This window comes from Pseudoalteromonas sp. SG43-7 (assembly GCF_014164295.1).
GTDB lineage: Bacteria > Pseudomonadota > Gammaproteobacteria > Enterobacterales > Alteromonadaceae > Pseudoalteromonas > Pseudoalteromonas rhizosphaerae.
Window position 1 is genome coordinate 57672 of the sequence record NZ_JACJEY010000008.1, and the last position, 57671, is coordinate 115342.

Annotated in this window: 59 protein-coding genes (2 of these 59 cut by a window edge); 22 read left to right on the forward strand and 37 right to left on the reverse strand. The window is 40.4% G+C overall.

Annotated elements, in window-relative coordinates; translation table 11 throughout:
* Together H5200_RS23890 and H5200_RS05285 are read left to right on the forward strand one after the other, a co-directional pair.
* A protein-coding gene (locus tag H5200_RS23890) for a flagellar hook-length control protein FliK (RefSeq protein ID WP_259399173.1) crosses the window boundary here: on the forward strand, window positions 1-809 show its final stretch. It extends 1858 nt beyond the left edge of the window; the window shows 809 of its 2667 coding nt (coding positions 1859-2667); the start codon falls outside the window, past its left edge; its stop codon occupies window positions 807-809.
* Window positions 810-812: 3 nt separating this feature from the next.
* Complete coding sequence (locus tag H5200_RS05285; protein WP_145239329.1) at window positions 813-1121, forward strand: EscU/YscU/HrcU family type III secretion system export apparatus switch protein; 309 nt, start codon at window positions 813-815, stop codon at window positions 1119-1121.
* A gap of 13 nt (window positions 1122-1134) precedes the next feature.
* Here H5200_RS05285 and H5200_RS05290 read toward each other — a convergent pair whose 3' ends face one another.
* From H5200_RS05290 to H5200_RS05440, 31 genes are all read right to left on the reverse strand, one after another.
* Complete coding sequence (locus H5200_RS05290) at window positions 1135-1539, reverse strand: DUF2802 domain-containing protein (protein ID WP_145239332.1); 405 nt, start codon at window positions 1537-1539, stop codon at window positions 1135-1137.
* 16 nt (window positions 1540-1555) lie between these two features.
* A complete protein-coding gene (locus H5200_RS05295) occupies window positions 1556-2053 on the reverse strand; it encodes a chemotaxis protein CheW (RefSeq protein ID WP_145239335.1) in 498 nt (165 codons plus the stop codon).
* A gap of 19 nt (window positions 2054-2072) precedes the next feature.
* The gene (locus H5200_RS05300; protein ID WP_149981468.1) at window positions 2073-2858 is read right to left on the reverse strand and encodes a chemotaxis protein CheW; all 786 of its coding nucleotides are present in this window, start codon (window positions 2856-2858) and stop codon (window positions 2073-2075) included.
* A gap of 3 nt (window positions 2859-2861) precedes the next feature.
* Window positions 2862-3632, reverse strand: coding sequence for a ParA family protein (locus tag H5200_RS05305; RefSeq protein WP_149981469.1), 771 nt, complete (start codon window positions 3630-3632; stop codon window positions 2862-2864).
* A gap of 8 nt (window positions 3633-3640) precedes the next feature.
* Complete coding sequence (locus tag H5200_RS05310) at window positions 3641-4600, reverse strand: flagellar motor protein MotB (protein WP_149981470.1); 960 nt, start codon at window positions 4598-4600, stop codon at window positions 3641-3643.
* A gap of 5 nt (window positions 4601-4605) precedes the next feature.
* Window positions 4606-5370, reverse strand: a complete 765-nt coding sequence (locus tag H5200_RS05315) for a flagellar motor protein (protein WP_182761088.1) — start codon at window positions 5368-5370, stop codon at window positions 4606-4608.
* On the reverse strand, window positions 5363-6505 hold the full coding sequence (locus H5200_RS05320; protein ID WP_182739668.1) for a chemotaxis response regulator protein-glutamate methylesterase: 1143 nt from the start codon (window positions 6503-6505) through the stop codon (window positions 5363-5365). Before H5200_RS05320 ends, H5200_RS05315 begins: the two co-directional genes overlap by 8 nt.
* Window positions 6506-6573: 68 nt before the next feature.
* Window positions 6574-8781: a chemotaxis protein CheA gene (locus H5200_RS05325; RefSeq protein WP_182761089.1), complete on the reverse strand. Its 2208-nt coding sequence runs from the start codon at window positions 8779-8781 to the stop codon at window positions 6574-6576.
* Between the two features lie 14 nt (window positions 8782-8795).
* A complete protein-coding gene (locus tag H5200_RS05330) occupies window positions 8796-9560 on the reverse strand; it encodes a protein phosphatase CheZ (RefSeq protein ID WP_149981475.1) in 765 nt (254 codons plus the stop codon).
* Window positions 9561-9577: 17 nt separating this feature from the next.
* A complete protein-coding gene (gene cheY / locus H5200_RS05335) occupies window positions 9578-9961 on the reverse strand; it encodes a chemotaxis response regulator CheY (RefSeq protein WP_016708035.1) in 384 nt (127 codons plus the stop codon).
* Window positions 9962-10001: 40 nt separating this feature from the next.
* Window positions 10002-10712, reverse strand: coding sequence for an RNA polymerase sigma factor FliA (locus H5200_RS05340; RefSeq protein ID WP_149981786.1), 711 nt, complete (start codon window positions 10710-10712; stop codon window positions 10002-10004).
* 26 nt (window positions 10713-10738) lie between these two features.
* Window positions 10739-11599 carry a MinD/ParA family protein gene (locus H5200_RS05345; RefSeq protein ID WP_149981477.1) on the reverse strand — a complete coding sequence of 287 codons (861 nt, stop codon included), beginning with the start codon at window positions 11597-11599 and terminating at the stop codon, window positions 10739-10741.
* On the reverse strand, window positions 11592-13073 hold the full coding sequence (flhF, locus tag H5200_RS05350; protein ID WP_182761090.1) for a flagellar biosynthesis protein FlhF: 1482 nt from the start codon (window positions 13071-13073) through the stop codon (window positions 11592-11594). Before flhF ends, H5200_RS05345 begins: the two co-directional genes overlap by 8 nt.
* Window positions 13074-13096: 23 nt before the next feature.
* The gene (gene flhA / locus H5200_RS05355; RefSeq protein WP_149981479.1) at window positions 13097-15205 is read right to left on the reverse strand and encodes a flagellar biosynthesis protein FlhA; all 2109 of its coding nucleotides are present in this window, start codon (window positions 15203-15205) and stop codon (window positions 13097-13099) included.
* 95 nt (window positions 15206-15300) lie between these two features.
* A complete protein-coding gene (flhB, locus tag H5200_RS05360) occupies window positions 15301-16431 on the reverse strand; it encodes a flagellar biosynthesis protein FlhB (protein ID WP_149981481.1) in 1131 nt (376 codons plus the stop codon).
* Window positions 16432-16440: 9 nt separating this feature from the next.
* Window positions 16441-17220, reverse strand: coding sequence for a flagellar biosynthetic protein FliR (gene fliR / locus H5200_RS05365; protein WP_145239372.1), 780 nt, complete (start codon window positions 17218-17220; stop codon window positions 16441-16443).
* Window position 17221: 1 nt separating this feature from the next.
* A complete protein-coding gene (locus H5200_RS05370; protein WP_182718179.1) occupies window positions 17222-17491 on the reverse strand; it encodes a flagellar biosynthetic protein FliQ in 270 nt (89 codons plus the stop codon).
* A 43-nt stretch (window positions 17492-17534) separates the two neighbouring features.
* A complete protein-coding gene (fliP, locus tag H5200_RS05375; protein WP_182718180.1) occupies window positions 17535-18275 on the reverse strand; it encodes a flagellar type III secretion system pore protein FliP in 741 nt (246 codons plus the stop codon).
* A gap of 4 nt (window positions 18276-18279) precedes the next feature.
* Window positions 18280-18663, reverse strand: coding sequence for a flagellar biosynthetic protein FliO (fliO, locus tag H5200_RS05380; RefSeq protein ID WP_145239382.1), 384 nt, complete (start codon window positions 18661-18663; stop codon window positions 18280-18282).
* Entirely contained in the window at window positions 18660-19058 is a 399-nt protein-coding gene (gene fliN / locus H5200_RS05385; protein WP_149981486.1) for a flagellar motor switch protein FliN, read from the reverse strand. Before fliN ends, fliO begins: the two co-directional genes overlap by 4 nt.
* Window positions 19059-19080: 22 nt before the next feature.
* Window positions 19081-20172, reverse strand: coding sequence for a flagellar motor switch protein FliM (gene fliM, locus H5200_RS05390; protein WP_149981487.1), 1092 nt, complete (start codon window positions 20170-20172; stop codon window positions 19081-19083).
* 9 nt (window positions 20173-20181) lie between these two features.
* The gene (gene fliL, locus H5200_RS05395) at window positions 20182-20712 is read right to left on the reverse strand and encodes a flagellar basal body-associated protein FliL (RefSeq protein WP_149981489.1); all 531 of its coding nucleotides are present in this window, start codon (window positions 20710-20712) and stop codon (window positions 20182-20184) included.
* A gap of 102 nt (window positions 20713-20814) precedes the next feature.
* On the reverse strand, window positions 20815-23109 hold the full coding sequence (locus tag H5200_RS05400; RefSeq protein ID WP_182761091.1) for a flagellar hook-length control protein FliK: 2295 nt from the start codon (window positions 23107-23109) through the stop codon (window positions 20815-20817).
* A gap of 129 nt (window positions 23110-23238) precedes the next feature.
* Window positions 23239-23685, reverse strand: a complete 447-nt coding sequence (fliJ, locus tag H5200_RS05405; protein WP_149981493.1) for a flagellar export protein FliJ — start codon at window positions 23683-23685, stop codon at window positions 23239-23241.
* A complete protein-coding gene (fliI, locus tag H5200_RS05410; protein WP_145239400.1) occupies window positions 23685-25019 on the reverse strand; it encodes a flagellar protein export ATPase FliI in 1335 nt (444 codons plus the stop codon). Before fliI ends, fliJ begins: the two co-directional genes overlap by 1 nt.
* Window positions 25020-25037: 18 nt before the next feature.
* Entirely contained in the window at window positions 25038-25856 is an 819-nt protein-coding gene (gene fliH, locus H5200_RS05415; RefSeq protein ID WP_145239404.1) for a flagellar assembly protein FliH, read from the reverse strand.
* 3 nt (window positions 25857-25859) lie between these two features.
* The gene (gene fliG, locus H5200_RS05420; RefSeq protein WP_145239407.1) at window positions 25860-26900 is read right to left on the reverse strand and encodes a flagellar motor switch protein FliG; all 1041 of its coding nucleotides are present in this window, start codon (window positions 26898-26900) and stop codon (window positions 25860-25862) included.
* Window positions 26893-28608, reverse strand: coding sequence for a flagellar basal-body MS-ring/collar protein FliF (gene fliF, locus H5200_RS05425; protein ID WP_182718183.1), 1716 nt, complete (start codon window positions 28606-28608; stop codon window positions 26893-26895). Before fliF ends, fliG begins: the two co-directional genes overlap by 8 nt.
* 20 nt (window positions 28609-28628) lie before the next feature.
* Window positions 28629-28961: a flagellar hook-basal body complex protein FliE gene (gene fliE / locus H5200_RS05430; RefSeq protein WP_145239413.1), complete on the reverse strand. Its 333-nt coding sequence runs from the start codon at window positions 28959-28961 to the stop codon at window positions 28629-28631.
* 178 nt (window positions 28962-29139) lie between these two features.
* Window positions 29140-30618 (reverse strand): sigma-54 dependent transcriptional regulator, encoded by a 1479-nt coding sequence (locus H5200_RS05435; protein WP_182718184.1) that lies wholly within the window; start codon window positions 30616-30618, stop codon window positions 29140-29142.
* Window positions 30615-31727: a PAS domain-containing sensor histidine kinase gene (locus H5200_RS05440; RefSeq protein WP_182739663.1), complete on the reverse strand. Its 1113-nt coding sequence runs from the start codon at window positions 31725-31727 to the stop codon at window positions 30615-30617. Before H5200_RS05440 ends, H5200_RS05435 begins: the two co-directional genes overlap by 4 nt.
* Window positions 31728-31867: 140 nt before the next feature.
* Here H5200_RS05440 and H5200_RS05445 point away from each other — a divergent pair, with 140 nt between their 5' ends.
* Complete coding sequence (locus H5200_RS05445) at window positions 31868-32455, forward strand: DNA-3-methyladenine glycosylase I (protein ID WP_145239421.1); 588 nt, start codon at window positions 31868-31870, stop codon at window positions 32453-32455.
* Window positions 32456-32853: 398 nt separating this feature from the next.
* Here the strand turns inward: H5200_RS05445 and H5200_RS05450 are convergent, their stop codons facing one another.
* Entirely contained in the window at window positions 32854-34290 is a 1437-nt protein-coding gene (locus tag H5200_RS05450) for a sigma-54 dependent transcriptional regulator (RefSeq protein ID WP_149981502.1), read from the reverse strand.
* 163 nt (window positions 34291-34453) lie between these two features.
* A complete protein-coding gene (locus H5200_RS05455) occupies window positions 34454-35239 on the reverse strand; it encodes a flagellin (RefSeq protein WP_182761092.1) in 786 nt (261 codons plus the stop codon).
* A gap of 210 nt (window positions 35240-35449) precedes the next feature.
* Between H5200_RS05455 and pseB the strand changes: the two genes are divergently transcribed.
* Genes pseB through H5200_RS05470 form a run of 3 tightly spaced genes read left to right on the forward strand, consistent with a single transcriptional unit; the run spans window position 35450 to window position 38795 of the window.
* On the forward strand, window positions 35450-36451 hold the full coding sequence (pseB, locus tag H5200_RS05460) for a UDP-N-acetylglucosamine 4,6-dehydratase (inverting) (protein WP_149981506.1): 1002 nt from the start codon (window positions 35450-35452) through the stop codon (window positions 36449-36451).
* Entirely contained in the window at window positions 36448-37602 is a 1155-nt protein-coding gene (gene pseC, locus H5200_RS05465; RefSeq protein ID WP_182718186.1) for a UDP-4-amino-4,6-dideoxy-N-acetyl-beta-L-altrosamine transaminase, read from the forward strand. The genes pseB and pseC overlap by 4 nt, the downstream gene beginning before the upstream one ends.
* Window positions 37603-37658: 56 nt before the next feature.
* Entirely contained in the window at window positions 37659-38795 is a 1137-nt protein-coding gene (locus H5200_RS05470; protein WP_182761093.1) for a Gfo/Idh/MocA family protein, read from the forward strand.
* A gap of 5 nt (window positions 38796-38800) precedes the next feature.
* On the opposite strand, the gene H5200_RS05475 is transcribed toward H5200_RS05470, so the two are convergent.
* From H5200_RS05475 to pseI, 4 genes are read right to left on the reverse strand one after another with little or no spacing between them, the layout of a single operon-like run.
* Window positions 38801-40327, reverse strand: a complete 1527-nt coding sequence (locus tag H5200_RS05475; RefSeq protein WP_182761094.1) for a class I adenylate-forming enzyme family protein — start codon at window positions 40325-40327, stop codon at window positions 38801-38803.
* Entirely contained in the window at window positions 40317-41912 is a 1596-nt protein-coding gene (gene pseG / locus H5200_RS05480; RefSeq protein WP_182761095.1) for a UDP-2,4-diacetamido-2,4,6-trideoxy-beta-L-altropyranose hydrolase, read from the reverse strand. Before pseG ends, H5200_RS05475 begins: the two co-directional genes overlap by 11 nt.
* Window positions 41909-42157 (reverse strand): hypothetical protein, encoded by a 249-nt coding sequence (locus H5200_RS05485; protein ID WP_149981515.1) that lies wholly within the window; start codon window positions 42155-42157, stop codon window positions 41909-41911. Before H5200_RS05485 ends, pseG begins: the two co-directional genes overlap by 4 nt.
* A 5-nt stretch (window positions 42158-42162) precedes the next feature.
* On the reverse strand, window positions 42163-43203 hold the full coding sequence (gene pseI / locus H5200_RS05490) for a pseudaminic acid synthase (protein WP_182761096.1): 1041 nt from the start codon (window positions 43201-43203) through the stop codon (window positions 42163-42165).
* Window positions 43204-43388: 185 nt separating this feature from the next.
* On the opposite strand from pseI, the gene H5200_RS05495 reads away from it, so the two are divergent.
* The 16 genes from H5200_RS05495 to H5200_RS05570 all read left to right on the forward strand — a co-directional run.
* A complete protein-coding gene (locus tag H5200_RS05495; RefSeq protein WP_182761097.1) occupies window positions 43389-44114 on the forward strand; it encodes a cytidylyltransferase domain-containing protein in 726 nt (241 codons plus the stop codon).
* Window positions 44115-44182: 68 nt separating this feature from the next.
* A complete protein-coding gene (locus H5200_RS05500) occupies window positions 44183-45130 on the forward strand; it encodes an NAD(P)-dependent oxidoreductase (protein ID WP_182761098.1) in 948 nt (315 codons plus the stop codon).
* Window positions 45127-45732 (forward strand): SIS domain-containing protein, encoded by a 606-nt coding sequence (locus H5200_RS05505; RefSeq protein ID WP_182761099.1) that lies wholly within the window; start codon window positions 45127-45129, stop codon window positions 45730-45732. The genes H5200_RS05500 and H5200_RS05505 overlap by 4 nt, the downstream gene beginning before the upstream one ends.
* A complete protein-coding gene (locus H5200_RS05510) occupies window positions 45725-46723 on the forward strand; it encodes a GDP-mannose 4,6-dehydratase (RefSeq protein WP_182761100.1) in 999 nt (332 codons plus the stop codon). The genes H5200_RS05505 and H5200_RS05510 overlap by 8 nt, the downstream gene beginning before the upstream one ends.
* Window positions 46724-46730: 7 nt before the next feature.
* Window positions 46731-47393 carry a class I SAM-dependent methyltransferase gene (locus H5200_RS05515; protein WP_182761101.1) on the forward strand — a complete coding sequence of 221 codons (663 nt, stop codon included), beginning with the start codon at window positions 46731-46733 and terminating at the stop codon, window positions 47391-47393.
* Between the two features lie 8 nt (window positions 47394-47401).
* On the forward strand, window positions 47402-48205 hold the full coding sequence (locus tag H5200_RS05520; RefSeq protein ID WP_182761102.1) for a transketolase: 804 nt from the start codon (window positions 47402-47404) through the stop codon (window positions 48203-48205).
* Window positions 48202-49122: a transketolase family protein gene (locus H5200_RS05525; protein WP_182761103.1), complete on the forward strand. Its 921-nt coding sequence runs from the start codon at window positions 48202-48204 to the stop codon at window positions 49120-49122. Before H5200_RS05520 ends, H5200_RS05525 begins: the two co-directional genes overlap by 4 nt.
* The gene (locus tag H5200_RS05530; protein ID WP_182761104.1) at window positions 49119-49706 is read left to right on the forward strand and encodes an HAD family hydrolase; all 588 of its coding nucleotides are present in this window, start codon (window positions 49119-49121) and stop codon (window positions 49704-49706) included. The genes H5200_RS05525 and H5200_RS05530 overlap by 4 nt, the downstream gene beginning before the upstream one ends.
* Window positions 49700-50722 (forward strand): phosphotransferase, encoded by a 1023-nt coding sequence (locus H5200_RS05535; protein ID WP_182761105.1) that lies wholly within the window; start codon window positions 49700-49702, stop codon window positions 50720-50722. Before H5200_RS05530 ends, H5200_RS05535 begins: the two co-directional genes overlap by 7 nt.
* Window positions 50719-51750 (forward strand): zinc-binding dehydrogenase, encoded by a 1032-nt coding sequence (locus H5200_RS05540; RefSeq protein WP_182761106.1) that lies wholly within the window; start codon window positions 50719-50721, stop codon window positions 51748-51750. Before H5200_RS05535 ends, H5200_RS05540 begins: the two co-directional genes overlap by 4 nt.
* 23 nt (window positions 51751-51773) lie before the next feature.
* On the forward strand, window positions 51774-52475 hold the full coding sequence (locus H5200_RS05545; protein WP_182761107.1) for a bifunctional 2-polyprenyl-6-hydroxyphenol methylase/3-demethylubiquinol 3-O-methyltransferase UbiG: 702 nt from the start codon (window positions 51774-51776) through the stop codon (window positions 52473-52475).
* Between the two features lie 393 nt (window positions 52476-52868).
* Window positions 52869-53891 (forward strand): radical SAM/SPASM domain-containing protein, encoded by a 1023-nt coding sequence (locus H5200_RS05550; RefSeq protein ID WP_182761108.1) that lies wholly within the window; start codon window positions 52869-52871, stop codon window positions 53889-53891.
* Between the two features lie 3 nt (window positions 53892-53894).
* Window positions 53895-54605, forward strand: coding sequence for a formyltransferase family protein (locus H5200_RS05555; RefSeq protein ID WP_182761109.1), 711 nt, complete (start codon window positions 53895-53897; stop codon window positions 54603-54605).
* A 24-nt stretch (window positions 54606-54629) separates the two neighbouring features.
* Complete coding sequence (locus tag H5200_RS05560) at window positions 54630-55910, forward strand: hypothetical protein (RefSeq protein ID WP_182761110.1); 1281 nt, start codon at window positions 54630-54632, stop codon at window positions 55908-55910.
* Window positions 55907-57115, forward strand: a complete 1209-nt coding sequence (locus H5200_RS05565; RefSeq protein ID WP_182761111.1) for an aminotransferase class V-fold PLP-dependent enzyme — start codon at window positions 55907-55909, stop codon at window positions 57113-57115. The genes H5200_RS05560 and H5200_RS05565 overlap by 4 nt, the downstream gene beginning before the upstream one ends.
* A gap of 94 nt (window positions 57116-57209) precedes the next feature.
* Window positions 57210-57671 carry the 5' portion of an adenylyl-sulfate kinase gene (locus tag H5200_RS05570; RefSeq protein WP_182761112.1) on the forward strand. The gene runs 75 nt beyond the window's last position, so only the first 462 of its 537 coding nucleotides appear in the window; it begins with the start codon at window positions 57210-57212; the stop codon falls past the right edge of the window.

The window sequence follows — 57671 nt, forward strand, 5'->3', positions numbered from 1 at the left end:
ATAAACTAGCAGCGACCAAAGTAAGTAATAATGTCGATTTAAATCGGCTAGTCAATCAAGCTTTTAGCCGCATGATTGACAGCCAATCGTTGCAACCGTTAACCATTCAACGAGAAATACTCAGTGTTTTGCGTCCAGAAAGCTTAACCACTAGTGCCCTGCAAAATAGTTTTAGCCAATCTATTGAGCATTTGGCAGTGGCGATTTTAGCGGCTCCAAGCTTAGCAAATATCAGTGCGTTGAATTTTAACAGTCAAAGCTCACTTGATGCTTTATTACAAATATTAGTGCCTAACTTTAAAGCAACTAACCCACAGAAACTGCAAGAACAATTACTACAGCCACAATCACAAGCCTTAGCGGCTGAGCTGAGCCAAATAAAAACTGCAATTAGCCAAATTAACAGCACCCCCATCAATCAGCAGCCTGATAATAATCCGTTAGTACAATTTTTACTGCCGATGCGACTGCCACCGGAAACCGCACAAACAGAAATTTCATTAGGACAATATAAAAAACCAAGCCAAAATAAACTCGAAGCTAAAAATGTTTGGTTTGTGCGACTTAATTTTGATTACGCTGAGCTTGGCCAATTACAGATCACCGCTGAATTAATGGATAAAGCACTCGATTGTCAATTACTTGCCTCAAGCCAAGATATCACCGCAATGGCTCATCCGCACCTTGAGAGTTTGCGTCATAAATTAACAGCTCATGGCCTACAAGTTGGTGAAATGAAGCTAAGCCAAGGTGCGCCGCAACACCAAGCTTTTTATCAATCCCATGCCATTATTAATATTAAGGTTTAAGCCATGAGTGAGATACCAAAACATAAGTCTGCAATTGGTTTAGTTTACGAAGCCGGTCGTACTCCTACAGTCAGTAGTAAAGGGTTTGGTGAGCTCGCAGAAGAGATCATTAAAGCTGCAGAAGAAAAAGGAATTTTGATCCACAAAGATGAAGCATTGGCTAAAACGTTATCGCATTTAGAGCTTGGCGAAGAGATCCCAAGAGAACTGTATTATGTGATTGCCGAACTGATTGCTTTTTCATATGTACTGCGGGGTAAATTCCCACCAGGCTGGCAAGACTTTCAAGGCAAGTTAAATATTCAGGCGTAAAAAGTAAAAGGCGCTAATTAGCGCCCTTTTGATGATGTAACGACATTAATAGTTCTGCTTCGGCACGCGGAAGTTCACACTCTCGTATGATCTCTTCAATATCGGCACCTAGTTCAACCATTTTCACTGCTCGAGAATAAATTTTCGCATCAGGATCGTCATATTTTTGCGCATCTTGTAATTGCGCTAACTCTTGATTTCGCTGCTCTACAGCGACTAATCGCTTACCAATACTTAGCATACCGGTGCGCATTTCTGCGACTTCACTGCGTAAAATACTGAGCTGTTGTTGAGTTTCTTGCAGTTGCAGTATTTTGCTTTTTAATGCTGCAGCGTACTTATTATTATTAATAAAAATTAGTCCCAAGCATACTAACACCAGTACAATTGAGACTCCAAGCAACGAGTATAACAACATAGTTTTTCCGTAAGCGTTATAAATCGCTCAACTCATCCCACTCTTCGTCATTTAGTAATTTATTTAAATCAACTAAAATCAATAATTCACCATCACGATTACTGACACCTTGAATAAACTTGGCACTTTCTTCAGTACCAATGTTTGGTGCACTATCAATTTCTGAGCTACGCAAATAAACCACTTCTGCTACACTGTCGGCTAAGATACCAATGACTTGCTCTTCAGCTTCAATAATTAATACTCGTGAATTGTCTGTTGCTTCTGCAGACATCAAACCAAATCGTGCACGCGTATCGATTACTGTTACAACATTGCCACGTAAATTAATAATCCCTAAAACATAGCTTGGAGCACCTGGTACTGGAGCAATTTCTGTATAACGCAAAATCTCTTGCACTTGCATCACATTCACACCATAGGTTTCTGATTCAAGCTTAAAAGTTACCCACTGCAATACTTCATCATTGCCATCGGTATTTTTACTGCTTGATAATAATCTTTGTTCACTCATGTTATTACTCCGAATATCGTTACTGGTCGCGGCTATCTAAACCTTGCTCTAATAATTGACCTAAGCTTTGCACATCAATTAAGGCACACATTTTTTCTTTAATTACACCTGCAAGCCAAGGCCGCTTGCCACTTTTAGCTCGCCATTTCACATCTTCACTGCGTAGTGTAATGTTATTAACCAGCTTTTCAGCCAACAATCCCCATTGGCTATTACCTAAAGTAATTAAGTATTGGTAGTTTAATTTGTCTTCTAACTCTTGGGTATACTTTTCTGGCATCACCCAAAGCGCTGTATCAACTACATTAAGATTCTCATCACGATTTAGCATCACTCCTTTAAACCACTTGGGTTTACCAAAAAGCTGATTAACTTCACCTAATTGATGAATACCACCTAATGCTTTTAATGGTACTGCGAGGGTAAGCCCAGCCACTTCAAAGAATAACGCCTGAAACTCACCATCAAAATAATCTTCTTGACGCTGTACAGGAGTTTTAGCTTCAGCAACATTTAGCTGTTCACTCACTTTAGCTATATCTTTGATATTAGCTTGGATCTGTGGTTTCTCAAGGGGCGCGGGTATTTCTTCCTCAATACTAGTCTTTGGCTCATCAAGTGCGTTTGGCTGCACAATGGTTTGCTGCGACGCCTTGAGTGGCATTTTATTGCTACTTTCTGTGGATGGAACTTGTTCGAGTAATTTTGCAACCGGGTGTAAGTCTGTTGACTCATCGTCTTCGCACAGTAAAGCCCCCAAGTACTGGGTCATTACTTTTTCATTAGCAAATAATTGCTTACTCATTCATTAACCTTGTTCAATCAAATAATCGAGTAATGCGCGATAAGCATAAACACCTCTTGAGCGTGGACAATACTGAATCGGTACTTGTTGAGCTAAACTTGCATCACGGAACTTAGTATCTACGGGTATTACCCCTGGCCATACTTTTTCTTGGTACGTTTGCTGTAATGTCTTATATGCTTCAAGGGATGCATTAGTGCGCTTATCATACATTGTAGGGATAATGGTATATTGATACTGCTTTGATTGCGAGCTTTGCATTAATTCCATGGTCCGCATCATTCGGTCTAGTCCTTTGAGTGCTAAAAACTCAGTTTGTACTGGCACTAAAATGCGCTCACTTGCAGCCAATGCGTTAACCATTAATACACCTAACACTGGCGGACAGTCTAAAATAGCGTAATCATAATGCTCACTAATTTTTGCTAAAGCTTTTTTTAAGATAAGCCCCATTCCGGTCTTATTACCCATACTGCGGTCAAGTGTCGCGATTGCCATCGTTGCAGGAAGAATATCTAAGTTATCTATGTTCGATGGACACAAAGCTTGCAATATTTCTTCACTTGCCATGCTGTTTCCACGGGCAAATATATCATATACACTGACTTCTAAATCTTCTGAATCAATGCCAAAGTAATACGTTAAAGATGCATGAGGATCGGTATCAATCAGTAATACTCGCTTTCCTTGCAGCGCTAATATACCAGCTAAGCTCACAGCCGTGGTCGTCTTCCCTACTCCACCTTTTTGATTTGCTACCGTCCAAATTTTCACATCACACCTTATTTTTGTTCGTTGCGCGTTGTAATTCTTATACCACCGTGTGGGAGTTGGATCACTTTAATAGTGTTGTCATCACTTGGCAACTCAATTGGTTGCTCTGCTTCAGTTTCTGTTGCTGGTTGCTCGGTTGTAACAATGGGCTTGGGTGGCAAACCATATTTTGATAATGCAACGACTACTTTACGATTTTCAGCACGTCCTTGCTCTGTATCATTATCAGCAAAAGGTGAATACTGTCCATATCCTTCAATGGCCATGCGCGCAGGGTTGATACCTAATGCATCAAGTTCGACTAAAATCGAGGTCGCTCTTGCAACAGATAGCTCCCAATTAGAACGAAACATTTCATTATGAATGGTTTCATTATCGGTATAACCACGCACTCTAACGTAGTTATCTACTGGGGCAATAATATCGTTTACTAATTTTATCACTGCTTTCGCGCGTTGATGCGCCACAGCACTGCCACTGGAAAATAACATTCCTGAGCTTAATTCAATGATCAACCAGTCTTGGTGCAACTCTAAACTTGCTTCGCCATCGCGTATTTCATCGATCAAGGCTGATTGTAATTTAGTTAATAAGCTATCTAAAGGTTTGCCTAAGTGTTTTTGTTTTATATTACTGGTATCGCTTTGTCCATCCAGTAACTCTGGGCCAGCTTCTTGCTTTTGAATACTTTCACCAAACAGTAGTTCGTTTTCAGGAGTCACTCTATCGGTTAATAAACCGGTCCCCGTCACGCCTTGACCCTCTTGACTATACTGACGAGCTGACTTGTCAAAAACCTGCTCCAGCGAATCAGATAAAATTTGGAAGCTTTCTTCTTTATTAATCGCAATCGCATACATCACTACAAAGAATGCAAACATAATAGTCATGTAATCAGCGTACGACACTAGCCAACGTTCTGTATGCTGACTTTTGGTCGATGAGTGACGAAGTCGACGGCGCATCATAATAATTATTCTTGAAGCTGACTTGGACGCTCTACACGATACGCTTCAAGTTTCAGCTCAATATTGACAGGGCTATCACCTTGGCTCATGGCAATAATTCCTTCAGCTAATAACTCATGAAACAGCATCTTTTGTTCTACTTGTTGTTTGAGCTTGTTAGCCATAGGTAAAAACAATAAATTTGCTAAGCCAACCCCATAAATGGTGGCAAGAAAAGCAGTCGCAACCCCTGCACCTAACTTTTCAGGTTCAGTGATAAATGACATCGCTTGGATCAGACCAAGCACTGCGCCTAATATACCGATGGTAGGACTGTAACCGCCCAACGCCTCATAAACTCGACTGGCTTCAAGCAGCCGTTCTCTTTCTAGCAACAAATCAATTTCTAGTGTTTCTCTGAGTTTTTGCTCACTGTTGCCATCAATCAGTAAACTCAAGCCTTTGGCAACATATGGATCCGGATGGGTTAACGCTATTTCTTCAAGTGCTAAATACCCTTCTTGGCGGGCTTTTTGTGACCAACTTTTAACTTGCTCAATTGCTCTGTTGATATCGTAACTTGGTGGGAAAAATACCCAGTGGCTTATTCTTAATGCTTTATTAAACGTACTTGCTGGTGTTTGTAGCATTACAGCACCTAACGTACCGCCCAACACAATGATTAATGCCGGGCCATTAAATAAAGCACTCACAACACCGCCTTCTAGTGAGTAGCCATAACCAATCGCCAAAAGTGCAACGAACAGGCCTAGAAACGACAACTTATCCACAACCAATCTCTCGAACTAACCGATTAGCAACGTCTTCAAGCGCAATGCTTGCCGATGATAACCCTGCGTTAGCAACCGCTTGTGGCATACCATATACCACACTGGTTTTTTCATCTTGTGCCCAAATAGTAGCGCCGGCTTGTTTAAGCATTCTTGCACCGTCTCTTCCATCTGCGCCCATGCCTGTAAGTACCACAGCTAATACATCACCTTGGAACGATTTGGCTGTACTTGCAAAAGTAACATCAACACTTGGTTTATAGGTGATCCGGGCACTATCGTCTTCAAAAACACGTAAAGTGCGATTGCCAGCCCGTCCCTCAATCAACATTTGTTGACCGCCCGGCGCTAGATACGCGACGCCTGGCATTAATCGGTCGCCTTGTTGTGCTTCTTTTACTTTTATTTTGCACAAGCCGTTTAAACGTGCGGCAAATGCTGGCGTAAACGCAGCTGGCATATGCTGTATTAACAAAATAGGGTGCGGAAAATTAGCGGGCAACTGAGTCAGAATTGTTTGCAGTGCAACAGGTCCTCCCGTTGAAGTACCTATTGCAACTATTTGATATTTCTTTCCTGAAGCGCGAGTGTTAGCTGCAATATTAGTCGCAGGTGCAGCGCTCCGGTTAAAGCTTCGATCTGGTTGAGTTATCGCAGGGCGACTTGTTGTACCTGCAGAAACGGGAGGTATTGGTGCCGATGCAGGAGGCGTTGTCGGCCGACTAAAGCGCGAAAGACGCTTGCGTCCAATTTCTTTTACTTTATTTTGTAATAACTTAATCGCATCTTCATTATTACGAGCAATATCTTCAAATTTTTTCGGTAAAAAATCTAGAGCACCCGCATCAAGTGCGTCTAAGGTTGCTGTTGCGCCATCACGAGTCAGTGAGGAGAACATCAGAATAGGGGTTGGATTTGCTGCCATGATTTCTTTTACAGCACTAATGCCATCAAGCACGGGCATTTCAACATCCATGGTGATTACATCTGGACGAAGTTGATTTGTTTTATCGACCGCTTCTCGGCCATTTACCGCAAAACCAATTACTTCGATATCCTTATCTTGCTCGAGTATTTCGCTCACTCTGCGGCGAAAGAAACTTGAATCATCAACAACTAAAACTTTAACTGCCATTGGCATACTCTTGTTAAATTTTATCTGTGAGAGCCATATTTAGCCCTCACAATAAGATAAGAATTGGCCTAACCTGCGTAGTGTTTTAACAGGTTTGGAACATCTAAGATCAGCGCTATACCACCGTCAGACGTGATCGTTGCACCTGCCATACCAGGTGTTCCTTGTAGTAAAGCATCAAGCGGTTTAATAACAACTTCTTCTTGACCAATCAATGAATCCACTACAAAACCAACTTGTTGCGTACCAATTTGTACAATTACAACATGGCCTTGAGCTTTGCGTAATGATCTGTCAGCACCTTTAACTAACCAATGTTCTAAATAAAACAACGGTCGTGCTTTCTTACGAACAATAATGGTTAATTGACCATCAACTACATTCGTTTTAGTTAGATCTAGGTGGAATATTTCATTAACACCAGCCAGTGGTAATGCAAATGTTTGCTCACCGACAACCACCATCAATGTCGGCAAAATAGCCAACGTTAACGGTACTTTAATTTCTAGGATTGTGCCTACACCTAGCTCAGATTGAATACTCACAGAACCATTTAGTTGGGTAATTTTGGTTTTCACCACATCCATACCCACACCACGACCCGAAATATCAGAGATCTGTTCTTTGGTGGAAAAGCCTGGTGCAAAAATAAGGTTATAGGCTTCTGTATCAGATAATCGAGCTGCTTGCTCGTGATCAAGCACCCCTTTATTGATTGCTATTTTTTTCAGTTTTTCAGGGTCCATACCTGCACCATCATCACGAATGGTGAGCAAAATATGATCACCCTCTTGCGATGCTGATAAAGTAACAGTCCCAGTTCTTGACTTACCTGCCGCTTCACGCACATCAGGCATTTCAATACCATGGTCAACCGAGTTGCGCACCAAGTGGACTAAAGGATCTGCCAGTGCCTCAACTAAGTTTTTATCTAAATCGGTTTCTTCACCCACGAGCAGTAAGTTAATGTCTTTTCTCAAACTGCGGGCTAAATCACGGACTACGCGAGGAAAACGACCAAACACTTTCTTGATCGGTTGCATCCGCGTTTTCATTACCGCACCTTGCAAGTCTGCGGTTACTACATCAAGATTCGAAATGGCTTTACCCATCGCTTCACTTTCAGTATTGGTTGCTAAACTGACTAAACGATTGCGAACCAATACCAGTTCACCAACCATGTTCATTATTTGATCTAGGCGTTTTGTATCAACACGCACCGTCGTATCAGCTTGTGGAGGAGCTGGTTTTTTAGCAACAGCTGTCGCTGGAGCTGGTGCGGATTTTTCAGCTGCTTTCACAGGCTCAGACACTGCTGGTTTGGGCACTGGCTTAGCTGCGGCAACAGGTGCAGGTGCAGGTGTTGGTGCTTTTTTAGCGGGTGCTGGCTCAGTCTCAGCGACCGCTTGTGGCGCGCTGCCTTTACCATGTAATTCATCAAGTAAAGCTTCAAATTCATCATCGCTGATTTCATCTGGACCATTACTTTTCGTCGATGCTGAAGGTGCTTGGGTCGGTTTAGGCGCAGCACTTTCGGTGCCTGCAGTATCTTTATTACTTACTAGACCGAAGCTACCAATACCGTGCAATTCATCCAATAAATTATCAAATTCATCATCAGTAATATCACTATTTGATGATTCATTGCTGACAGTGGTTGTTGGCGTTATAGGACTTTTCCCTTGTCCGTGGAGCTCATCAAGCAGACTCTCAAATTCATCTTCTGTTATCTCATCGATTTGAACATCTTTTTGATCGCTATCAACTTGACCATCAAATAATGAGTCTAGCGCAAATGGATCGTCAGAATCATCTAAAATATCATCAGCATCAACAACAGGGATATCGCCTGCAGGTTCAGCACTGCCAGTTAATTCTTCAGCCGTTGGCGGCAGCCCCAATTTATGTAAAACAGCGAGTAATTCTGGATTTGCTGGTTCTGGTTTTTCTCTACTTTGGATAGTCGCAAACATTTCGTTGATAGTATCGAGTGCTTGCAAGATCACGTCCATCAGTTCGGAATTAACCTTACGAACACCTTGACGCAATAAATCGAAAACGTTCTCTGCACCATGGCAAGCATCGACTAGTTCAGTCATGCTTAAAAAGCCTGCGCCGCCTTTTACCGTATGAAAACCACGGAAAATTGCATTGAGTAATTCGGTATCATCTGGGTTATTTTCAAGCTCCACCAGCTGTTCTGACAAAAGCTCAAGAATTTCTCCAGCCTCTACTAGAAAATCTTGTAAAATATCTTCATCGACTTCAAAGCTCATGCAGTTTTCTCCTCTTAGAAGCCCAAGCTTGATAATAAATCATCAACATCATCTTGTCCTGAGACAACATCATCACGAGATTCTTTATCAATAATTGGCCCTTCAGGGCCTGCAAGTGTATTTTCAGCAGGCGGTTTTTCAATGACTGGTGCTATTGTTTTTGTTTCGTTATCATCTTGGCTGCCAAATGCTGTCAACAAGTGGATCAAGCTGTCTTCTACTTCTCTAACAAGCTCGATAACCCGACGGATCACTTGACCGGTTAAATCTTGAAAATCTTGTGCCATTAACACATTGGTCATGAGTCCTTGCAACTCATCCGTTTTAGTTTGCGAGCTATTCATGAACTTATCTAAGCTATGGCAAAGTGTTTTAAATTCACCTAGCTCAATTTCACGGTTCATTAAACGATCCCAAGTGGGTTTAATGTCTGAAATGTCATCAGCAAGCTGTTGGGCAATGGGTAAACTTGCTTCTACAGCATCCATGGTTTTATTAGCAGCGTTTTCGGTCATTTCCATAACATAGTTAAGACGCTGCTTCGCGTCGGGTAGTGCATCTTTGGTCAAATCAGCTAAACGTGTATCAAGCTCAAAATTTTTCAACGCATCATGAAGCTGACGCGTAAGTTTGCCTACTTCGGCAAATAATTCTGATTGCTCTTTTGACGCCGCATCAATAATTAACTGATCAGCTTTATCTTGTTCACCGTTTTCAAGGTAAACCACAAGCTGACGGGCTTGTTCTAAACTGATCTGAGGCGCAGCAGGTGCTGACATAAGCCTCTCCTATTTATTTAACCTAAACGCTCAAACACTTTTTCCAATTTGGTTTTCAGTGTTGCAGCTGTAAATGGTTTAACGATATAACCGTTAACACCAGCTTGTGCAGCAGCAACAATTTGTTCTTTTTTAGCTTCTGCTGTTACCATTAAAACAGGAATGTGTTTCAGGCTGTCATCGGCCCTAATAGCGCGCAAGAGATCGATTCCTTGCATGCCAGGCATGTTCCAATCTGTAACTACAAAATCAAATTCTTGATTCTGCAACATCGGTAAAGCTGTTGAGCCATCGTCAGCTTCTTGTACATTTGTAAAACCCAAATCTCTTAACAGATTTTTGATAATACGTCTCATCGTCGAAAAATCATCAACAACAAGAATTTTCATGTTTTTATCCAAAACATCCTCCGGTGAGGTCTGAACCTATATTTACTTACTACTAATTAATCCAGTCATTGATTTTTGCTTTGAGCTTAATCATCGCCTGACCATGTATCTGACTCACACGCGATTCACTTACATCGAGTATATGTCCAATCTCTTTTAAATTCATTTCATCGTTATAATACAGCGACAATACTAACCCATCTCGTTCAGGTAAAGATTGTATAGCTGTTAATAATGATTGATTAAAGCGTTCATTTTTAACGTTATTAAAGGGCTTGTCCAGTGCTAAATCATGTCCCACTGGTGTGATAACATCTTCATCTACCCCTAAGTCTTCTATACCTAACACTTTACTTGAATTTACATCACTAAGAATATGATGGTACTCATCTAGCGTAATATCAAGTTTTTCAGCAACTTCACTGTCTTTAGGTTCTCGATTCAGGCTGCTTTCTAGCTCACTAATCGCTTCAGCGACTCTGCGGCTATTACGGTGCACTGAGCGTGGAGCCCAATCACCTCGGCGCATTTCATCCAGCATCGCACCACGGATACGAATGCCTGCAAAGGTTTCAAAGCTTGCACCTTTAGTCGCATCAAAGTTCTTTGATGCTTCAATTAACCCTATCATCCCCGATTGAATCAAATCATCGAGTTGCACACTCGCGGGTAAACGAGCGATTAAATGACAAGCCACTTTTTTGACTAAGGAAGCATGTCGCTCAACAATCACATTTAAATTTTGTGTCGATTGATATCCCATCGCTTTATTCACCGATGCCGTCATAGTTAGCCGTTTACTAATTTTTCTATGAAAAATTCTAAATGACCAGATGGTTGATTAGGTATAGGCCATTTAACTGCTTTTGTCGCTAATGTTTTAAATGCTATTGCTGCTGGGGAACTTGGAAATAAATCAACAATCACTTTCTGACGACGAGTTGCTTTACGCATATTTTCATCATACGGGACTGTTGCTACCAATTCCATTGAGACATCCAAAAAGCGATCCGTTACTTTTGAGAGCTTAGCAAATAGTTCCTGGCCTTCACGCATGCTGCGCACCATATTAGCAACGATTTTAAATTTATACACACCGTGCTCACGACTCAATACTTTGATTAATGCATAAGCATCAGTTATTGAGCTCGGTTCATCACATACTACTACCATGACATCTTGCGCTGCGCGCGAAAAACTTAATACCATGTCAGAGATACCAGCAGCAGTATCAACAATTAATATATCAAATTCGGTATTTAATTCACTAAAAGCGCGAATTAACCCAGCATGTTCTGATGGTGAAAGTTCCACCATACTTTGCGAGCCTGACGTCGCTGGTACTATTTTAATTCCTGCAGGCCCTTCAACTAAAATTTCATCGAGCTCGCATTCACCTGATAGTACATGAGATAGATTACGCTCTACCCTAAGTCCTAACATCACATCACAATTTGCTAAACCCAAATCGGCATCCAGTACTAACACTCGGTTTCCGAGCTGACCCAACGCAATCGCAGTGTTAAGTGAGACGTTAGTTTTCCCTACGCCACCTTTGCCACCTGTTACAGCGATAACTTTAACGCCGTTATTATTGTTTTGACTCATTTTACGCAGGCCACTTGCTTGATCTAATACTGTGTTAATCATACATCCCTACTGTGCTTGACGCTACTGCTTGGCGTCGTGAATGTTGTGCTTTTGTTCTTTTTAAATACAATTGTTCTGCTTTTTTTACTAATTTCTCTGCATTGGCGACCCGAATGTCCTCTGGAACGCGCTGACCGTTAGTAAGATACCCTATTGGAAGGCGATTTTGAATCGCTATACTAATAATCTCACCTAAACTTAATGATTCGTCTAATTTAGTGAAAATACAGCCACTTAATTGTACCTTCTTAAAGTGTCTTACGGTTTCTTGTAAAACATTAATTTGTGCGGTCGCACTGAGCACTAAATAATTGCGAATATCGACACGTTGATTACGCATTAGTGTATTTAACTGCTCAGTTAAACGTAAATCACGTTGGCTCATTCCCGCTGTATCTATTAATACTAGACGCTTATTTCGTAAATGATATAAAACTTCTGCTAATTCATTGGCATCTTTAACTTGTTTTACACCACAACCGATGATTCGGCCATAAGTAGCAAGCTGTTCATAAGCGCCAATACGGTAAGTATCAGTGGTAATAAGCGCAACTTTATCTGCGCCATATTTTTGTGCGCCAAGGGCTGCAAGTTTTGCCACGGTTGTAGTTTTACCAACCCCAGTAGGTCCAACAAGAGCATATACGCCGCCTTGGCGTAGTATTTCATTATTTGTAGTATGCATTTGGTTTTCAACCATTTGCAATAGCGCTTGCCATGCTTGCTGACGTGACACATCATCGGGAATAAAACAAGCCATTTGCTCTGCAACTTCACTGTCAATACCCATTCCGACTAAACGATCGATCATGCATGCGCGAGTAGGGTCGCGACGCGCTAAATCTTGTTGCATCAATCCAGATACTTGATACTCAAGTAATTGACGCATCGCTGCCATTTCATCACGCATAGCGGTGATTTCATCTGTTTTGGCTGCACTTTTTGTTGGCATCGGAGTATCTAAATCATCAAAACCACTTTCTAGATCATCATCAAAACCTAAGCTATGTGCTTGCGTTTGTGGACGCGGCGCAGTATCGCGACGAGCAAAATCATTATGTGCTTGTGGTTCATGGCGAGTTTGCTGTGCTTGATGTTGTTGCTGTGGTTGATACTGAGTTGATGTATCAATCCCTGACTGGCTAAACATCGACGCAAGCTCAGGTGAGCGTGGACGCGGTGATTGGCGCTCTAATAATGCTTGTAAGCTATCAGCTACCGCAGCTTGCGGCTCAGGCTGTGTACGTTGTGGCGCAGGTTTAACAAAGTTAGCATTTGTTTGTGCTTGTGCCGTAGCAACATGTGCTTGTGCAGGTGCTTTCGGGGCTGCTTTTTCATAATCAACGGCGGCAACAATCTCTACCCCATTGGCTAATTTTTTATTTGACATGATTACAGCATCTACACCGAGTTCATCTTTAACTTCTTTCAGTGCGGTGCGCATATCTTTAGCATAAAAACGTTTTATTTTCATGGTTCAACCCCTTTAAAATCCGATTATTGGCCTACTGAGCTGACAATCTTGATCTGTCTTTCGTCTGGTACCTCTTGATAAGACATCACTCGCAATCCTGGAATGGTGTACTTAACAAAACGAGATAACACAGTGCGTAACATTCCTGACGTTAGCAATATCGAAGGTTCACCGGCCATTTCTTGATTTTGATGCGCTTCATTTAATGATTGTTGAAGTCGCTCTGCAAGTCCTGGCTCTATTCCGGCACCTTCGTCGCCTGCATTTTGTAGTGACTGATGCAACATCTGTTCCAACTCAGGCGCCAAGGTTATGACAGGGATTTCTGATGACATTCCAACCGCGTCTTGAACAATTAATCTGCGCAGTGAAATTCGCACTGCTGCGGTTAATACATCAGGATCTTGGCTTCGAGGGCCATACTCAACAAGGGTTTGTACAATTGAACGCATATCGCGAATAGCAACGCCTTCATTTAATAAATTTTGTAATACTTTAACAATTGCTGTTAGTGGTAAAATATCTGGCACTAGCCCTTCAACTAAACGAGGATGACTTTTTGCCAGCATATCTAATAGATTTTGCACTTCCTCGTGGCCGAGTAACAAGGCCGCGCTGTTAGTTAGTAACTGACTAATATGCGTTGCTACCACTGTTGCTGCATCAACCACGGTATAACCGAGTGATTGTGCTTCATCTTTTTGATCTGGTTTGATCCAAATAGCGTCTAGACCAAAGGCCGGATCTTTAGTAGCAATGCCTTTTATTGGACCAAATACTTGGCCAGGATTAATAGCCAACTCATCACCGTGCTTAAGCTCCCCCTCACCACTTGAAACACCCATCATGGTAATTCTGTATGCATTTGGGTCTAACTCTAAGTTATCGCGAATATGCACCGGTGGAATTAAAAAACCAAGTTCTTGAGATAACTTTTTACGTACCCCTTTGATCCGGTTTAATAGTTCGCCACCTTGTGATTGATCAACTAATGGAATTAAGCGATAGCCAACTTCAAGGCCAATTACATCAACTTGTTGTACATCATCCCAACCTAGCTCTTTTTGCTCTTGCTTGTTAGCAACACCAGTGCCTGTTGCACCACCATTGGTAGCTTCTGCTTCTTTTGCTGCTGCTTCTTTTAGCTTATTTTGCTGGGTGTAATACGCTAAGTAACCAAGTAATGCACCAAGACTTAAAAAGGCAAAATGTGGCATACCCGGTACTAAACCCATCACGATTAAAATACCCGAGGCGATAAATAATGATTTCTCGTTACCGAGTTGTTTCTTAAATTGATCGCCCATGTTGAGCGATTCATTTTGACGAGTAACAACAATTGCAGTGCCAATTGATAACAGTAATGATGGTAATTGTGCAACTAAGCCATCACCAATGGTCAGCAAGGTATACACTTCCATGGCGTTGCCAAAGCTTAAATCATGCTGGATCATACCAACAAACAAGCCGCCAACAATATTGATGATCAGTATTACAATACCAGCAATCGCATCACCTTTTACAAACTTGCTCGCACCATCCATAGAGCCATAAAAGTCCGCTTCACGGGTGACTTCTTCACGGCGATCTCGTGCTTGCTCTGCACTAATAAAACCCGCATTCAAGTCAGCATCAATGGCCATTTGTTTGCCTGGCATCGCATCTAAGGTAAAGCGTGCCGATACTTCAGAGATCCTGCCTGCACCTTTGGTGATTACCACAAAGTTGATGATAATCAAAATCAAAAACACCACTAAACCAACCGCGTAGTTGCCACCAATTACCACTGAACCAAAAGCTTCAATTACTTTACCTGCGGCATCACCACCGTTATGACCTTCAAGCAGCACCACCCGGGTACTGGCAACATTTAGTGCCAAACGCATAATCGTTGCGATCAATAGCACTGCTGGAAACATACCAAATTCAACAGGCTTCATGGTGTAAACTGTCACTAACAACACCACTAATGCTAAAGCTATATTAAACGAGAAAAGAATGTCGAGTAAAAATGGCGGTAACGGTAAAATCACCATACCCAACGCAGCGAGCACCAGCAAAGGTGTACCAACACCTTTTAAATACTCTTTTTTATCTTTATTAAGTTGTTGTAATACAGCTTTAAATTCCATAATTCTACAATTTCAAAAAATTGACACTAAACGGAATTTGCAATAACTATTCCAAGTTATTAATTACTAGCTTAAAAGAATACTGATTATTCAAATCAATACTTATAGGCATCTGGAATTGGGAGTGTTTTATTCAATTTTGTAGGGCGTTTACCACGGCCTTTTTGAAAGCGTTTAAGCTGAAATACATAAGCTAAAACTTGTGCGACTGCAGTAAATAGTTGGTCAGGGATTTGCTCTCCTACTTCGGCAGTATGATACAGTGCTCGAGTTAGCATGGGGGATTCAAGGATGGGTACCTCGTTACCAATGGCTATTTTCCTAATTTGCATCGCCATCTCATCAACACCTTTGGCAACGACTATCGGCGCGCCAGCGCGCTCTGTGTCGTACTTTAATGCCACAGAGTAATGGGTAGGGTTGGTAACAACTACATCGGCATCTGGCACATCCTGCATCATGCGTCGCTGCGACATTTGTCTTTGCGTTTGTCTTATACGTGCTTTAATTTGCGGATCTCCTTCAGAATTTTTATATTCATCTTTGACTTCTTGTAGAGTCATTTTTAATTCTTTGTGATGTTTATGACTTTGATATGGCGCATCAATCGCAGCAATAATGGTTAAGGTGCAGGTCAGTCCTAAAAACATCCATGCGAGTATCTCTAAGGCATGAATGATATTGCCCGGCGCACTTTCAATACTCAGATGAAGAATTTCATCAAAGAAGGTGTTGATCAAAAAGATAGCAAAGCCAGCTACTACCACAAACTTTAAAATCGATTTCACCAACTCGACGCCCGCTTGTGGACCTAACATCCGCTTTATACCTTTTGCTGGTGACATTTTACTGGCTTTAGGTGCTGCCGCCTCCCAACTAAAGTTAAAACCACCTAACAAGGTATTACCTATGATACCCGCCAGCACAATAATAAACACAAACATCGCCATCGGAAACACTAGCGCATCGGCCACCGCTCCCCACACTGAAAACATTTTAGTGGTATCGTACGTTTCATTACGGTTCAAGCTGAGCATGCGACCCATTATATTATACAGTCCCTTGCCAATCTCAGGTCCGTACATAAGTAATGAAATGGCTGAAAAAATAAGTACAAACATGGTGCCAAGCTCTTTTGAGCGCGCAACTTGGCCTTTCTTTTTCGCGTCGCTTACTTTTTTCCCCGTGGGTTCTTCGGTTTTTTCTTGACCTGAATCTTCAGCCATCACTCTCTCCTATGGGGAACAACCAACTAAAGTACACATTAACTCAATCATTTTTAACCATTGAAATTCAAATTGAGTAACAAAGTTACCTAAGGTTGCCCAAATAATGACTAAACCTGCAACCAAGGTAAACGGAAAACCGATTGAAAAAATGTTTAACTGCGGTGCTGCACGGGTCATCACACCAAACGACATATTAATCACCAGCATAGCTGTTAAAGGCGCCAAAGATAGCACCAAGGCGGTAGTAAACATCCAGCCGCCCCACGTCACTATGTCCCAATAATGATCAACCGCCCACCAATTACCGTCGATTGGCAGCACTTCAAAGCTATGCACTACCATTTGGATCATCATTAAATGGCCATTAAATACAAAGAATAATAGCGTGGCTAGAATCAAATAAAACTGCCCAACAGCAGGCACACTCATACCATTAGAGGGATCAACAACTGAGGCGAAACCAAGACCAGTTTGCATTGCTAATATTTGCCCTGCTAACACAAAAGTATTCAACATCAATACAGAAGCAAAACCTATCGCAACACCGATTAACATTTGTTGAATAACTACCAAGATCATCTCAAAAGAGAATAAGTTATTAAATGTCGCAGGCGGAAGTACTGGTACAACTAAAAAGGTAATCATTACCGCTAGACCCATCTTGATCCGCGTAGGCACATTTTTAGCACCCAGCCCCGCCATGATCATAATCATCGAGCTGATCCGTACTAGTGGTAACAAAAAGTCACTCAGCCACTGAATAATGACTGAAAAAGGAAACTCCATACTAGCCTGCTATCTCTGGGATGATAAGCACTAAACGAGTGAAAAAATCCATTAACTCTTGCGTTAACCAATGCCCTCCAGCAATTAACGCACTGATGGTAATTAATAAGCGCGGCAAAAAGCTTAATGTTTGTTCATTGATTGATGTAGCAGCTTGAAAAACGGCAACCACTAAACCCACTAATAAACCTGGTACCACAATTGCGGAGACTAACTTAATAACTAAAAACAAAGAATCGCTGAGTATGTCAACAAAAATTTCCGGTTCCATGGTCCCCTCCTAACCTTTGTAGGCAAAGTATTGTATTGCCATATCAAGTACCTAAGCCAAAACTCTTCGCTAAAGTGCCCATTACTAAACTCCAGCCATCGACAAGTACAAACAACATAATTTTAAACGGCATAGACACAATCATCGGCGAGAGCATCATCATACCCATGGCCATTAAAACTGACGCAACGACTAAATCGACTATCAAAAATGGAATAAAAAACATAAAACCAATAATAAATGCGGTTTGTAATTCACTGGTTATAAATGCGGGGATCAATACAATTAATGGCGTCGCTTCAGGTGAGTCTAACTTGTCATACCCAGCAATTTTAGCGAAGGTTTCTAAATCTTTTATGCGCACCTGTGAGAGCATGAATTCCTTCATCGGCTCTTTAGCTAGTTCAAGCGCTTGAATCGAGGTCACCTGCTCATTTAAATATGGCTCAATGGCTTGCTGATTCACTTTTTGATAAACCGGCGTCATTATAAAAATACTTAGAAATAGCGACATACCTAACAGTATTTGATTTGATGGTGTTTGTTGCAAACCAATTGCTTGGCGCAAAATAGCCAGTACTACAATAATGCGAGTAAATGAGGTCATCATGATCACCGCAGCGGGTATAAAGCTCAGCGCGGTCATAATAGCCAGAACTTGCAAGGTTACAGAATAATCTTGCGAGCCATCTGGATTAGTCGTAATACTTAACGCTTCAATGCCTTCGGCGTTAACTGAGGGAATAAAAACGAATGCAAAAAGTATAAGCAGCCACTTAGTCATATTATTAATTCTTTTTAATGTGGTTAGTTTGTGGGTTTAATAGCTTGCCAAAACGTTGTGCTAGGGCTGGCAACTCTTTTTCTGTTAACGGGGTTTCTAATTTATGCAGGTAGTTAATACTATGCGGCGTTACACCTAATAAATGCTGACAATTATCAATTTCGACGACCATTAATCGCTCTCGCGCACTTAATGGTAAACTACGCACCACTTTAAATTCGTCGGTATTTGCTAAATTGGGGTTTAGTTTTTTAACCAAAAATGCCAGTACCACAATCAGTACTAGCACCATGATTAAAGACATTACCATTGAGAGTAAGTCGCCCATAGGTGTCGCTGCGGGCAGTGCTGAGCTTGCTGCAGTCGATAAAAAAAGCCAACTGCTCATCGCAGCTTTTTGATCCGTTCAACTTGGCTGATCACGTCAGTGAGGCGGATACCAAATTTATCATTAACTACGACGACTTCACCGTGCGCTATCAATGTACCATTAACTAATACATCCAGTGGTTCACCGGCAACACGATCAAGTTCAACAACTGAACCTTGGTTAAGCTGAAGTAAGTTACGAATATTGATTTTTGAACGCCCAACTTCCATCGAAATAGTTACCGGGATATCTAAAATTGTATCGAGTTTGCGTTTTTCTTCGCCACTCATTTCATGTCTAGTATCACTTAACTCGTCAAGTTCAGTTACTTTGGCACCGTCAGAACTGTCGGTTCCTTCGGCTTCGGCTAAAGCAGCCGCCCATTCGTCCATTGTATCTTGGTCATCACTCATACTATTAAACCTTTTAATTCTCTTACCAGTCTAAATCTACGCCTTCTGAAAGGTGTAGATCATCTTCTAGTTCTGCTAATTCCGCATCTGAATCAAGCTTTTTGCCACCTTTTGTAAAGACATGCAACTCTGATTTGACTGATTCAGGACGTCTAATTTTTTCACTAATTTGCAGCGCAACGTTATCACGAGAACGACCCATTTTCGCCCTAAAGGTCGGCAGCTCTTCGACAAACACCGTTATGTGCTCTGGCATTTCAACAGGAATAATATCCCCAGCCTTAAGCTCCATAATTTGCGCTAAGGTTAAATCAACTTCAAGCAGTTGTGTTGATATTTCAACTTCAACATCCATAATTTCATCACGTAAGGCTTTGCTCCAACGTAAATCGGTATCTTCAGTATCTGATTGCACACCAGCATCGAGTAATTCACGAATAGGTTCAAGCATTGAATACGGCAATGCGATATGGAAATCTCCGCCACCGCCATCCAGCTCAATATGGAATGAACTGATCACTACTACTTCGGTGGGGCTGACGATATTCGCCATTGCTGGATTAACTTCTGAATCAAGATATTCAAAAGACACGTCCATTACCGGCGCCCATGCTTCTTTGTAATCTTCAAAGATTATTTTTAATAGCATTTGTACAATACGGCGCTCAGTAGGCGTAAATTCACGACCTTCTATTTTCGCATGATAGCGACCATCGCCACCAAAAAAGTTATCAACCAAGATAAACACTAACCGTGCTTCCATGGTGATTAATCCAGTACCTTTAAGAGGACGAAAGCGCACCATGTTAAGACTGGTAGGAACAAATAAAGTGTGGATATATTCACCAAACTTTATCATTTGTACGCCATTGATAGAAACCTCAGCAGTGCGGCGCATCATATTAAACAAGCTAATTCGCATGTGTCGAGCAAATCGTTCGTTCACAATCTCCAGAGTCGGCATGCGACCACGAACAATACGATCTTGTGAAGAAAAATCGTATTGTAGCGTATTACCGCTGCCATCATCACCGTCCTGTAGATCCTCCTCTTCGACTTCATCGACACCATGCAACAGGGCATCGATTTCATCTTGGGATAATAAATCGCTCACGCTGACCCCTTATTGCATTACAAAGCCGGTAAACAACACCCGCTCGATTACTTTACTTCCCTCTACGTCCATTAACGCCGCTTGTACTTTATCAAGCGCTGCTACTCGCAGGGTTTCTTTTCCTTCGCTAGTGCCCAGTTCATCTGCGGTGGTGGTTGAAAACACACCAAGCAATGTACCTTCAATTAGTGGAATATGCTTTTTGGCCGTTTCTTCATTCACATCACCGCGCACTAATAATTGCACTTTTATTTGCACAATACGGTCACGACTTGCACCTGGTACGTTAAAAATAAAAGGTCGAGGCATCGCAACATATAAAGCACTGCCAACCTTTGCACCACTGCCACTTACCTCTGCAGTTTCAGTTGCAGGTGCAACCGATTCGTCTGCAAGTGTTTCAGGAGCAGCGTCTGAGCCTGACATCAAGAAAAAGCCAGCGGCACCACCAATTACCAATACCGCAGCAATAATAATTATAATCAGCTTTTTTTTACTTTTACTGCCATCTTCAATTTCTAAATTTGCTTCTTCAGCCATGCCGCTTTCCTTTATGCCTTGATAATAGCGATATTACGAGTGTCACCGCGCACCATCAAGTTATTTATTTTTATAGTCTTATACCTTATATAATAGCAGGTGTTAGGCATAGTAATCTATTGATGATGAAGATTGTTGCCCAGAGCCGCGAATTGGTTGCTGAGTTAATGCAGTTTCCTCTTCATTTTGTTGCTGATTTGCCTGTTGACCACGACCATTTTGTTGTCCGTCACCACCAGTATCACTTTGACTATTCCCCTGCTGGATACTGCTTTCACCCAGTTCAATTCCCTGCTGCGCTAACATTTCCCGTAATCTCGGCATTGATTGCTCAAGGGCTTCTTTGGCTTGCTGATTTTGCACCACAAAGTTAATGTGAGCTTGTTCTGCATCGCTACGAATACGAATTTGCATACTGCCCATTTCTGGCGGATCAAGACGTATTTCAGCTTCTTTATTATTAATGCTTAACAATGCACTCACTCGTTCTTGCAGTAACTTGGCAGCATCACTTTTCATGATATTCAACGCTTGTAACGTAGTTGGATCAATATTTATTTGTCTTGTCTGTGATGTAGGACTCGCTTGCTGAGCATGCATTACTTGCATATCAGCCAAGGCTTGTTGATAACTTTGCTCACTCCCTTCTACAGCCGTGGCTGTTGTAACTGCAGTGGTTAATCCGGTGAGCTGGCCAAACAATTGATTTACACGTGCCAATGTGTTGTCGCGCACAGGGTTTTGCTCTGCTTTAATATTTTCAGCAAATTGCTCGCTTTTTAGAACATTATCTTGTACTGCCAGTTTCACTTCTTGCTCTTTGCTTGCAGCCTTTATAAGTGCATCTTGTGGCGCAGATACTTTATTTGTATCTGATTTAGCGGTGCTGCTATTGGTAGTTGTAGTGCTTGCTAAATTATCTGCCATTGACTGAACCGTCAATTGAGCTTTTGACTCAGTCCTTTTTTCGGTACTCTCTGGCTGGGCTAATTCAGTAATCGCCTTATTTATCTGAGTTAATAAAGCCCCTTTGGGCTGCTCATTGCTCACAAAATTTTGTAATCGCTGGCTTAATGCCTGCTTTTGCACAGAGCTTAACAGCGAAATATCTTTACTTAGTTGAGTTAGCTCTGCGGTGTTCATTGTCGCAACTGCCGTGGTAGGTTTTGCAACTTCTTTACTATTAAGCGCTACAAATTCACCCAGCATTTTTTTTAAGTCAGTTATGTTAGCCGGTGATGGATCTTGCTGACGAATGACATCAACCTGAGTTTGTAGCTGTTTTTGCTGCTCCGGTGTTAAGCTCGCCAACAGTGGATTTTCATTTTTTTGCACAGTTGTCGTTGAGTTAAGTAATACCTTGCTGATTTGCTCTAATACAGCACTATTATTACGCTTTGACTGTTCAGCTGCTTTTTCTGATACATCAGTTTGAGAGCTTGAAGCAACACCTTTAACCGCTTCAGCGTCCATTGCTACTTCAGTGGCACTTTTGATTGCTTGTTTAGCGTTAGCAGTAACGTTAGTAACTGCTGCATCTGCAGTTAGTGCTGCGCTCTGTTGAGGTTTTCCTTGCTGAGCAAGCATAGCGTCGGAACCTTTAGCTAATACTTCACTGTCTTGTGGTTTACCTTGGCTTGTATTTGCAGCAGCAATTATTTGAGCTGCGTCATTGTCAACTTGCCCGCTTTTTAAAGCAGTTGTAGTAGCAACCGCTTGTTGGATTGTTGGCTGCATTGCCATCGCTTTATTTTGCGATGTCTCTTTTGCGACTTGAATATCATCAATAATAGGAGTAACTGCATCATCAGGCGGAGTGTTCCCCTTTAGCTGAAGTTGTTTATCAATTGCCTCTGCCAGCAGCGTTTTTTCTGTAAGTAACGATGGTTTTAGCTGTTTATCGACTAATTGTGCAATCGGATCATCAGTAGCAGGAGTCTCTGTATCAATAATAGGCGTAACATCATCAATTGGACGGGCTCCAGTGACTTTAACAAGCTTAGGGTCTATTTTTTCCTCGCTGTATTTCCCCAACTTTGAAAGTAATGAGGAATTTTCAATAGTTGGCGTATTATTTACCCGAGTGTCCATGTTATTAGCCGCCGTTATTTGCGCAAGCATTGCATCACCAGACATCGCATTTTCATCACTGTTGTCAACAGACGTTTCTTGTGCTTTTTCAGCAACAATTACGGCTTCAGCTGAACGTGGCTCAGCACCCGTTGAATTAACCTTGGTAGATGTTTCCGCAGCATTGTTGGCACTTTGTAATTGGCTAAAAAAGTCACTATCAGTACTTTCTTTATCTGCTGCTGCACCACCTTTGGCACTGTCTTTTTTATTTAACTGAACATCCTGCTCAGTTGAGATAAACACTGAAAGATCACTAATAGCCATAATTCACCTAGATTAAAAGTGGCAATTTGCCGCCGCAGTTTGCCAGAATAAATACTTATTACATTAAACAAGCAAATAATATGCCTAAGCTGATTTGAATTAATAAATAACCCTTTTTTGGGCAATAGACTATAAAACGCGACGTCTTTGGTAAAATTGATTTGCGGAAAATTCATCAAGCATTTTTTGTTCATTTTTTTGTGCGATCACATTCGCTTTAAGTTGCTGTTTTTCTATTAACTTAGCAACCGCTTTAGCCTTAATCTGCTGTTTAAGCCATAAACTTTGGCGTTGTGAGACAACTTGTTTAGCGGTACTGACAGTATTCGCTTGTTGACGAATGGCTTCTTCGATTTTGGCAATGAAAGCATGATATTGACTAAACCCGGCGCTACTTAAACCGGACTTTCCTTTTACATGTAATTGCTGAGTATATTCTAAGCGAAAGTTATTCAAGCCTTGCAATTTTTGTTGATTGCCTTGCAAGTTTTGCTGCGCTTGTAAATAATTTATCCGTAAAGCTTCTTCTTTATCATTTTCTATTTTCAGCAATAAACTGAGCTTATTGGTTGCCATTATGCTTGTCCTAATAATTGCGCAAGCCCTTGTAGGCCATCGTCATAGCTGATCACATCCTTCATGCCTTGTTGTAAAAATGCATTCACTCTTGGCATCATATTAATGGCCTGATCAAGCATTTGGTCGGTGCCTTTTTGATAAGCACCTAAAGTAATCATATCTTTATTTTGCTGGAACATTGAATACACTTGTTTTAACACTCGCGCTTGTTGCATATGTGCTTCTGAGACAACTTGTGGCATCACCCGTGAAATCGATTTTTCTATATCAATAGCAGGATAATGACCACTGTCAGCGAGCTCTCTGGATAACACGATATGACCGTCTAAAATGGCTCGCGCCGCATCAGCAATCGGATCTTGCATATCATCCCCTTCACTCAGTACAGTAAAAAACGCTGTGATAGAGCCTTGCCCTTCGCCGCCATTACCAGCACGTTCCACCAGCGCGGGTAGCTTTGCAAACACTGAAGGCGGATAACCTTTAGTCGCTGGTGGTTCACCAACCGCAAGCGCTATTTCGCGCTGCGCCATGGCATAACGCGTTACAGAATCCAGTAGCAATAAAACATTTAAACCTTGATCGCGAAAGTACTCCGCGATAGTTACCGCACTTTCACAGCCTTTTAATCGCATTAATGGTGATGCATCAGCGGGCGCGGCAACTACGACAGAACGTTTACGCCCTTCCACACCGAGTATTTCTTCGATAAATTCTTTTACTTCGCGGCCACGCTCCCCCACTAAACCAACAACTATTACATCCGCTTCTGAGCCTCGGGTCATCATACCCAGTAATACCGACTTACCCACGCCTGAGCCTGCAAATAGCCCCATGCGCTGGCCTTGGCCAACAGTTATCACTGAATTAATAGCGCGTACGCCAACATCCATCGGCTGCGTAATTGGTCGTCGAGATAATGGGTTAATGGAATTTTGTGCAAATTTTAAGTAATGCTCTGCTTTAATAGCTCCAAGCCCATCCAACGGACGCCCTAAGCCATCAACAACACGACCAAGTAAACACATACCAACAGGCAGTCCGGTATCATTTACTTGTGGGATAACTCGCGCACCAGGTAGTACACCAGAAATATGGTCATTTGGCATCAAGTAAAGCGTCTGGTCATTAAAACCAACAATTTCAGCATCAACAAAACCATGCATGGTTTCAATTTTACATTGGCTGCCAACTGGCGCGCGTAATCCTTTCGCCTCTAATGTTAACCCTACAACACGGGTTAAAATTCCCGCAACAGCAGGCGTTGGACTATGAATATGTTTTTGATACTGTTGTAAACGTTCACTTAATGGGCGTGGTTGAGAACTCATTGCAAACCAAAAATGGAGTTAGATACCACTACTATGCAAAAAACTATCCAACGTTTCTTTGACGCGGGTTTTTATAGTCATATCAATAGATGACTGAGGTGTTTTTACTTGGCAACCGCCGCGATCTAAAGTCGGCTCTGCAACTAACTGCCAATGGTTTTCAGCTAGTGCAGCTTCGCCATAACTATTTTTAACCAGTTCAATGTCTTCAGGGTGTAAATGAATACGCACACTTTGCTGCTCATTGGCTAACGCATCGATACACTGCTTTAAACTTTGCAAAATAATTTCAGGGGAGGTTTTAATTTCTTGATAAACTAACGCTTCGGTTAGCATTACGGTTAACTGTACAAGTTGCTTTTCGGCGTCATCATCGACTTTAGCTAATGGCGCTGACAAACTATCCAACAATGCTTTTAGACCCGTTAGCTGTTCTTCAATCAGTGGTTTTACTTCTTCTTGACCTTGTGTTTTACCAAGCTCAATGCCTTCTTTATAACCGGCTTCTTTTCCCTCACCTACGCCTTTTTCAAAACCATCAATATAACCCTGCTCGTGGCCTTGTTTTAAGCCTTCTTCGTAGGCATCTTGACGAATTCGTTCCAGCTCAGCCATCGTTAACGAAGGCAGCTCAGGCTCTTCGGGCTCTAGTGCTTGTTCACTTTCTTCAAGCTCTTTACGATATAAATCGGCCAGCGGTGTACCAAACGCCGTTGAACGACCATCGAATTTTCGAGTGTCTTGCGTAACATCTGGAATTGGCCAGTTTTCTAATAATTCATCAACTGCTTCACTGGCTCGTAAAGGACGACCTTGATATTGAGTAGGTTTGCTCATGGTTTACAAGAACTCCTCACCACCACCACCACCAAGCATAATTTCACCTGAATCAGCGAGACGACGTGCCGTAGATAAGATCTCTTTTTGCGCGGCTTCAACTTCGCTGATCCGCACAGGTGCCATTGCTTCTAAATCATCAGCAAGCATCTCTGCAGCCCGTTTTGACATATTGCCGAGGATTTTCTCTTTCAATGCATCATCTGTACCTTTGATGGCTTTCATCAGTACATCTTGTTGGACTTCTCGCAAGATAGCTTGAATACCACGATCATCAACATCCATTAAGTTTTCAAATACGAACATTAAATCTTGGATTTGTTGTGACATCTCTTCGTCATGCTCGCGGATTGAATCCATCAACTGACCTTCAATATTGGTATCGAGGTAGTTCATAATATCAGCCGCCGCTTTCAAACCGCCCATTTTCGCAGCTTGCGCACCAGCTTGTCCGGCAAATTGTTTTTCCATGATCTCGTTCAATTCTTGTAAAGCCGCAGGTTGTACTTCTTCAAGGTTGGCGATACGCATGGTTAAATCTAAGCGCACTTTTTCAGGAAACTGCGCTAAAATTTCGGCCGATTGCTCAGGCTCCAAATAAGATAAAACAATCGTTTGAATTTGCGGATGCTCATTGCGAATAATATTGGCAACTTGCTTTGAGTCCATCCATTTCAATGAATCAAGGCCTTTGGCACCGGATCCCATAACAATTTGATCTATGAGGCTTGCCGCTTTATCTTCACCAAGTGCCGCAGTAAGCGCTTTTTTGATAAAATCTTCTGATTGGAAGCCAATCGTACTAAAGCTTTGTATTTGTTCTATAAATAAATTGTGCACGGCACTGATTTTGGCTTGCGATAGATCATCTATCGCCGCCATTGCCATACCCACTTTTTGCACCTGTTTAGGTTCAAGGTGCTTTAATATTTGCGCTGCATCTTCTTCGGATAAGCTTAGCAATAAAATTGCGGCTTTATCTACACCGTCTAATTTATCAACATCAAACGCTGCTGGCAGTTGTTTTTGTTCTTGATCAGTCATCTTCAGTTAACCACGCTTTCACAACTTGTGAGGAGAGTTCTGGCTCATTTGCTACTAAGGCACGAACAGCTTTTAATAAGTCTTCATCGCCATGTAGGTCTGGTAACTGTAGTGTACCATCACTTGAGAAGCCAACCGAAGCAGAATCAAAATCTTTATTTAGCATATCTAGGGTGTTATCACCAATATCTACACCAGAACTAAGCGCATCATCATCATACTCTTCAAGGGTATCATCTGGGTAAATCAAGCGTTTCAGCATAGGTTTAACCACCGCCATGATTAGCACTATAATAACCAATGCGCCAAGCACTAAACGCACAACTTTCATAAACCAGTTTTGTTCCCACAGTGGTACTTCAATAGCTAAGTCCATCGGTTCACGTACAAACGGTACTGTCACTACTTCTAATGCATCACCACGCTGTAAGTCAAAACCCACACCACCTTGCAGTAAACGACGAATATTTGACAGTGCTTCAACTGAGCGAGGCTCCATAGTCGTTTCACCATTTTCACCCACTTTTGCCACATAATCGACTGCCACAGACACACTAATTCGACGAATAACACCACTTTGCTGACGTGTATGGGAAATAGTAGTATCAAGTTCATAGTTACGTGTCGCCTCTTTATGAGTGCGACTGGGTGATGAACCAGAGCCTGCACCACCTTGACCGGCAACTTCAGGAATATTCGAATCCACTGGGGGCTGATTTGTCAGCGCGCCAGGAATACCGATAGCTAACCCGCCGATGTTGTTTTCTTCAAAAGTGGTTTCGCTGCGTACCGCTGGTAAATCAGGGTTGTAGCGTTTTTGAGTTTCTTCAATCGCGCTAAAGTCCATACTTAAATCGACTTGTGCAGTGTAGTTACCCATGCCAATAACTGGCATTAAGATACCATCTATTTTATCTAGATATTCTTGTTCACGTTTACGTTCAATATCGTATTCTTTACGTGAGCGAGCAGCTAACGCACTTTGCGATCCTGAATTAAGTAATCGGCCATTTTGGTCTGTTACAGTTACTCGTGACGGCTCTAAACCTTGCACTGCTGAACCAATAATATCAACAATGGCGTCCACTTCTTCACTACCGAGCATACGACCACGTTTTAAAGTTAATACAACTGTTGCGGATGGTTTTTTCTCACGACGAGCAAAAACATTTTCTTTCGGGATTGCCAATAATACTTTAGCACGCGTGACATTTTGTAGTTCCTCGATCGTGCGCGCAAGTTGTTGTTCACGACCGTGCTTTAAACGTTCACGCTCTAAACGCTGACTAACACCAAAACCCATATCTTGCATGATAATATCAGTACCCGAGTTCGGCGCTTGCTCAATACCTTCGCGGGTCATTAACAATTTAATATTTTGATATTCATTTTCAGGAACAGAAACCACATTGCCATCAAGTTGATAGTCAATTTTTTGTGCATCTAAAAAATCGAGCGTTTGAATTAGCTCTTCCGTTGGCATTTTTCCAAGTGGACGCATATCTGGTTGACGTGCCCAAATAATCACAAAAATAGCGATCGCTAAACAAATCGCTAATGCAATAATTAAAGTGACCTGACGTAATACATCAACGCCGTTTAATGCACTTAAATAGCCTGACTTTTGTTCTTGTTGATCGTCATTATCAGTTTGGTCGATACCGCCGCCGGCCAAAGCAAGATCTGTTGATTGATTAGATTGCGCCACAATAATTCTCCACTACCTAGTTAAACAGGCATGTTCATGATTTCTTTATAGGCTTCTACAAGTTTGTTACGAACTTGTACAGTGGCTTCAAAGGCAACCGATGATTTTTGTGATGCGATCATCGCATCCGCTAATGACACATTTCGGTCGCCCATTTCAACCGCTACGACTTTTTGTTTTGCATCAGCTTGAAGGCCATTCACGGTATTGAGTGCATCACTTAACAAATCGCCAAATTGGGCGCTCGAAGTAGGCTGCGCCTGCGTCGGTAATTTGTTTACTTGATTACTACGACCAGCTTCGAGAGCCATAGATTGCATTTCTTGAAATAATGCGCTGTTTTGAATTTTCATAATTGTCTCTGACGATGCAGTTTACTAATAACTTAATAAAGCACAAAGCATGCCAACTAATAAATTAATTAATATCAATAGCTTGAGATGTGTTTTTGTTGTCAGAGTTTTGACAAGTTTACGCCCAGCAAGGCTGAGCGTAAATTAAATAGTGAAGGAAAACAAAAATTATAGAGGCTTAAGCAGGTAAGGTGATCCCCAAATCACGCATTTGTGCCAATTTATAACGTAATGTTCGTGGGCTGATCCCTAATGTTTCAGCTACATCTTTACGCTTGCCTTGACAACGATTTAGGGTCTCTAAAATAATTCTATGCTCTTTATCTTTAAGTTCATCTTTGTAACTTCCCGAATCCAAGCTTGGTAATTCTTCACGCAGCTGATTGCGTTCTGCTGTCGCTTTTATTGCTGGCGCTTGCAGATCATAATAAGCATCATTAGTTGGTGAACTTGTAACCGCCGAAGTAGTGTTTTCTGGTGCTGAATTAACCGGCACTAAACTTGCTGATAAAGCCGCAGTTAGAGGAGTCTGGGTTAAATTTTCAATAAAAATAGCACTTTCGTCAATCATATCACCGTGGCGTAATATCAACGCACGCTGGATCACATTATCCAGTTCACGCACATTACCTGGCCAAGTATGAGCTAATAATTTTTTCTCTGCCGGTTCGCTAAGTACAGCGATAGGCTCTTTGCTTTTATTGAGATGACGTTCAATTAAATGCTTTGCCAACACGACAATATCGCCTGGACGTTGACAAAGTGGACGCCACATCAACGGAAATACATTTAACCGATAATATAAATCTTCTCTAAACTGGTGCTTAGCCACAGCCTCTTTTAAATCACGGTTACTGGTAGCCAAAATACGCACATCTAGCTTAATAGTTTTGCGACCACCTAAACGTTCAACTTCGCGTTCTTGTAATACACGTAGTAACTTAGCCTGTAGGCCTAAATCCATCTCAGTGATTTCATCAAGTAAAATTGTGCCACCTTGTGCTTGCTCAAATTTACCCGGACAAGCTTGAATCGCACCAGTAAACGCGCCTTTCTCGTAGCCAAATAATGTAGCTTCGAGCATATTTTCAGGGATCGCAGCACAGTTTATTGCGACGAATGGCTGCTCTGCGCGATCTGATTTATCATGGATAAAGCGTGCGAGTACTTCTTTACCTGAGCCACTAGGACCAAGCACCATCACACTGGCATCCGATTTAGCAACCCGACTTGCAAGTTCTAATAGCTGAATGCTACTCGGATCGGCGACAATCGGGCCATCAGTTTCTTTTTCTGGCTCAGGTAGATAGCGGCTTACCATATTAAGTAGCACTTCGGGCGCAAACGGTTTGGCCATATAGTCAATTGCCCCTAACCGCATAGCCTCAACAGCATCATCAATAGTCGCATACGCTGTCATCATTAAAACCGGTAGATCAGGGTAATTAAGATTTATGCTGCGCAGTAAATCAAGACCACTCATCGCGCCCATTTGCACATCGCTCACGACCAGCGAAAAGCTGTCTTTTTTAAGTAGCACCATAGCTTGCTCGGCACTGTCAGCCGCAACGCAATCTATTCCAGACATTTCAAGCGTATCAATCAAGGCTTCACGAAGCCCTGCATCATCTTCAACCACTAAAATCGTGTTGTTCATATTGCCTCCGCCGATGTTGACTTTGTACAAATAGGTAACAGTAAACTAAAGCAGGCTCCGCCTTGAGCATTGTTCGTTACTGCAACTCGTCCTTGGTGTGCATTTGCGACTGAACTAACTACCGCTAAGCCTAAACCTGTGCCTTGGCTTCGGGTAGTAAAAAATGGTTCAAATAATTTATCAAGTAAGCTTAAATCGACCCCAGGGCCATTATCACTTACAGTAATACACACTAGCTCGGGGTCACTCGCATCCCGCTGCGCACTTAATTGAACGAGTGCATTACTGCCAATGACTTGAATACTATTGTGAATAAGGTTTTGAATGGCACTGGCAAGCGCAGTTTTATTGCCCATTATCTCGATATCAGGCTCAGGTAAACTGACCTGAAGTTCACTATTATTAAGTGCGACCATAGCATCAGCGCCAGTTTTCACTTCAGTTAATAATTGCTGCATGGAAACATGTTCAACAACTTGCTGATCGCCACTTTTTGCGAACAACAACATATCGTTTACTTGGGTTTCGAGATCTTTTAAACGCGACATTAACTTAGTATGAAAATTGCCTCGCGAGCTTTCGGGTAACCGCTTTGAACCTAAATTAGCGGCATACAAAATCGCAGCAGACAGTGGTGTTCGCACTTGATGTGCCAAAGATGCCACCATTTTACCCAATGCACTTAAACGCTGCATATGTGCAACGCGTGTTTGTAGACGACGCGTTTCGGTTAAGTCAGTCATTAAGATTAATTGCCCTGGCTCTGGCGCTAATGCCGTTATTTCTAACTTAATTAAGCGTCCATCTTTTAGCGATACTTCATGGCCATCATCTTGTTGGGGCCGAAACGAGCGCTGGATCACACTGAACCACTTTTCACCTTCGAGTGGCTCCCCTAGCATGTCTGTTGCAATTTGATTAGCTTTAGCGATCAAACCGCGACCATCAAGCACCACAACACCCGCAGGCATTGTATCTACTAAATGACTTAACCAACTGGCTTGCTGGCGTAATTCACTTAACTCACCAATGTACTCTTCTTGCAGTAAACATGGGTTATACTGGGTCGCTGTGATAAATTGTGGTTTTAAGACATTAGCTAAGGCCATAATGCATTCTCGTTTACAGGATCTAACTAGCTAAATGCACAAATTGTACCAACAATTATATTGATTAATTTCATTTGCTTAGCGTATAAATAACGCGACAAAAAAATGACAAACTAAAATAAGCAAAGCAAGGAGACACTATGAATTCAACAAATTTATGTCGCTGCCCTTGGCTCGATACCAGTAAAGATGACTATGTTGCCTATCACGATGATGAATGGGGGATCCCAGTATATGATGACCAAACACTTTTTGAATTTATTACTCTGGAATCAGCACAAGCAGGATTAAGTTGGTATACGATTTTAAAGAAACGTGATGGTTATCGTCGTGCATTTTTGGATTTTGATGTAGAAAAAGTCGCACAAATGAACGAGCACGATGTTGAACGATTAATGCTTGATGAAACAATTATACGTAATCGTTTAAAAATTGTAGCAACTATAAATAACGCCAAACGTTTTATTGAAATTCAGCAAGAATTTGGCAGCTTCAGTAACTATCAATGGCAGTTTGTAGGTGGTAAGCCGTTAGTGAATGAGTTAGATAAACTTAGTGACTACCCTGCAATCACAGAGGCCTCAACTGCATTTGCAAAAGATTTAAAAAAACGGGGATTTAAGTTTTTAGGTCCAACCACAGTGTACGCCCATATGCAGGCCTGTGGTATGGTGAATGATCACAGTAATGATTGTTTTCGTAAAGCTGAGATTATTGAAAAATACTAGGTGAAAGGTGCTAGGTGCTAGAAAATCTTCTCTTTGCGCAATTAATCTTGTAGGCGCGGGTTTATCCCGCGCAATTAAAATGTATTCACAAAGAGGTTAAGAGTGCGCTGCGCTTATGAGGTAAAAAAAAGTATCAGATTTTAGGGTATTCGAAGCTCATTGCTCGAAGCCCGTGGCATTTTTTCTTCTCATTTACCCTCATTGTTTTCTCTTTGTGCAAAAAGTTTTTAGTGATTTATTCACTACAGCCCCCCCCCGAATTAAAGACGGTGTGCGCGTCAGCAAGCTTAACGCCTACGAGTAATGACGAAACCCATTCTACAGGTGTAATCTCCATCGTGCTTGGTTAATTTCTGCCTAAAACCTGCTACCTGACACCTAAAACCTGCTCTTAGCTGTTAATCTCGTGATAGGTTATATTTTTTCATTTTTTCAACTAAGGTTGTGCGGCGTACACCCAAGATCTCCGCAGCACGCGCTACGACATAATCATAACGCTCTAAGGCCTGAGTGATCAGGCTAATTTCCAGCTCAGCTAAATAATCTTTTAGCTCAATCCCTTCGTCGGGTAAAAGGTCTGCTGATGGCTGAATTGCTTCAACTTCTGGCTCATCGTCGTAATCACTAAAACCAGTACTGAAAATATCATTGAAAGCATCACGCTCCATAAGCTCTTCGGGATATTGTGGTTCATAAGCATCAACTTCAATATAACGATATTTTGCTGGTAGATCGGGAATATCAACCACTTTATCTGGCAACATGATCACCATACGCTCAACTAAGTTCGCTAACTCGCGAATATTCCCCGGCCATGTGTGCTCTTTTAAACTATCAATTGCCCGCTCAGTAAACTTAGCGGTAGTACCACTTTGCTCATTAATACGGCGCATTAACTCTTTTAATAATAATGGAATATCATCAGCACGTTCTGCAAGAGATGGGTTTTCGATAGGAAAAACATTGAGTCGATAATATAGATCTTCGCGGAAACTTCCTTGCTCTATCATTTGTTCAAGATCACGGTGTGTTGCAGCAATCACCCGCACATCGGCTTGAATTGGTTTTGTACCACCAACCCGCTCATAGCTGCGCTCTTGTAACACTCGTAATAACTTTACTTGCATTTGTAGCGGCATATCGCCAATTTCATCTAAAAAAAGCGTCCCACCTTGGGCAAGTTCAAAGCGGCCTTTACGCGCTGAAATAGCACCAGTGAACGCGCCTTTTTCATGACCAAATAACTCACTTTCTAACAGCTCCGCAGGTATCGCCCCACAGTTAACGGGTACAAATGGCCCTGTATTACGTTTTGATAGTAAATGAACATTACGAGCAACCACTTCTTTACCAGTACCTGATTCGCCTAAAATTAATACATTAGCGTCCGTTTTAGCAACTTGTTCAATTAAAAAGCGTACATCTTTAACCGCTTCAGTTTCACCAACTAAGCCATCAAAGGTTTTGTGCGGTTTTGCGTGTTTATGCTCATTTGGTAACATCCGTTGATACTGTTGGCAATCATGCAGTAATTGAGTCGTTACATCATGGTTAAAAGGTTCACAGATAAGGCCAACTACATTGGCAATGCTCAACAGTGGTTTAAGGGTTTCACCAATTAATAGAAATGGTATTGTTGGATGGCGCTTGATCACGCTTTCATGATCTAAGCTTTGCAATGCACCGAGGATCACCATACATGATTGCTTTTGGTATTTTTCACATTCTTGTTCAAGGCTTGCATCGTCAAGCAGTTGCACTGCCTCACCAATAAAGGTAAGCGCAGCATGTAAACCAATCGCACGATTATTATTATTGTCTAAAATCAAGATCATTATTTAGCGAACCACAGTTACTACAAGCTATTAATAATTTAAATTGTAAGCGAGTTTGACAGGGATGCAAGCACAAAGCGGCAGTTTTTTGACATAGATGCCAAAAAACAGACACTAAGCTAATTGCAAGTAATACTTAAGAATTACTGTTTTATCATAGCCGTTATAATAACCCTAAAATAGATTCAGCCGATTGGTTAGCTTGGCCACGCAGTGCTATTGACGCTTGAGCTAAAATATCATTTGATACTTGCTGTGAAACCGCCTGAGCATAATCGGTATCTTGAATTCGACTTTGGCTCGCGGCAATATTTTCTTGCTGAGTACCCAGGCCTTTAATAGTGCTAGCCAATGTATTTTGAAAAGCACCAAGTTCAGCACGCTGGGCGTTAATTTCGTCCGCCGCTTGGTCACTAATATCAATTGCAGCTTGTGCACCTGCTTGAGTAGAAATATCAATTGTTGATATTACTGATGCAAAACTACCATCCGAAGGAGTAACCGTTTGATTTGCATTCGCATCTGGACCAACTTGAAACGACACCGACTGACCATCAAACAAAGGTTTACCTGCAAAATTGGCATTTTCAAACGTCTCTGTAATCTGACTTTGTAATTGCACCACTTCTTCTTGCAAAGCAGCACGGTCATTATCATTTAATGCGTCATTACCTGCTTGAATAGATAATTCACGAATACGCGAGACAGCATCGTTGACACCCGACAAGTTTGACTCGGTCGCTTGCGAATAAGAAATACCATCATAGGCATTATTCACCGCTTGGCTGTAACCGTCTTGCTGGGAGGTTAACCGATCTATAATTTGCAATGCCGCGGCATCATCTGCCGCAGAGTTGACTTTTTTACCCGTAGCAAGTTGCTCTGCAAGCTTGTTACTGGTTTGCTGTGTTTGGTTTAAAAAACTAGTTGCTGGTGATTGAATTTTCATAACAGGCTCCGACACGCTGATTGGTTAAATTATAGCTTAATTTGCCAAATTTTGCACTTTGTACCATTGTTTAATTAAATTAACTTGGCATCGTGCTTGCTAACCTACTCTGTTAATAGGTAAAGTACTGAGCAGTGTATTAAATTTCACTTTTTGCGTATTTAATTTTTTACTATAACTACGCCAATGATAAATAACTTGGGTAAAACTATGTTCGATAACAAAACAATTTTAATTACCGGTGGTACCGGATCATTCGGTAAAAAATACGTAAAAACGTTACTTGAGCGATACAAGCCAAAAAAAATAATTATTTTCTCTCGTGATGAGTTAAAACAATTTGAAATGCAGCAAGACTTTGATCAACCATGTATGCGTTACTTTATCGGTGATGTACGCGACAAAGACCGCTTACGCCGTGCAATGCGTGGAGTAAATTACGTTATTCATGCTGCAGCTCTTAAACAGGTCCCTGCCGCAGAATATAACCCGATGGAATGCATCAAAACTAACATTAATGGTGCTGAAAATGTCATTGATGCTGCCTTAGACAATAATGTTGAAAAAGTCATTGCGCTTTCTACTGATAAAGCAGCCAACCCAATTAATTTATATGGTGCGACAAAATTAGCATCCGATAAATTGTTTGTTGCCGCTAATAATATTGCCGGTGGTAATCGCACCACATTTTCAGTTGTTCGCTACGGTAATGTAGTCTGCTCGCGCGGTTCAGTAGTGCCTATTTTCCAAAAGTTTATTGATCAAGGCCGCGACCATATCCCTATCACCCATGAAGAAATGACCCGCTTTTGGATCAGCCTTCAGCAAGGTGTTGATTTCGTTTTAACTAACTTTGAGAGGATGTTAGGGGGAGAAATTTTTGTTCCCAAGATCCCATCAATTCGTATTACTGATTTAGCAACAGCAATGGCACCAAACCTGCCACAAAAAAATATCGGTATTCGCCCGGGCGAAAAATTACATGAGGTGATGTGCCCTTCTGATTTGTGTTTTGATACCTACGAATTTGATGATCATTTTGTGATTGCACCTGGCATTAAATTTAGTAGTCGCAGCAATAATTTTGATACAAATGCATTAAATGAGTGCGGTAGGAAAGTTGAGATCGGATTTGAATATAGTTCTTTAAGTAACCCCCACTTCTTAACGATAGAAGAAATAGCAGCTTTTAATATTCAGGCACTTTTATGATCCCATATGGAAAGCAATCTATTGACCAAGCAGATATTGATGCGGTACTCAATGTCTTACAATCTGACTGGCTCACGCAAGGTCCTAAAGTACCCGCATTTGAAGCTGGCATTGCTAGTTACTGTAAAGTAAAGCATGGCATTGCAGTAAATAGTGCAACATCGGCGTTACATATCGCATGCCTAGCATTAGGCGTTGGAGAAAACGATATAGTCTGGACATCTCCTATTTCTTTTGTAGCATCAAGTAATTGCGCACTTTATTGTGGTGCTAAGATTGACTTTGTTGATATTGACTTAGATACCGGCAACATGTCGATTAAGGAACTTGAGCAGAAGCTGATCCTAGCAGAAAAAAATAACTGCTTACCTAAAGTTGTAATACCGGTACACTTGGCGGGTCAATCATGTAATATGCAAGCCATTCATCAGCTCGCTACTAAATATGATTTTAAAATTATCGAAGATGCCTCTCACGCCATTGGTGCTAAATATTTAGATAAGCCTGTTGGTAATTGTGAGTTTTCAGATATTTGCGTATTCAGCTTTCATCCTGTGAAAATCATCACGTCAGCTGAAGGCGGTATGGCGGTTACAAATGATGATAATTTAGCAAAGCGTTTAAAAAGATTAAGAAGCCATGGGATCACATCAGATGAAAGTGAAATGACCGATGCAAGCCATGGGCCTTGGTACTATCAGCAAATCGAGCTTGGCTTTAATTATCGAATGACTGATTTACACGCAGCGTTAGGGCTTAGCCAACTAAGTAAAGTTGACGAATTTATTAAGCAGCGACATCACCTTGCTAAAATATATGATACACATCTTAATTTAAATTTGGTTCGTCCATTGCAACAAATTGATACCTGTTATTCCGCTTATCACTTGTACATAATTCAACTTAATAATAGCGATGCAACTCGTCATAAAAACGCTGTAACTCAGCTTCGAGCAGTAGGGATCATTGGCCACGTTCATTATATTCCAATACATTTACAGCCATACTATCAAGCTCTAGGCTTTAAGGCTGGTGATTTCCCTAATGCTGAAAAATATTATCAAGGTGCTATCACCCTTCCTCTTCATCCATCGTTGAAAGAGCAAGAAGTGCATTTTATACTGAACACTCTACAGCAAATCTTAAATTAAAGTTTTCAACCTTTTTGACGATATAAACATATTATTTAATGAACCTTGAGGCAACTATGTTACAAACTCACCCGACTTTCAAACTTGCTTTTATTGGCGGGGGTAACACGTCAGCTGTTGGCTATGTACACTTTTGCGCAGCTCACATGGATCATAAATTTCAAGTTGTTGCCGGTGCCTTTTGTCGTAATCAAGAAAATAATCAAGCTACAGGTATTCATTGGGGGATCCCAGCAGAATGTGTTTACGCAGATTGGAAAGAAATGGTCGAAGCTGAAAAGGGTCACATTGATGCTTTTGTAGTGCTCACTCCAACACCGCATCATTTAGAAGTTTTACAGTATTTATTCGAAAAAAAATTACCCGTAATCTGTGAAAAAGCGATGGTTTGTGGACCACGAGAAATTGCAATTCTTCGCCCTTATTATGATCCAAAGAAACAATTTTTAGCTGTTACTTTTAACTACAGTGGCTATGCAATGGTACGTGAGTTAAAGCATTTAATAAATTCAGGAAAGCTGGGAACAATTCAAAAAATTCATTTAGAAATGCCGCAAGAAGGCTTTCGCCGCCCCCCCGATATCGCGGGAAAAACATCACAACCGCAGGCGTGGCGTCTGCGAGATGCTGAAGTACCAACCATTTGCTTAGATTTAGGTGTTCACCTTCATCACCTAAGTAGCTTTTTATTGGGTGAGGAACCAACTCACACATTAGCCGAATTTAGTAACCACTCTCAATATGCTAATTTAGTCGATGACGTACAAATGCTAGTAAAGTATGCCAGTGGCGTCAAAGGCAGCATGTGGATGTCAAAAACGGCTATTGGTCATCGTAACGGTTTACAGATCAGAGTGTATGGAGATACCGGAAGTGCTAAATGGTTACAGCTCAACCCCGATGAGTTAGAACTAAATTTTAATGATGGTAGGCGAGAGATATTAGACCGAGCGGGTCAGTGCGACTACGCCCACCAATTTAGATATAACCGCATGAAACCAGGCCACCCCACTGGTTTTGTAGAAGCATTTGCAAACTTATACAGCGACATCGCTGAAGATTTACAATGTTTTCAACTAGGGCAAGAAAATAACCAACCATACGTATTTGGTTTAGAACACGCCGCAGATGGCTTAAAGTTATTTGCTGCTGCTAAACGTTCGACACAAACACTTGGCTGGGAAAGCGTGTAATACGCTTAATTACAACTCTCTAGATATGCCTGCTTGATACTCGGTTTATGGATTTTACCCATTTCGGTTTTTGGCAGTCTTTTCATCTCAAACAAAATTCGCGGTTGCTGATAGTCAGTAAGTTCTTTGAATAAATGCATTTGCAACTGCATTTTTGCATTCACTGGCGCAGTATCATTACAAACAAAAGATAATAAAATGACTTCTCCAAATTTATCATCACTTACTCCAAAAGCCGCACACTCATCAATCCAAGGTAAGTAATTAGTTACCAACTCAATATCGCTCGGGTAAACATTGATCCCGCCCGATTTAATAACTTCTTTTGTTCGACCAACATAATAAAGATAATTATCATCATCCAAATAACCAAGGTCACCAGTAAAAAAATAACCATCACTGTCGTAACTCTGCGCAGTTTGCTCTGGTAAGTTATAATATTGTGCAAACGCAGTTGGTGAGCGACAAGCTATTTCACCGATATTACCATTAGACAAAGTATTACGTTCAGCATCACATATTTTTATTTTCAGATTTGGTAAAGGCTTACCTACACTATTGATCGGTACATTCGGCTCGGTTATATCAAAATCACTGATCACCCCCATTTCTGATGCCCCATAACATTCATGAAAACGGCAATTCAAGGCTAATAACAGTGACTTTTTGTCGTCGCTTTCAAGCGTTGCAGAAGATGATACAACACACTTCAAGCTTGTTAACTGCGCTTTTGCTAACTCTGGGATCAAGGCCTTTAGTTGACTTGAAACAGCAAATAAAAAACTAATTTTATGAGTATTGATTGCATCAAGCCAAGCATTAACTGAAAACTTGGGTAAAATAACTACACTTGCGCCCAACATTAGTGGCATCAGTAAAGAGCGCTGTGCAAGTGAATGATATAAAGGTGTTGAAACCAACACAACATCGCTTTTATCTAATTGGTAATACTGAGCCGTCGCATCAAATGCGCGAACAATTTTAGTCGCTTGAGTAAATACTATTGGCTTAGGTTGACCAGTAGAACCTGAAGTCATGGTAAGAATATAAGGTAAATTGATATTTTCTACTGGAAACTCATCATATTGCGCCGTGGATGCAGACATTACATTGACCAAATCAATCAAGTTATCACTATTGCCACCTATCGTAATTATATTGTCGGTAGCTAAAACATCATTATTAACAAGTTGTTCAGCCACACTTATCCATGCTATAGCATACTCGCAATCAGCTACTTGTAACGCTTTTGATAAAGCCTGTCCTTTAAGAGTTAGTGGTAATGGCGCAAGCGCAATACCCAGTTTAGCCGCAGCTAATAAACAATATGTAAACTCGAGGTTATTTGGACAAAATAACGCAACTTTATGTCCTTGCTTAATTCCTAACTGAGTCAGGCCAGCAGCTAAAGAATCAACCTTATTTATTAGTTGTTGGTAGTTAATTTGGGTCTGTTGATATATACACGCAATTTTCTCAGGTTGAGTAACCGTATGTGATTGAACAAGCTGGTATATATTTTTATTGTGCATTTGGGTCCCACATTACAAAATTAAACTGCTCATCGGCCAAAGGAAATAACTGTTGCGTTACTTTATATTCTTTTGAATGTATTGGTATTGCCACAAATCCCATATAGCTATTTAGCAAATTTACAAATTTGTTGTCTTTGTGGATCACCGCAAGCCAAATAGCATTGGGATGACTCGCTTTACAAAACTCAAGTTGCCATTGAAGGGTCAGCATAGCCAAATTAAAAGGCACATCATTGCACGCCGTAAACCATCCACCATATAAATAATCATTCGATTTTTCAGATATATGCTGATGCCATACATAAACAGCAGGAATACCTCTTTGTTCAACAACGTATGATTTCCTTTCACTTCGAAACCACCATAGGTAATGATCGAGTCTTGGAATATCATTACTGACAGTCATCTTCTGTGAGTTACTTGGTAAGTTCCTAGCAATTAAGTAATTATTTACATCGCTATCCTCAACCTCACGTACTGCATATTCTGTTGTAAGTTGGGCAATGTAGTTTACTGCTCCTACTTGGACATTTATATCAGTGACGTGATACGGCTGCGCTTGCAAAATTGCAGCAACTCTCTTTACACCTAAGCCATCAACAGTAACGGTAGCTTTATGACGTAGTCTTTTAATGCGAGGTAAATAACTAATAAGATCTGCCAAACGAGTACCCAACAAGGTCGCATGAGAATCTAAAAATTTATCTAAATGTAGAAAGTGTCCTAACTGTTGTAAATGGGTAATATCATTTTCTTGATTAACTGCAATAGAAAATGTAATTGCAGGTACTTTTAATGCGGCCAGTTCATATAATGATGTACCCAATGCTCCAATAAATAGATCAGTATTGCGATATTCATTTGCTAGAGACAAAGGAGAACATAAAATCGTTATGTTTTTAAATTTCTCTTCAAGGCGAGTTATAGCTTGTTTATTTTCTGCTTTCGGACCAATTACAATCGTAAACTGGACCCGACTATGTAGATAATGAGGTACAGAATTAATTAATGATGCAAAAATGCAAAGATCGCCACCGCCACCCAAAGAGCAAAAAATATTCGTTTTATTTTTACTTTGCGAAACGTGCGTATCCAAAGCCAAAGCTTGGCTAAAAGAGGGAGCTAATAATGAAAAATCCGGCCCTAAAAAATGACGAGTTTTTGCGGGTGATTTTTTATCATAACGTTTTTGGGTTAGCTCCCCCATCCACTTAGCATCGAATAAAAAGTCACAATAATGGTCTCTGCCAAGGTCATCAAAAACCGCTAATTTATTGCCCTCGCTATAAATTTGTTTTTCATATTCAACGTCTAAATCGTAATGATCCAGTATTACCAAATCAGCATTTGAGGTTTTTATTACTCTTAATAAAGTAGCAATATCTTGTTGAGACGCCGTTTCAACAAAATGTATATCATCACATACTAGTTCTTGTATAAAAGGCGCTACATCAGCTTTTTGAATATCCAAAACCAAAGTTATACTTGCCTGAGCATTTGACTGCAACTCAAGCAACAGCCATTTTATACGCATTAAATGTCCAATGCCTAAACACGTAGAAACTCGAGCTACAATATTCATTGCTTACTCAATAGCGTTTCAATCAAACCACCCACGGTTGCATTATTCTCATCCATAAGTTCATCTGGACTCAGATGAATATTTGTAAGCATCTCAAGCTCCATGATCATGCTAAGAATTTCAAATGAATCAATGCTACCTGAGCCAATAAAATTAAAATTATTAATATTTTGCTTTGAAATACTAATACCTCGTGCGATTAAAAAATCACAAAAAAAACCCTGCAACAGCTCTTCGTTTATCATGCTAATTATTCCATATCCTGCCAACATAACTGTGTACCACGAGGTAAAAACAGGCGCGCTTTCCTACCAATAACATTCGGTAATTCTTTCGGGGCTAACTCACCACCACCCGGTCGAAGGTTCGCAACATTATCAATGGTTAAAACATCTCCTGATGCAACATCTTTAGTCGTGTATAAGCAACGGCGATTAGGTGAAGGTTTAAGGGGATAATGTATTGTTCCAATAGCTTTTTCGACTTGTCGAACACCATGTATTAATGCTTTAAGTTCATCTGGTGTCATTGAAAAAAAACTATCAGCCGTTTCATTATCTTTGCTTAATACAAAGTGTTTTTCGATAACATGAGCGCCAAAAGCGACTGATGCTATGGGTACATCATTCCCTAAAGTATGATCAGAAAGTCCTACAGGACATTTAAAACTATCCGCTAGATGAGGAATTGTGGCTAAATTTATCGACTCCGCGGGAGCTGGATAAGTACTAGTACATTTTAATACACACAGCTCTTTAACGCCTGCTTGCTCTGCAACTTGAACCGCATCAGTTATTTCAGCTAGGGTTGCACCACCTGTTGACATAATCATCGGCTTTCCAGTCGCAGCCACCTTTCGAATCAGATCATGATCTATCAACTCTGGCGAAGCTATTTTATATGCAGGTGAATCAAAAGATTCCAATAGATCGACTGCAGAATCATCAAATGGTGAAGAAAAAATAGTGATACCGATTTCATGCGCCAGCTGAATTAAAGGGGCGTGAAAATCCCATGGCATATATGCCCCTACGTACAAATCATATAAATATTGTCCTTGCCATGGACCTGTTGCTTCAAAATGCGGTAATTTACAATCCATTGTTAAAGTATCTGCGCGGTAAGTTTGTAACTTTATCGCATCAGCTCCTGCCTCTTTTGCAGCTCTAACTAACGCTTTCGCCTGCTCTAAATTTTGACCATGGTTTGCTGACATTTCGGCAATAATATACACAGGATGACCTGGCCCAATTTTTCTACCATCGATGGTAATTTCAGAATTAAACGCCATTTGCGCCCCTTAGATTGCATTGTAAAAAATCATTAAACCAAAGCAAATTTTATACCTAATTATCTACAATAGCTTACAATTTGATAAACCATATTGATCCGAAAGGATTTTAACTTTTAACTTATGTGCAAGAGTGTAATGATTTGCTATATTTATCTCAATAATAATTACGATTACCAGTGACCATGTCTGATGTATTAATAATAATTCAAGCGCGTATGACATCAACCAGATTGCCTGCTAAAGTGATGTTACCGCTGTGTGGTAAATCGGTGTTACAAATTATGCTTGAACGCTTACCAAACTGGCACGATCAAATCATTGTCGCAACAACCAATGATGGCACTGAGAAGCCAATCTTAGATTTATGTACACAGTTAAATATCAAAACCTATCAAGGCGATACTCACGATGTACTAGGCCGTTACTATTTAGCTGCCAAGCACTATGGTGCTAAGCCATCAACAACCATAGTTAGATTAACCAGCGACTGCCCATTGATTGATGAAGAGCTATGTAACAAAGTGATAAATGAAAAAGTGACTCAAACCTATGACATGGTTAACTTAGGTCCTCACAGTGGTTACCCTAGAGGGCTTGACTGCTGTGCATTTTCGTTCGATTTATTAGAGAATACCCATCTAAACGCAACATCACCCGCCGATCGTGAACATGTGACGTTAGGAATGGCAAAATTTAATACCATAACGACCCACACATTCAGTGCGCATGAAGATTATAGCCACTTTCGCCTAACACTTGATGAACCAGACGATTACAAAGCAATTACCGCTGTTTATGATCACTTTTTGAATAAAGTTGATTTTTCTTATAATGATTTAATAAAAACATTAAAGGAAAACCCTCACATCACCGATATAAATAAACACGTAGAGCAAAAATCTACTTAAGTTAGGCATAATAATTGTATGTCATTGAACATTATATTTATGACTACCAAAGAATTAGAGAATATTAAATGAATCCAAAAACAATATTAGTTACCGGTGCAACTGGCTATAAAGGAACTGTACTGGTTCCAAAACTACTGGCTTTAGGCCATCGCGTAATCGCGTTTGACATCCAATGGTTTGGTAATTTTTTGCCCTCTCATGACAACCTCTCAGTCATTAAAGGTGACGTACGCGACACTGATACGATTAACTTAGACGGTGTGGATTCTATTATTCATCTTGCTTCTATCGCAAACGATCCCTGTGGTGATTTAAACCCTAAATTAACATGGGAAGTGAGTGCGTTAGCAACTATGCGCTTAGCCGATAAAGCAAAGCGCTGTGGAATAAAACAGTTTATTTATGCGTCATCGGGTAGCGTATACGGCGTTAAAGATGAAGAGCAAGTAACTGAAGACTTAACGCTTGAGCCTATTTCTGAATACAACAAAACGAAAATGGTTGCAGAGCGTGTACTTCTTAGTTATGCCGACGACATGGCGGTACAAATTTTACGCCCAGCAACTGTATGCGGTTTATCTAAACGAATGCGCTTAGATGTTTCTGTCAATATGCTGACAATGCAAGCTCTAAAAGATGGAAAAATCACAGTGTTTGGCGGCGATCAAGTCAGACCAAATATTCATATTGACGATATTACTGATCTCTATATTTATATGCTGGATAATCCAGAGAAAGTCTCTGGTGTCTTTAATGCAGGGTTTGAAAATATCTCGATTATGGATATAGCAAAAATGGTACAGGCTAAAATAGCATGTGAGATTGAGGTTACTCCTTCAAATGACCCTCGTTGTTATCGTATTAACTCAGATAAATTACTCGCAACTGGTTTTACACCCAATAAAAATGTCGACACAGCAATCATCGAAATCATCGCGGCTCATAAGCAAGGCTTACTTAAAGATGAAGACCATTTTTACAACCTTAAATGGATGCAAAGAGAAGTTTTATGACTAACAACCAATCTGCAACCACTATAGCCAAGGATTCAGTGAAAAACCTGACAACAAACTATGTGAACACCCTAACGAATGTATTAAAACATTTAGATAGTGAACAAGTTAAGAGTCTTGTTGATACCTTACTTACTATGAAGGCAAATAACGGCACTTTATATTTATGTGGTAATGGCGGCTCAGCAGCAAATGCAATCCACCTTGCAAATGACTTTACATTTGGTATTAGCCCAGAAGGTAATGCATTAAAAGTTGAAGCATTACCAGCAAACAGCTCTGTTTTAACTTGCCTAGGCAATGACATTGGTTATGAAAATATTTTTGCACATCAGCTAAAAGTTAAAGCAAACAGCAATGATATTTTACTTGTTTTATCTGGTAGCGGTAACTCTGAAAATATAATTAGAGCGACTCAACAAGCACTCGACATTGGCATGAAAACAGTGGGCATTTTAGGGTTTTCTGGCGGTCAAGTTAAGCCGATGCTTGACCAAGTTTTCCATTTCGAAGTCCAAGATATGCAGATATCAGAAGATACCCAAGTTATTGTCGGGCATATTTTAATGAAAGCTCTATATCAGGAATTACAGAATGACTGATTCACCAATTATTGTAATAGGAAGTAATTCATTTTCTGGCGCTTCGTTTTGCTCGCACATGCTAAAGCAAGATAAAAAAATAATCGCGATCAGCCGCTCTGAAGAACCTGTGAATGCATTACTTCCTTATAAGTGGCTAGATCACCAAACACAAAACTTAGCGTTTAAGCAACTCGATCTAAATTATCAATTAGATGAAATATTAGCACTCATCAAACAAGAGAATGTTGGCACAGTTTATAACTTTGCAGCGCAAAGTATGGTGGGACAAAGCTGGGAATATCCAGAGCATTGGTTTATGACCAACGCAGTGTCAACCATAAAGTTACACAATGCACTTCGTCAACTCGATAGTTTAGATAAATACATACATATCTCTACACCTGAAGTATACGGCAGCTGCGAAGGATTGGTTCCTGAGCATAGGAACTACCAACCAAGCACGCCCTATGCTGTATCACGAGCCGCTGCCGATATGAGTCTTCATACATTTTCTGATGTTTATGATTTCCCAGTTGTTTTTACTAGGGCAGCCAACGTGTACGGTGAAGGACAACAACTGTATAGAATAATTCCAAAAACAATACTATCTATATTATTAGGTAAAAAGCTACCGCTTCATGGTGGCGGCTACTCTACCCGCTCATTTATCCATATTGATGATGTGTCTAGTGCAACACAGTTAATTGGAGAGCAAGGACGTAATGGCGAAATTTATCATATTTCAACAGAGCGTATGATCACAATCCGCGCAATTGTGGAGATGTTATGCAAAATGTTAAACGTCCCATTTGAACAGACATGTGAAATAACAGGTGATCGACTTGGTAAAGACGCTGCTTACCTGCTTGATACTCAAAAAATCAGATCAGAATTACAATGGCAAGACAGTATTTCACTCGAAGACGGCCTTGCCAAAACAATTGATTGGGTCAAAAGCAACCTTGATACTCTAAAAACACAACCACATAACTATATTCATAAAGCCTGAGGTATTCATGCAAGGAAAAGAATTAGATTTATTAAAAAACTACCCTAAATCAAAAAGAGACACCAAGGGAAGAGCCAATGTAATTACCGAAGCTGATAGAGAAATTGCTCGCCAATATGGTAAAGATTTTTTTGATGGTGATCGTACCTATGGATACGGTGGTTTTAGCTACATGTCTCGCTTTTGGCAACCGGTTGTTCCTGATCTTCAATCTCACTTTCAATTAACAAAAGAAAGTTCTTTACTGGATGTAGGTTGCGCCAAAGGCTTCATGCTCTATGACCTGCAACAGCATATCAAAGGTATAAAATTAGCTGGGTTGGATATTTCTAGTTATGCTTTAGAGCATGCCAAAGAAGAAGTTAAGCACTTACTTCAACAAGGGGATGCAAAGAGTTTACCTTTCGATGACGACAGCTTTGATGTCGTTATGTCAATCAATACTATCCATAATTTAGATGAAAAAGAATGTGCTATCGCGTTACAAGAAATTGAACGTGTAAGTAAAGGAAAGTCATTTATAACTGTTGATGCCTATCGAAATGATGAAGAAAAAGAGCGTATGCTCGAATGGGCATTAACCGCAAAGACCATCATGCATGTTGATGATTGGAAGGTATTCTTTAAAGACCATGGTTACACTGGCGATTTTTACTGGTTCATACCATAGAGATAACTATGAATTTAGAGCAAATAGCAGCAAAAATTCGATACACATTATGTGACGTATCGAGTAAAACAAAAACCCCACACTTGGGTAGTTCACTGTCATGTACTGATATATTAACAGCACTTTATTGGCAAGTACTCAATGTAGAACCATCAACACCATCAATGCCAAGCAGGGATTACTTCTTGCTTGGTAAAGGCCATGCTGCAAGTGCACTTTATACCACACTTGCCTATAGGGGGTTTTACCCAGTGGCAGATCTTTATCAACACGGGCAAACCGACTCTGTTTTTGAAGAGCACCCCGGCATAAACTCCCCTAAAGGAGTTGATACAGTTTCGGGATCACTTGGCCATGCACTTTCACTTGCAACAGGTATGGCATTAACCTGTAAAATTCAAAAAAGAACCAATCGCTTTTATGTTCTCATGGGCGATGGTGAGCTCAATGAAGGAACGATTTGGGAAGCGGCCATGTTTGCAGCCGGTAAACAATTATCCAATCTCGTTGCCATCATTGATTTTAATAAACTTCAAGGCACTGGTGAAAGCTGTGAAATAATGCACCTTGAACCATTAGAAGAAAAATGGCGGGCATTTGGCTGGCACACAATTCGCCTTGATGGTCATGATATTTTGGCTATCAGCGATGCTTTAAAGGATGCGCAATCTTACGACAAACCGGTGTGTATAATCGCTGATACAATTAAAGGAAAAGGTATTTCTTTCATGGAAAACGATAACAACTGGCATTATCGTATACCAACTCAAGATGAAGTTGAAAAAGCAAAACAGGAGTTGGGGCTAAAATGAGAAATGCATTTGCAAATTGTTTGACCGAATTAGCTAAATCCGACACCAGTTTAATGCTTTTCTACGCTGATATCGGTAATCGTTTATTCAATAATCTAAAAGAAATTGCTCCCGATAGAACAATCAATGCAGGCATCGCCGAAGCAAATATGGCATCAATGGCTGCGGGCTCCGCAATGATGGGCCAAAAACCTTTTATTTATACCATTACGCCATTTACTACAGCGAGAAACTTTGAACAAATAAAAATAGATATCGCTTACCAAAACCAACCCGTTATCATCGTTGGCACTGGCTCAGGCTTATCATATGCTAATTTAGGGCCCACACATCATTCGTTTGAAGATATCGCGTTAATGCGAAGCTTGCCAAATATGAATATTGTATGCCCTGCCGATTCAGACGAACTTAGCGTATTAATGCCCCAATTAATCAAACTCAACCAGCCGTGTTACTTTAGAATTGGTAAAAAAAATGAGCCAAAGGTTCACAAAATTTTACCTGACTTAAAGTTTGGACATGCATATATAATGCAAGAGGGTCAAACAGTCGCAATATTAGCAACGGGCACTATTATACCACTCGCGAATGATTTGCTCATTGAACTTCAAAGTAAAGGCATTAACGCCGAGCTTGTTAGTTTTCATACAGTAAAACCCCTTGATACTCAATATTTAGCATTAGCTTGTGAGCACTTTGAACATATCATCACTCTTGAAGAGCACAATGTGAATGGCGGCTTTGGCAGTGCCGTACTTGAATATATTAGTGAACAACCTAAAATACCAAGAGTACACCGTTTTGGCATCCCAGATAGGTTTATTGATCAAGTTCATAGTACTGAAGATGCACGTAAAAAAGCAGGTTTAACTGTTTTAGACATAATCACAACACTAAAAAATAGAGCTGTAATATGATTATCGGTATCGACTTTGATAATACTATTGCCGACTATACAGGTGTGTTTCATCGCGTTGGTGTGAAATTAGGCTGGCTTCCAAAAGAAGTCGGACAAACCAAAGAAGATGTGAAAGCATACTTTATTAATGCTGGTAATGAACCAAGGTGGACTGAATTACAAGGTATCGTATATGGGAAAGAGATTAATAGAGCCCGACCTTATGAGGGCTGCTTAGATGCTTTGCGACAGTTAAAAACAAAGGGACACGAGTTAGTTTTAATTTCTCACAAGACTCGCCATCCAATTATCGGCGAAAAAGTGAACTTTCATATAGCCGCTGCTAATTGGCTAAAGTGCAATAAGTTTATTCATTCAGAAGATGCTCCTTTTTCACATAATGCATTATTTTTTAATGAGCAACTTGATTTGAAAATATCAAAAATAGCAGAATTAAACTGTGACTTTTTCATCGATGATTTAAAAAAGGTATTGGACCACTCAGCCTTTCCAAATAATTGCAAACCCATTTTTTTCTCTCCGCATAAAAAAGAAGAAAACTGTATCTCACACTGGAAAGAGGTGATTGATATTATATGCTAAATGACTCGGTTATAGCTTGGTTGAAAATAATATTGGGGGTCAACTCAATTGAATTCACTCCCATCAATGGAGGCGCCAACAACCTAGGTATTAGAGTTACCTCAGGGAAACACTCATGGTTTTTAAAATCTTTTAATACTCAATCACCTAACGTTAAATACAAACAACTAAATGAGTTTTTATTTAGCCAAGAAGTTTATAGGAACAGCTTAACTGCTACTGCAAAGCCTATCGCAATAAATTTAGAAGAAAACGTCAGCTTATTTGCTTACATTGAGGGTAAAAAAGTTGAGAAAGCATGCAAGAATGCGGTACTACAAGCCATTCTTTTTTTTCAAAATATAAATCATCAGGTACCCCCTCCCCACCTAAATATAGCCAGTGAAAGCCCATCCACTCTCTCTGAGTTCAGTAACATAGTAAATAATAGGTTAAAAAAGTTAGAAACTGTCGCAATCAAAAGTGAACAGCTAAGTGCGGATTACCACAAGGCGTTAACTTTAATCAGGCAGCGCCAAGATAAGCTCACCTGTAATCTCGCGCAACACTGGCAACAAGAACAACAGCGCAGTGTTTTATCTCCTTCAGACTTTGGTTTTCACAATGCGATTAAAGCTACTTCGGGTTATTATTTTATAGATTTCGAATATGCAGGGTTAGACACTCCATGGAAGGTATTCGCCGACTTTTTTTCGCAACCAGCAGTTCCTGTCGACTTAACTTTTGCACTTGAGTTTTTAAAATTAGAACAGTTCAGGCTACTAAAAGAAAACCCTGAAGACACACTTAAAGTATTCGAGCTAACGCAGCTCAAATGGTGCTTAATTATGCTCAATGAGTTCTTACCTGAAGTACAAGCTAGAAGAGTTCATTCATGGAACATTTCTTGCTTTAATGAGCAACAAAAAATGTTGCACACTGCTCAGCTCATGCAACTAAAAAAATGTTACAATTATTTCGAGTCTATACCTAATAAAGTCATTAAGTTAGATAAATTACTAAGAGATTTAAAATGAAAGCAGCCGTACTATTTAATACAGGTGAACCACTTCAAATAATTGACAATATTAAAGTCCCCGCCTTAACAAAAGGTCAAGTTCATGTAAAAGTGATTTACAGTGGCTTGTGCCACTCTCAAGTTATGGAAGTAAAAGGCGGTCGTGGTGAAGACAAATATCTACCTCACCTTTTAGGTCATGAAGGTGTAGGCATTGTAGAATCAATTGGTGAAGGCGTGACTAAAGTAGGGCCTGGTGACAAAGTGATTATCGGCTGGATAAAAGGCGAAGGCCTTGATGCACCCGGTGGTAAATACCCGCATAAAGACTACTTAATCAACTCAGGTAGCGCAACCACATTGACAGATCAAACCATTGTTGCTGAAAACCGACTTGTAAAACTGCCTTCAGGTTTTCCTGAGAAATTAGCTATTTTATTAGGCTGCGCTTTACCAACTGGGCTTGGGCTAGTGCTAAACGAGCTTAAACCTGAAAAACATAAAACCATTGCAATTTTTGGGTTAGGCGGTATTGGTATGAGCGCTTTATTAGCGGCAAAATTATCTAGCCCAACAACACTCATTGCCATTGATGTAAACGAAGACAAATTAGCACTTGCTAAACAGTTTGGTGCCACGCACTTTATTAACTCTTCAACGTGTGACCCTGTGCAAGAAGTTTATCGACTTACCGAGCAAAAAGGAGTGGACTATAGCCTCGAAGCGGGTGGCACCACAACTACAATTGAACAAGCATTTGAAAGTGTCCGTGATAGCGGCGGACAGTGCATATTCGCCTCTCATCCAAGCAACGAATTAAAAATACAATTAGAACCTCATGCCTTTCACCGCGGAAAGTCTATCCGAGGAAGTTGGGGAGGTGGCTCTCAACCAGATAAAGATATTCCTATATTTGCCGATATGTACTTTAAAGGTGATTTAAATCTAGAACCATTACTCAGCAAAGAATACCCCCTAAACGATATTAATGAAGCAATTGAAGATCTAGAAAACAAAAAAATTGTCCGAGCACTCATTACTCTATAACAAATCATTTATTTAGGAAAACAATGAAAAATTTATTTGCAGGTACACAATCTTCAGATGATATCAAAGAGGTTTATCTTGAGTCTATTGAGGGTCAAGATGAAGTTAAAGAGTTTACTCTTGGGAAAAATACCAGTTCGATTTTATTTAGCGATCCAAAATTACTTGGATTTGTGGCTGCAAGACATAAATTTGTCGCCAAAATGTTTGACGGATTTGACAAAGTTCTAGAAATAGGCTGTCAAGAAGGGTTTGGGTCAATGCTGGTTGCCCCAAGTGTAAAGCATCTTCATTCTATTGATTTTTACAAACCCTATATAGATAGTAGTAAAGCGAGATTCTCAGATAGAGAAATCAATATTACCTTTGAAGCCGCAGATGTACTTAATCATATTCCAGGGGAAGGCTATCAAGGGATTTTTGCTTTGGATGTACTGGAACACATTGAAAAGAGAGAAGAAGATAAGTTTATGAGCAACATTGTAAACGCTTTGAGTGAACACGGTACATGTATCATAGGTATGCCATCACTAGAGTCACAGCAATATGCGTCGAAAGCATCAAAAATAGGTCATGTTAACTGCAAAACAGGTTCTGACTTCAAAGCTTTCTGTCTAAAGTACTTCCACAATGTGTATTCGTTTAGTATGAATGATGAAGTGCTGCATACTGGCTACTTTCCAATGTCTCACTATTTATTTGCACTGTGTAGCTCCAAAAGGTAGCCATAGGTAATTTTAGTGACAAATGTTCCCCCTATAAACAAACTTCCTCCAATGCTCTTATTAGAAGTAGGTGGTACTACGTTCACTGTTGAACAAGCATTTGAAGATGGACGTAATGGGAGTGCCTGCCGTATCTTCGCCTCCCATCCAAAGAGCAAATTAAAAAGGCCACTGATACTTCATGCATTCCGAGTCGAGAATCTGCCCATAGTAGTTGGGTCGGTGATGTACAGCTTGATAAAGATACCCCTAAGTTTGCCGATATGTACTTTAAAGGCGAATTTAATCTAAAGTCGTTAATAACTAAAGAGCACGCCCTAGACCGTATAAATGAAGCGATTGAAGATCTAGCAAGTAAGAAGATAGTTAGGGCTACTTAAAAAAGGTAACATTATGAAAGAAAATAAAATCCCGGTGCCCCATTTACCACCCAGACTATTGATGGATTTATATACAGACTGCAATCTAAAGTGTCCAATGTGTATTGTTCACGGGCAGCCTGACGCTCCAGAGTTAAAAGGCATGCTTAAAAAAAGTATGACTCTTGCCAATGCTAAGAAAATATTAGAAGAAGCCGCGCCAGCAGAGCCTGCGGTAGGCCCTACTCTATGGAGTGAGCCGTTGATGAGCAAAGATATATTAGTGCATCTCAAAAGTATGAAAATGAGAAATATGAATATATCTATGAATACAAATGGCTTATTGATGAATAAAAAAATGTCTAAGTCTTTAATAGAAATAGGTGTAGACAGTATTACTGTAAGTGTGGATGCAACCACTGTTGAGGTATTAGAACAGGTTCGTGGAATTAAGAATTTAGATAAAATAAAAAGCAATCTATTCGACTTGTTGGAACTCAGGGGTAATAACTCATTACCCCGAATTGGAGTTTCCCTGACAAAACAAGACTGTAATCTTCATCAAGTTGGTGAATTTGTGGATTACTGGATAAAAATTGTCGACTTTGTTCGTGTAGGCGAAATATTTGAAGATGGCAGTTTCCCTAATATGCAAGTAGATCAGAGCCAACGCCGCCCATGTCCTGAGCTGTACTCAACTATGCCCATTCATACTGATGGAGATGTTTCTCTATGCTGTTTAGACGGCTTTAAAGATCAAGTTGTTGGAAACGTATTAGAAGAAGGCGTTGCCGGTGTTTGGAATGGTGACAAACTCAACAAAATCCGACATTACCATGAAACAGGTCAATGGGATAAAATCCCATTTTGTAAGTCTTGTGAACGCTGGTCTTCTTCAGACTACACCGAGGAAACGGTTGGAAATATTTTAATCCGTCGCTCATCCGAATATACGTTTTATAATGACATAGACAAACTAGAAAACTGGCGTGAAAACTGCCGTCACGCTCGTTCAAGAGCAGAGCAAAACAAAATAGAAATAACCATGGTGGAATAACGCATGCACGTAGGTATTTTTACTTATCAAACTGGCCATTTAAAAACTTACCAAATGGTACAAAAGTTCCTTGCCAAATCTTATAAGGTTACACTCTACGCATTTCCTTTTAAATTACGCCCACATGAAGCTCGACCATTTGAAGAAAGGCCTTATCAGATAATTCCACTTGATATTAAGGCCTTTTGTAAAGCTGCGGGTGTGGACTACATAGAAATGAATGGATGGGACAAGGAATCTGCGGCGGTTTTGGCTCACAAATATAACAAGCCCGATTACTTAATAACTGTTATCGCTAAAATAATTCCTCAGCACTTTATTAAAGATCACATAATCATAAATGCGCATCCTGGATTACTTCCGGAAAACCGTGGAATAGATGCATTTAAATGGTCAATTGTAAACAAACAGCCTATAGGCATTAGTCTGCATGTTATTAATAAACATATTGATGCGGGTCGTATTCTAAAAACTTTAACCGTACCAATTACTGCTTACGATAACTATCAAGATGTATGTCAAAGAGCATACGATATGGAGTGTGATTTACTGGCAAACTTTGCTCAGTATTTAGAGCATAACCACCAAAGAAATGAGGTAGATACCTCAATTCCCCTCAGCAAATCTCTTGTACCAAGAGAAATAAATGAAAAATTTGATGACATTTTTTCATCATATATACAGTCTGTTGTTAAATTACAATTCAATTGCTAACCCACATATTTATAAGAGAGCTCGATGAAAATATTGCTTTACGGCATCAATAGCATAACTACCATGCTTACCCAAGAGTTAAATGGCGATCATTACTTGACTTATGCTTGTACATCTGGTGAGCAATACTACGAAAACAATAAAGCCTTAACCCTCAGTGAGCTTGCAAGTAGTCATTTAGCATTTGATCAAATTATAATTTGCTCTATGTGCGTGGATGAAATTACCAATGATTTAGTAGCAAAAGGCTTTGACATAAGTAAAATTTATTTCTTTAATTCTGCAACTTGCACCGTTCAATCTTGCAGAGAAAAACTTGTAGAACCTCTGACTGATACAGACATACTGTACAGTGTATTTGACTTATCTAGAAATATTGCCAGTTTTGATGTGGTGTGGCTTGCCGCCAGAGCCGAGTTAGAACGTCAAAAACGCGGCCTAAAGAAGATACATTTTGTGATCGTTCCTAGAGAGCAAAACCATACTGGATCCATTGCTATGAGAACTAATTATGATTACCATGATGAATTATGGCGATTAACCCATATAATTGTGCCAACCCTTAAGAGCTTAAAGACAACAAGTGCTGTGTCTGAATTTTCCAATAAGCAACAAGCCTATGGCTTTTTGAAGCAGTTTAATAATAAGAACCTTTACCCTAGCGACTTTAATAACTCCCATAAAGGGCACCTTGTACAATTTGATGACTTAAACGAACACAAGCAAGCAGGCCGATCAATAGAAATTTTTGAACCTAGTAATATCGCACAAAACCTTATTAGTTCATTTATCAGTTCAAGAAGCCTTGACGGCAAAAAGTTAATTACTTTTACTATTCGTGAATATGAAGTGCATCAAGAGCGTAATTCAACGTTAGATGTCTGGTTAGAATTCGCCAAAGCCTTAAATACTGAAAAATTTGCTCTCATTTTGATCAGAGATACCTATAAATCAGCGGAGCCATTACCTAAACACATGCAAGTGTTTATTGAGTGCCCGCTTGCATCTATTGATATTCAAGCACGTATCGCGTTATACCAAGCTGCTTATATAAACCTTAGCTCTGCAACAGGCCCTAGTTTCTTACCCTATTTTATTCCTAACGCTCCTTCTATTCGCTTTATGCAAGTAGCAAACGACCACTTTGCCACCAGTGAAAAATATTTTAATACGCCAGGATTCAATTTTGGCTCTAAGCCTAGTTTTGCGGAAGCGGAATATCATGAAGTAATTTGGCAAACAGAAGCGCTTGGCCCGCTCAAAGTGGCATTTAATAAACTACATACCTATTTAGAGAAAAAATGATGAAAGAGCAGGTAAAGTTGGCTTTACATGGTGGTAAACAATCTGTCACTCTGAAAATTCCTCCAAGAAAGGCATTTTCCTCATTAGAACAACTAGCAATTCAAGATGTTGTTGCATACTATAATCACTTAGATATAGATCCGGGCTACGGCGGCAAATTTGAACGAGACTTCTGCAATGAGTTTTCTGACTTTATGGGTGGAGGGTACACCACCGCGGTTGCAACCGGTACAGGTTCAATTTTTGTTGCACTTGCAGCTCTTCAGCTACCTAAAGGTAGCGAAGTCGTCATGACTCCGATCACCGACCCTGGTGCGCTTAATGCCGTAACGCTACAAGGCTTTAAAGTATCGTTAGCTGACTCTAAACCCGGCTCAACACAATCTAATTGGCAACAAATTGAAAAGGCTATTACAGAGAAAACCAGAGCCATTGTAGTTGTTCACTTAGGAGGGTATGGCACCGATATAGATACCATTGTCCGTGAAGCACATAATAGAAATATTATGGTAATCGAAGATTGCTCACAAGCCACAGGTGCTTTATACAAAAATCAAAAAATTGGTACCTTTTCTGATATAGCTGCGTTTTCTACAATGAGTAGAAAAAGCTTAATGTCAGGTGGCAGTGGCGGCTTAGTTTACACTCAAAGTAAACTATTACACCAGATGGTCACTGCGCATGCTGACCGAGGAAAACCAAAGTGGCAAGAGGATTTTGAAGAGAGAAATGCCAGCCAATATTTATTCCCCGCATTAAATTGGAATACCGACGAAATATCATGTGCAATAGGCAGTGCTTCGCTTGCAAGGCTTCCTTCTACAATAAAAAATAGAAATCAGTTTGTAAATCGCTTAATAGCGCTGTTAGCTAACTCAAAACTATTTTCTGTCGATGAAATTAGCGGTGTTGGTAGCCCTTTTTTCCTGACTGTATATTTAGACTTGTCACTTTTAAACTGCGAAAAAGACGAGTTTTGTAACGCTTTAATCGCTGAAGGGATCCCATTAAACCCTCACTACAACTTTGTAGTTAGCGAATGGCAATGGGCTGAAGAACATCTCACGAGCAATAAAAAGACGCCAAATGCTGTAGATGCCAGAAACCGCTCATTTAATATTTATGTCAATGAGAAGTATACCTATGATCTTGCAGAGCAATTTGCTGTCGCAATGAATAAAGTTGCAACTTATTATCTAAAATAAGTAATGAATGGTGCTGATTATTTAGAAGTTAAACTATAACTTATGGTATGAATAATGCAGATAAATAAGAAGATTAAATAAAGTGGACACAACTATGGTTATTTGGATAACAGGCCTGCCTGGTGCAGGTAAAACCACAATCGCGAAACAATTACTCAATACCTTGCAATCGCAAAACCTGCACGCCAACCTATTAGACGGGGATGAACTACGTAGCGTGTTAGATAACCCAGGGTACGACAAAGAGTCAAGACAAAAATTAGCATATGTTTACTCTGGGCTGGCCAATTTAATCGCGAGTCAAAATACAATCGCAATCGTAGCGACAGTGGCAATGTTTGACGAAGTTAGGGATTGGAACAGAGCAAATATTGATAATTATTTAGAAGTATTTGTGAAAGTGTCTGACGATGATTTACTGAAAAGAAATAAAAATAACCTCTACTCTAAAAGTAATAAGAAATCTAATGTCTACGGCAAAGACATTCCCATACAACTGCCAAAACAACCAGATTTAGTTATAGAAAATAGCAATCAAAGTTCAATTTATAAACAT

Coding starts and splice junctions, on each gene's coding strand:
- H5200_RS05285 (WP_145239329.1), top strand. CDS start 813: ATGAGTGAGATACCAAAACATAAGTCTGCAATTGGTTTAGTTTACGAA.
- H5200_RS05290 (WP_145239332.1), bottom strand. CDS start 1,539: ATGTTGTTATACTCGTTGCTTGGAGTCTCAATTGTACTGGTGTTAGTA.
- H5200_RS05295 (WP_145239335.1), bottom strand. CDS start 2,053: ATGAGTGAACAAAGATTATTATCAAGCAGTAAAAATACCGATGGCAAT.
- H5200_RS05300 (WP_149981468.1), bottom strand. CDS start 2,858: ATGAGTAAGCAATTATTTGCTAATGAAAAAGTAATGACCCAGTACTTG.
- H5200_RS05310 (WP_149981470.1), bottom strand. CDS start 4,600: ATGATGCGCCGTCGACTTCGTCACTCATCGACCAAAAGTCAGCATACA.
- H5200_RS05320 (WP_182739668.1), bottom strand. CDS start 6,505: ATGGCAGTTAAAGTTTTAGTTGTTGATGATTCAAGTTTCTTTCGCCGC.
- H5200_RS05325 (WP_182761089.1), bottom strand. CDS start 8,781: ATGAGCTTTGAAGTCGATGAAGATATTTTACAAGATTTTCTAGTAGAG.
- H5200_RS05330 (WP_149981475.1), bottom strand. CDS start 9,560: ATGTCAGCACCTGCTGCGCCTCAGATCAGTTTAGAACAAGCCCGTCAG.
- H5200_RS05340 (WP_149981786.1), bottom strand. CDS start 10,712: ATGGGATATCAATCGACACAAAATTTAAATGTGATTGTTGAGCGACAT.
- H5200_RS05345 (WP_149981477.1), bottom strand. CDS start 11,599: ATGATTAACACAGTATTAGATCAAGCAAGTGGCCTGCGTAAAATGAGT.
- flhF (WP_182761090.1), bottom strand. CDS start 13,073: ATGAAAATAAAACGTTTTTATGCTAAAGATATGCGCACCGCACTGAAA.
- flhA (WP_149981479.1), bottom strand. CDS start 15,205: ATGGAATTTAAAGCTGTATTACAACAACTTAATAAAGATAAAAAAGAG.
- flhB (WP_149981481.1), bottom strand. CDS start 16,431: ATGGCTGAAGATTCAGGTCAAGAAAAAACCGAAGAACCCACGGGGAAA.
- fliR (WP_145239372.1), bottom strand. CDS start 17,220: ATGGAGTTTCCTTTTTCAGTCATTATTCAGTGGCTGAGTGACTTTTTG.
- H5200_RS05370 (WP_182718179.1), bottom strand. CDS start 17,491: ATGGAACCGGAAATTTTTGTTGACATACTCAGCGATTCTTTGTTTTTA.
- fliP (WP_182718180.1), bottom strand. CDS start 18,275: ATGACTAAGTGGCTGCTTATACTTTTTGCATTCGTTTTTATTCCCTCA.
- fliO (WP_145239382.1), bottom strand. CDS start 18,663: ATGAGCAGTTGGCTTTTTTTATCGACTGCAGCAAGCTCAGCACTGCCC.
- fliN (WP_149981486.1), bottom strand. CDS start 19,058: ATGAGTGATGACCAAGATACAATGGACGAATGGGCGGCTGCTTTAGCC.
- fliL (WP_149981489.1), bottom strand. CDS start 20,712: ATGGCTGAAGAAGCAAATTTAGAAATTGAAGATGGCAGTAAAAGTAAA.
- H5200_RS05400 (WP_182761091.1), bottom strand. CDS start 23,109: ATGGCTATTAGTGATCTTTCAGTGTTTATCTCAACTGAGCAGGATGTT.
- fliJ (WP_149981493.1), bottom strand. CDS start 23,685: ATGGCAACCAATAAGCTCAGTTTATTGCTGAAAATAGAAAATGATAAA.
- fliI (WP_145239400.1), bottom strand. CDS start 25,019: ATGAGTTCTCAACCACGCCCATTAAGTGAACGTTTACAACAGTATCAA.
- fliH (WP_145239404.1), bottom strand. CDS start 25,856: ATGAGCAAACCTACTCAATATCAAGGTCGTCCTTTACGAGCCAGTGAA.
- fliG (WP_145239407.1), bottom strand. CDS start 26,900: ATGACTGATCAAGAACAAAAACAACTGCCAGCAGCGTTTGATGTTGAT.
- fliE (WP_145239413.1), bottom strand. CDS start 28,961: ATGAAAATTCAAAACAGCGCATTATTTCAAGAAATGCAATCTATGGCT.
- H5200_RS05435 (WP_182718184.1), bottom strand. CDS start 30,618: ATGAACAACACGATTTTAGTGGTTGAAGATGATGCAGGGCTTCGTGAA.
- H5200_RS05440 (WP_182739663.1), bottom strand. CDS start 31,727: ATGGCCTTAGCTAATGTCTTAAAACCACAATTTATCACAGCGACCCAG.
- H5200_RS05445 (WP_145239421.1), top strand. CDS start 31,868: ATGAATTCAACAAATTTATGTCGCTGCCCTTGGCTCGATACCAGTAAA.
- H5200_RS05450 (WP_149981502.1), bottom strand. CDS start 34,290: ATGATCTTGATTTTAGACAATAATAATAATCGTGCGATTGGTTTACAT.
- H5200_RS05455 (WP_182761092.1), bottom strand. CDS start 35,239: ATGAAAATTCAATCACCAGCAACTAGTTTTTTAAACCAAACACAGCAA.
- pseB (WP_149981506.1), top strand. CDS start 35,450: ATGTTCGATAACAAAACAATTTTAATTACCGGTGGTACCGGATCATTC.
- pseC (WP_182718186.1), top strand. CDS start 36,448: ATGATCCCATATGGAAAGCAATCTATTGACCAAGCAGATATTGATGCG.
- H5200_RS05470 (WP_182761093.1), top strand. CDS start 37,659: ATGTTACAAACTCACCCGACTTTCAAACTTGCTTTTATTGGCGGGGGT.
- H5200_RS05475 (WP_182761094.1), bottom strand. CDS start 40,327: ATGCACAATAAAAATATATACCAGCTTGTTCAATCACATACGGTTACT.
- pseG (WP_182761095.1), bottom strand. CDS start 41,912: ATGAATATTGTAGCTCGAGTTTCTACGTGTTTAGGCATTGGACATTTA.
- H5200_RS05485 (WP_149981515.1), bottom strand. CDS start 42,157: ATGATAAACGAAGAGCTGTTGCAGGGTTTTTTTTGTGATTTTTTAATC.
- pseI (WP_182761096.1), bottom strand. CDS start 43,203: ATGGCGTTTAATTCTGAAATTACCATCGATGGTAGAAAAATTGGGCCA.
- H5200_RS05495 (WP_182761097.1), top strand. CDS start 43,389: ATGTCTGATGTATTAATAATAATTCAAGCGCGTATGACATCAACCAGA.
- H5200_RS05500 (WP_182761098.1), top strand. CDS start 44,183: ATGAATCCAAAAACAATATTAGTTACCGGTGCAACTGGCTATAAAGGA.
- H5200_RS05505 (WP_182761099.1), top strand. CDS start 45,127: ATGACTAACAACCAATCTGCAACCACTATAGCCAAGGATTCAGTGAAA.
- H5200_RS05510 (WP_182761100.1), top strand. CDS start 45,725: ATGACTGATTCACCAATTATTGTAATAGGAAGTAATTCATTTTCTGGC.
- H5200_RS05515 (WP_182761101.1), top strand. CDS start 46,731: ATGCAAGGAAAAGAATTAGATTTATTAAAAAACTACCCTAAATCAAAA.
- H5200_RS05520 (WP_182761102.1), top strand. CDS start 47,402: ATGAATTTAGAGCAAATAGCAGCAAAAATTCGATACACATTATGTGAC.
- H5200_RS05525 (WP_182761103.1), top strand. CDS start 48,202: ATGAGAAATGCATTTGCAAATTGTTTGACCGAATTAGCTAAATCCGAC.
- H5200_RS05530 (WP_182761104.1), top strand. CDS start 49,119: ATGATTATCGGTATCGACTTTGATAATACTATTGCCGACTATACAGGT.
- H5200_RS05535 (WP_182761105.1), top strand. CDS start 49,700: ATGCTAAATGACTCGGTTATAGCTTGGTTGAAAATAATATTGGGGGTC.
- H5200_RS05540 (WP_182761106.1), top strand. CDS start 50,719: ATGAAAGCAGCCGTACTATTTAATACAGGTGAACCACTTCAAATAATT.
- H5200_RS05545 (WP_182761107.1), top strand. CDS start 51,774: ATGAAAAATTTATTTGCAGGTACACAATCTTCAGATGATATCAAAGAG.
- H5200_RS05550 (WP_182761108.1), top strand. CDS start 52,869: ATGAAAGAAAATAAAATCCCGGTGCCCCATTTACCACCCAGACTATTG.
- H5200_RS05555 (WP_182761109.1), top strand. CDS start 53,895: ATGCACGTAGGTATTTTTACTTATCAAACTGGCCATTTAAAAACTTAC.
- H5200_RS05560 (WP_182761110.1), top strand. CDS start 54,630: ATGAAAATATTGCTTTACGGCATCAATAGCATAACTACCATGCTTACC.
- H5200_RS05565 (WP_182761111.1), top strand. CDS start 55,907: ATGATGAAAGAGCAGGTAAAGTTGGCTTTACATGGTGGTAAACAATCT.